54 protein-coding genes and 1 CRISPR repeat array (1 of these 55 running past the window's edge) are annotated in these 57,671 nt (G+C 62.7%); of the genes, 32 read left to right on the top strand and 22 right to left on the bottom strand.

The genetic code is table 11. The features are described 5' to 3' along the window. Nucleotides 1-1,655: direct repeats of the CRISPR family, unit length 36 nt; unit sequence ACCGCTGCTCTTTCGGGAGCGGCCTTTCATTGAGGG (it extends 134 nt beyond the left edge of the window). 101 nt (nt 1,656-1,756) lie between these two features. The 3 genes from KBX14_RS09030 to KBX14_RS09020 form a co-directional block, all read right to left on the bottom strand. After that, the gene (locus KBX14_RS09030) at nt 1,757-3,400 is read right to left on the bottom strand and encodes an MFS transporter (protein WP_256042372.1); all 1,644 of its coding nucleotides are present in this window, start codon (nt 3,398-3,400) and stop codon (nt 1,757-1,759) included. 2 nt (nt 3,401-3,402) lie between these two features. Continuing rightward, the gene (locus KBX14_RS09025; protein ID WP_256042371.1) at nt 3,403-3,837 is read right to left on the bottom strand and encodes a DUF2871 domain-containing protein; all 435 of its coding nucleotides are present in this window, start codon (nt 3,835-3,837) and stop codon (nt 3,403-3,405) included. A 130-nt stretch (nt 3,838-3,967) separates the two neighbouring features. Beyond that, complete coding sequence (locus tag KBX14_RS09020) at nt 3,968-4,951, bottom strand: hypothetical protein (RefSeq protein WP_256042370.1); 984 nt, start codon at nt 4,949-4,951, stop codon at nt 3,968-3,970. 165 nt (nt 4,952-5,116) lie between these two features. Between KBX14_RS09020 and KBX14_RS09015 the strand changes: the two genes are divergently transcribed. Both KBX14_RS09015 and KBX14_RS09010 read left to right on the top strand, forming a co-directional pair. Then, nucleotides 5,117-6,256 carry an NADP-dependent malic enzyme gene (locus tag KBX14_RS09015; RefSeq protein ID WP_256042369.1) on the top strand — a complete coding sequence of 380 codons (1,140 nt, stop codon included), beginning with the start codon at nt 5,117-5,119 and terminating at the stop codon, nt 6,254-6,256. Nucleotides 6,257-6,313: 57 nt separating this feature from the next. Beyond that, complete coding sequence (locus KBX14_RS09010) at nt 6,314-6,907, top strand: HtaA domain-containing protein (RefSeq protein WP_256042368.1); 594 nt, start codon at nt 6,314-6,316, stop codon at nt 6,905-6,907. Here KBX14_RS09010 and KBX14_RS09005 read toward each other — a convergent pair. Further along, on the bottom strand, nt 6,904-7,623 hold the full coding sequence (locus KBX14_RS09005; protein ID WP_256042367.1) for a DUF981 family protein: 720 nt from the start codon (nt 7,621-7,623) through the stop codon (nt 6,904-6,906). The two genes, KBX14_RS09010 and KBX14_RS09005, sit on opposite strands and share 4 nt — an antisense overlap. 4 nt (nt 7,624-7,627) lie before the next feature. Continuing rightward, entirely contained in the window at nt 7,628-7,864 is a 237-nt protein-coding gene (locus tag KBX14_RS09000; protein WP_071573698.1) for a hypothetical protein, read from the bottom strand. 806 nt (nt 7,865-8,670) lie between these two features. On the opposite strand from KBX14_RS09000, the gene KBX14_RS08995 reads away from it, so the two are divergent. The 7 genes from KBX14_RS08995 (at nt 8,671) to KBX14_RS08965 (ending at nt 16,467) form a co-directional block, all read left to right on the top strand. After that, a complete protein-coding gene (locus tag KBX14_RS08995) occupies nt 8,671-9,765 on the top strand; it encodes an ABC transporter substrate-binding protein (RefSeq protein WP_256042366.1) in 1,095 nt (364 codons plus the stop codon). A gap of 397 nt (nt 9,766-10,162) precedes the next feature. Continuing rightward, entirely contained in the window at nt 10,163-11,287 is a 1,125-nt protein-coding gene (locus tag KBX14_RS08990) for an ABC transporter ATP-binding protein (RefSeq protein WP_256008433.1), read from the top strand. Between the two features lie 9 nt (nt 11,288-11,296). Then, on the top strand, nt 11,297-12,526 hold the full coding sequence (locus tag KBX14_RS08985) for a DUF4032 domain-containing protein (RefSeq protein WP_070478637.1): 1,230 nt from the start codon (nt 11,297-11,299) through the stop codon (nt 12,524-12,526). A 124-nt stretch (nt 12,527-12,650) separates the two neighbouring features. After that, on the top strand, nt 12,651-13,979 hold the full coding sequence (locus tag KBX14_RS08980) for an ABC transporter substrate-binding protein (RefSeq protein ID WP_256042365.1): 1,329 nt from the start codon (nt 12,651-12,653) through the stop codon (nt 13,977-13,979). Between the two features lie 82 nt (nt 13,980-14,061). Further along, on the top strand, nt 14,062-14,907 hold the full coding sequence (locus KBX14_RS08975) for a carbohydrate ABC transporter permease (protein ID WP_070361626.1): 846 nt from the start codon (nt 14,062-14,064) through the stop codon (nt 14,905-14,907). Between the two features lie 3 nt (nt 14,908-14,910). Further along, complete coding sequence (locus KBX14_RS08970; RefSeq protein ID WP_252931888.1) at nt 14,911-15,789, top strand: carbohydrate ABC transporter permease; 879 nt, start codon at nt 14,911-14,913, stop codon at nt 15,787-15,789. 9 nt (nt 15,790-15,798) lie between these two features. After that, entirely contained in the window at nt 15,799-16,467 is a 669-nt protein-coding gene (locus KBX14_RS08965) for a hypothetical protein (RefSeq protein ID WP_256021820.1), read from the top strand. Here KBX14_RS08965 and KBX14_RS08960 read toward each other — a convergent pair. Continuing rightward, nucleotides 16,464-17,684, bottom strand: a complete 1,221-nt coding sequence (locus KBX14_RS08960; protein WP_070975436.1) for a dicarboxylate/amino acid:cation symporter — start codon at nt 17,682-17,684, stop codon at nt 16,464-16,466. The two genes, KBX14_RS08965 and KBX14_RS08960, sit on opposite strands and share 4 nt — an antisense overlap. A 158-nt stretch (nt 17,685-17,842) precedes the next feature. On the opposite strand from KBX14_RS08960, the gene KBX14_RS08955 reads away from it, so the two are divergent. From KBX14_RS08955 to KBX14_RS08910, 10 genes are all read left to right on the top strand, one after another. Then, entirely contained in the window at nt 17,843-18,232 is a 390-nt protein-coding gene (locus KBX14_RS08955) for an SdpI family protein (protein ID WP_256042364.1), read from the top strand. A gap of 249 nt (nt 18,233-18,481) precedes the next feature. Further along, complete coding sequence (locus tag KBX14_RS08950; RefSeq protein WP_256042362.1) at nt 18,482-19,981, top strand: anthranilate synthase component 1; 1,500 nt, start codon at nt 18,482-18,484, stop codon at nt 19,979-19,981. Further along, entirely contained in the window at nt 19,978-20,559 is a 582-nt protein-coding gene (locus tag KBX14_RS08945; protein WP_256042361.1) for a gamma-glutamyl-gamma-aminobutyrate hydrolase family protein, read from the top strand. The genes KBX14_RS08950 and KBX14_RS08945 overlap by 4 nt, the downstream gene beginning before the upstream one ends. A gap of 2 nt (nt 20,560-20,561) precedes the next feature. Next, complete coding sequence (trpD, locus tag KBX14_RS08940; RefSeq protein WP_256042360.1) at nt 20,562-21,590, top strand: anthranilate phosphoribosyltransferase; 1,029 nt, start codon at nt 20,562-20,564, stop codon at nt 21,588-21,590. Beyond that, nucleotides 21,583-23,004 (top strand): bifunctional indole-3-glycerol-phosphate synthase TrpC/phosphoribosylanthranilate isomerase TrpF, encoded by a 1,422-nt coding sequence (gene trpCF, locus KBX14_RS08935; protein WP_256042359.1) that lies wholly within the window; start codon nt 21,583-21,585, stop codon nt 23,002-23,004. The genes trpD and trpCF overlap by 8 nt, the downstream gene beginning before the upstream one ends. Continuing rightward, on the top strand, nt 22,997-24,247 hold the full coding sequence (trpB, locus tag KBX14_RS08930) for a tryptophan synthase subunit beta (protein ID WP_256042358.1): 1,251 nt from the start codon (nt 22,997-22,999) through the stop codon (nt 24,245-24,247). Before trpCF ends, trpB begins: the two co-directional genes overlap by 8 nt. Before the next feature lies 1 nt (nt 24,248). Further along, nucleotides 24,249-25,106 carry a tryptophan synthase subunit alpha gene (trpA, locus tag KBX14_RS08925; protein ID WP_256042357.1) on the top strand — a complete coding sequence of 286 codons (858 nt, stop codon included), beginning with the start codon at nt 24,249-24,251 and terminating at the stop codon, nt 25,104-25,106. 14 nt (nt 25,107-25,120) lie between these two features. Beyond that, the gene (locus tag KBX14_RS08920; RefSeq protein ID WP_070478614.1) at nt 25,121-25,468 is read left to right on the top strand and encodes a Rieske (2Fe-2S) protein; all 348 of its coding nucleotides are present in this window, start codon (nt 25,121-25,123) and stop codon (nt 25,466-25,468) included. A 53-nt stretch (nt 25,469-25,521) separates the two neighbouring features. After that, nucleotides 25,522-26,496, top strand: a complete 975-nt coding sequence (locus KBX14_RS08915) for a bile acid:sodium symporter family protein (RefSeq protein ID WP_256042356.1) — start codon at nt 25,522-25,524, stop codon at nt 26,494-26,496. 6 nt (nt 26,497-26,502) lie between these two features. Then, the gene (locus KBX14_RS08910; protein WP_070975444.1) at nt 26,503-26,811 is read left to right on the top strand and encodes a hypothetical protein; all 309 of its coding nucleotides are present in this window, start codon (nt 26,503-26,505) and stop codon (nt 26,809-26,811) included. Here the strand turns inward: KBX14_RS08910 and KBX14_RS08905 are convergent. Continuing rightward, nucleotides 26,808-28,028, bottom strand: coding sequence for an HNH endonuclease signature motif containing protein (locus tag KBX14_RS08905; protein ID WP_256042355.1), 1,221 nt, complete (start codon nt 28,026-28,028; stop codon nt 26,808-26,810). The two genes, KBX14_RS08910 and KBX14_RS08905, sit on opposite strands and share 4 nt — an antisense overlap. A gap of 679 nt (nt 28,029-28,707) precedes the next feature. On the opposite strand from KBX14_RS08905, the gene KBX14_RS08900 reads away from it, so the two are divergent. After that, on the top strand, nt 28,708-29,151 hold the full coding sequence (locus KBX14_RS08900) for a hypothetical protein (protein WP_256042354.1): 444 nt from the start codon (nt 28,708-28,710) through the stop codon (nt 29,149-29,151). Nucleotides 29,152-29,482: 331 nt separating this feature from the next. Here the strand turns inward: KBX14_RS08900 and KBX14_RS08895 are convergent, their stop codons facing one another. The 5 genes from KBX14_RS08895 to KBX14_RS08875 all read right to left on the bottom strand — a co-directional run bounded on the left by KBX14_RS08895 (nt 29,483) and on the right by KBX14_RS08875 (nt 32,991). Next, nucleotides 29,483-29,827, bottom strand: coding sequence for a hypothetical protein (locus KBX14_RS08895; RefSeq protein ID WP_071573854.1), 345 nt, complete (start codon nt 29,825-29,827; stop codon nt 29,483-29,485). Nucleotides 29,828-29,919: 92 nt separating this feature from the next. Continuing rightward, a complete protein-coding gene (locus tag KBX14_RS08890) occupies nt 29,920-30,252 on the bottom strand; it encodes a branched-chain amino acid transporter permease (RefSeq protein ID WP_256042353.1) in 333 nt (110 codons plus the stop codon). Beyond that, nucleotides 30,249-30,962, bottom strand: coding sequence for an AzlC family ABC transporter permease (locus KBX14_RS08885; RefSeq protein ID WP_252931846.1), 714 nt, complete (start codon nt 30,960-30,962; stop codon nt 30,249-30,251). The genes KBX14_RS08890 and KBX14_RS08885 overlap by 4 nt, the downstream gene beginning before the upstream one ends. Continuing rightward, the gene (locus KBX14_RS08880) at nt 30,963-31,571 is read right to left on the bottom strand and encodes a YqgE/AlgH family protein (RefSeq protein WP_256042352.1); all 609 of its coding nucleotides are present in this window, start codon (nt 31,569-31,571) and stop codon (nt 30,963-30,965) included. It abuts the gene before it with no gap. Continuing rightward, a complete protein-coding gene (locus KBX14_RS08875; RefSeq protein ID WP_256042378.1) occupies nt 31,564-32,991 on the bottom strand; it encodes a CCA tRNA nucleotidyltransferase in 1,428 nt (475 codons plus the stop codon). Before KBX14_RS08875 ends, KBX14_RS08880 begins: the two co-directional genes overlap by 8 nt. Nucleotides 32,992-33,134: 143 nt before the next feature. Here KBX14_RS08875 and KBX14_RS08870 point away from each other — a divergent pair, with 143 nt between their 5' ends. The 7 genes from KBX14_RS08870 (at nt 33,135) to KBX14_RS08840 (ending at nt 42,911) form a co-directional block, all read left to right on the top strand. Further along, nucleotides 33,135-33,887 carry an NUDIX hydrolase gene (locus KBX14_RS08870; protein ID WP_084028641.1) on the top strand — a complete coding sequence of 251 codons (753 nt, stop codon included), beginning with the start codon at nt 33,135-33,137 and terminating at the stop codon, nt 33,885-33,887. Next, the gene (locus tag KBX14_RS08865; protein WP_256042351.1) at nt 33,884-36,349 is read left to right on the top strand and encodes a DUF6049 family protein; all 2,466 of its coding nucleotides are present in this window, start codon (nt 33,884-33,886) and stop codon (nt 36,347-36,349) included. Before KBX14_RS08870 ends, KBX14_RS08865 begins: the two co-directional genes overlap by 4 nt. A gap of 208 nt (nt 36,350-36,557) precedes the next feature. Beyond that, a complete protein-coding gene (locus KBX14_RS08860; RefSeq protein ID WP_305083613.1) occupies nt 36,558-39,659 on the top strand; it encodes a murein biosynthesis integral membrane protein MurJ in 3,102 nt (1,033 codons plus the stop codon). Between the two features lie 83 nt (nt 39,660-39,742). Then, the gene (locus tag KBX14_RS08855) at nt 39,743-40,294 is read left to right on the top strand and encodes a sigma-70 family RNA polymerase sigma factor (protein ID WP_256042349.1); all 552 of its coding nucleotides are present in this window, start codon (nt 39,743-39,745) and stop codon (nt 40,292-40,294) included. Between the two features lie 79 nt (nt 40,295-40,373). Beyond that, a complete protein-coding gene (gene trxB / locus KBX14_RS08850; RefSeq protein WP_256042348.1) occupies nt 40,374-41,324 on the top strand; it encodes a thioredoxin-disulfide reductase in 951 nt (316 codons plus the stop codon). Nucleotides 41,325-41,354: 30 nt separating this feature from the next. Further along, nucleotides 41,355-41,678, top strand: coding sequence for a thioredoxin (gene trxA, locus KBX14_RS08845; RefSeq protein WP_070478319.1), 324 nt, complete (start codon nt 41,355-41,357; stop codon nt 41,676-41,678). A gap of 51 nt (nt 41,679-41,729) precedes the next feature. After that, on the top strand, nt 41,730-42,911 hold the full coding sequence (locus KBX14_RS08840; protein WP_284804844.1) for an N-acetylmuramoyl-L-alanine amidase: 1,182 nt from the start codon (nt 41,730-41,732) through the stop codon (nt 42,909-42,911). Here the strand turns inward: KBX14_RS08840 and KBX14_RS08835 are convergent, their stop codons facing one another. From KBX14_RS08835 to rpmH, 7 genes are all read right to left on the bottom strand, one after another. Further along, nucleotides 42,912-43,997 (bottom strand): ParB/RepB/Spo0J family partition protein, encoded by a 1,086-nt coding sequence (locus tag KBX14_RS08835; protein ID WP_071573180.1) that lies wholly within the window; start codon nt 43,995-43,997, stop codon nt 42,912-42,914. It lies immediately after the preceding gene. Between the two features lie 2 nt (nt 43,998-43,999). Then, the gene (locus KBX14_RS08830; RefSeq protein ID WP_070363382.1) at nt 44,000-44,881 is read right to left on the bottom strand and encodes a ParA family protein; all 882 of its coding nucleotides are present in this window, start codon (nt 44,879-44,881) and stop codon (nt 44,000-44,002) included. A 20-nt stretch (nt 44,882-44,901) separates the two neighbouring features. Beyond that, a complete protein-coding gene (rsmG, locus tag KBX14_RS08825; RefSeq protein ID WP_256042347.1) occupies nt 44,902-45,519 on the bottom strand; it encodes a 16S rRNA (guanine(527)-N(7))-methyltransferase RsmG in 618 nt (205 codons plus the stop codon). Between the two features lie 92 nt (nt 45,520-45,611). Further along, nucleotides 45,612-46,592, bottom strand: a complete 981-nt coding sequence (yidC, locus tag KBX14_RS08820) for a membrane protein insertase YidC (RefSeq protein ID WP_071568056.1) — start codon at nt 46,590-46,592, stop codon at nt 45,612-45,614. Between the two features lie 23 nt (nt 46,593-46,615). Then, nucleotides 46,616-46,918: a membrane protein insertion efficiency factor YidD gene (gene yidD / locus KBX14_RS08815; RefSeq protein WP_071573183.1), complete on the bottom strand. Its 303-nt coding sequence runs from the start codon at nt 46,916-46,918 to the stop codon at nt 46,616-46,618. Beyond that, nucleotides 46,897-47,268 carry a ribonuclease P protein component gene (gene rnpA / locus KBX14_RS08810; RefSeq protein ID WP_256005830.1) on the bottom strand — a complete coding sequence of 124 codons (372 nt, stop codon included), beginning with the start codon at nt 47,266-47,268 and terminating at the stop codon, nt 46,897-46,899. Before rnpA ends, yidD begins: the two co-directional genes overlap by 22 nt. A 22-nt stretch (nt 47,269-47,290) precedes the next feature. Next, a complete protein-coding gene (rpmH, locus tag KBX14_RS08805; RefSeq protein WP_070478313.1) occupies nt 47,291-47,428 on the bottom strand; it encodes a 50S ribosomal protein L34 in 138 nt (45 codons plus the stop codon). Nucleotides 47,429-48,309: 881 nt separating this feature from the next. On the opposite strand from rpmH, the gene dnaA reads away from it, so the two are divergent. From dnaA to gyrB, 5 genes are all read left to right on the top strand, one after another. Beyond that, nucleotides 48,310-49,833: a chromosomal replication initiator protein DnaA gene (gene dnaA, locus KBX14_RS08800; protein ID WP_256042346.1), complete on the top strand. Its 1,524-nt coding sequence runs from the start codon at nt 48,310-48,312 to the stop codon at nt 49,831-49,833. 721 nt (nt 49,834-50,554) lie between these two features. Then, the gene (gene dnaN / locus KBX14_RS08795) at nt 50,555-51,760 is read left to right on the top strand and encodes a DNA polymerase III subunit beta (RefSeq protein WP_177224269.1); all 1,206 of its coding nucleotides are present in this window, start codon (nt 50,555-50,557) and stop codon (nt 51,758-51,760) included. A gap of 9 nt (nt 51,761-51,769) precedes the next feature. Next, on the top strand, nt 51,770-52,948 hold the full coding sequence (gene recF, locus KBX14_RS08790) for a DNA replication/repair protein RecF (RefSeq protein WP_256042345.1): 1,179 nt from the start codon (nt 51,770-51,772) through the stop codon (nt 52,946-52,948). Beyond that, nucleotides 52,935-53,534 (top strand): DciA family protein, encoded by a 600-nt coding sequence (locus KBX14_RS08785; protein WP_256042344.1) that lies wholly within the window; start codon nt 52,935-52,937, stop codon nt 53,532-53,534. Before recF ends, KBX14_RS08785 begins: the two co-directional genes overlap by 14 nt. 77 nt (nt 53,535-53,611) lie before the next feature. Further along, a complete protein-coding gene (gyrB, locus tag KBX14_RS08780) occupies nt 53,612-55,651 on the top strand; it encodes a DNA topoisomerase (ATP-hydrolyzing) subunit B (protein WP_256042343.1) in 2,040 nt (679 codons plus the stop codon). On the opposite strand, the gene KBX14_RS08775 is transcribed toward gyrB, so the two are convergent. The 3 genes from KBX14_RS08775 to KBX14_RS08765 all read right to left on the bottom strand — a co-directional run. Further along, on the bottom strand, nt 55,648-56,097 hold the full coding sequence (locus KBX14_RS08775) for a hypothetical protein (RefSeq protein WP_070363374.1): 450 nt from the start codon (nt 56,095-56,097) through the stop codon (nt 55,648-55,650). The genes gyrB and KBX14_RS08775 overlap by 4 nt on opposite strands. Before the next feature lie 158 nt (nt 56,098-56,255). Continuing rightward, nucleotides 56,256-56,642 carry a hypothetical protein gene (locus KBX14_RS08770; RefSeq protein WP_070975459.1) on the bottom strand — a complete coding sequence of 129 codons (387 nt, stop codon included), beginning with the start codon at nt 56,640-56,642 and terminating at the stop codon, nt 56,256-56,258. A gap of 33 nt (nt 56,643-56,675) precedes the next feature. Continuing rightward, nucleotides 56,676-57,671: Rib/alpha-like domain-containing protein (locus tag KBX14_RS08765; protein WP_256042342.1), on the bottom strand; the 996-nt coding region annotated here is incomplete at its 5' end.

The following is a 57,671-nucleotide window of genomic DNA, read 5'->3' as shown; positions in this document are numbered from 1 at the left end:
GCGTTTGGGCGAACACCGCTGCTCTTTCGGGAGCGGCCTTTCATTGAGGGTTCGAAGCGTCGCCACGTGTGAACGGATCTGAGACACCGCTGCTCTTTCGGGAGCGGCCTTTCATTGAGGGGAGTACGACATCAACCCACGCATCCAGGAAATCCTGTACCGCTGCTCTTTCGGGAGCGGCCTTTCATTGAGGGGAGGGACCGTTTCCACGTGTCAGCTTTGATGCGATTGGACCGCTGCTCTTTCGGGAGCGGCCTTTCATTGAGGGGACGAGCACAAGCCCAGGACCAAAAAGAACTTCCGTGAACCGCTGCTCTTTCGGGAGCGGCCTTTCATTGAGGGATTGCCGAGGGCAACCTGGTGGCGTATCGCGCCCGACCGCTGCTCTTTCGGGAGCGGCCTTTCATTGCGGGGAGCCGAATGCAGGTACTCGCCGCGGATCTCCTCGACCGCTGCTCTTTCGGGAGCGGCCTTTCATTGAGGGTCGAGGATACGACTACAAGTCTCACCTCGACAAGATCCGAGAACCGCTGCTCTTTCGGGAGCAGCCTTTCATTGAGGGGCGGATTCAATCGCGTTGACCATCGCCTCCTGTGTGGTACCGCTGCTCTTTCGGGAGCGGCCTTTCATTGCGGGGCCCGGTCGTATCGTTCATCCATGACAGGGGTTTTCACCGCTGCTCTTTCGGGAGCGGCCTTTCATTGAGGGGCTGGGAAAACATGATGTCGTTTCGGGCCGTTCACGCGGACCGCTGCTCTTTCGGGAGCGGCCTTTCATTGAGGGTCAGGAAGCACCGTGACGGTAGTCCGTGTAGCCACTACCGCTGCTCTTTCGGGAGCGGCCTTTCATTGAGGGTCCGTGCGGCTTGAAACCCACGATGGGGACACCTGGGACCGCTGCTCTTTCGGGAGCGGCCTTTCATTGAGGGCACGGGTCGCGAATCCTGTTCGGGATGCGAGGACCAAGACCGCCGTTCTTTCGGGAGCGGCCTTTCATTGAGGGTCGGCAATGTCTTTGAGCCTGTCCAGGGGTATGCAGCCGGACCGCCGTTCTTTCGGGAACGGCCTTTCATTGAGGGATTGATGAGTTGCGCACGCAGAAAACGGAGGTGGGACCGCCGTTCTTTCGGGAGCGGCCTTTCATTGAGGGAAGCAGTTTCCTGATTCGCCGGACAAGATTGATGCGGACCGCCGCTCTTCCGAGAGCGGCCTTTCATTGAGGGCGCTCGTGGGTGACTGACCCCGATGACCCGGAAACCGCCGCTCTTTCGGGAGCAGCCTTTCATTGAGGGGACGGTGCAGCACTCCTCAACACGGAATCGATGGAACCACCGCCGCTCTTTCGAGAGCGGCCTTTCATTGAGGGCAGAGGACGAACCGGGCTTGCTCGCGTGCGAACTCCCACCGCTGCTCTTTCGAGAGTGGCCTTTCATCGAGGGCTCGTCCGCGCCGACGAGAAGCGCGCTCGGGTCCGGGATCGCCGCTCTTTCGGGAGCAGCCTTTCATTGAGGGGACGCAAACGACTTTGACTCCGGCGCACCCATCAACGTCGCCGCTCTTCCGAGGGCAGCCTTTCATTGAGGGGACGCAAACGACTTTGACTCCGGCGCACCCATCAACGTCGCCGCTCTTCCGAGGGCGGCCTTTCATTGAGGACAGGGAGGTTGCGAACTTCACCCAAGCCTAGGTCGGTAGGGTCGGCACTCGGTTTCACGGGTGCCGACCCCTTTTTATTAGTAATCCCGGGCTACCTGAACCTAAGCCCCTGCCCCAACCTTCCCGGAGGCAACCCCAGCCGCCCTCCGCACCTGCAGCGCGCCGACGAACCCGAGGGCCAGGAAGGCGGTGGCGGCGAGGAGGGACCAGCGGGCGGCGTCGGCCATGCCCTCGCTGAGGGCCTGCACGACGACGGCGGTTTGGTCGCCGAATGCGCTGGTTGCGCCCTCCATGCGGAGTTGGGTGATGGCGGAGCCGGCGGATTGGCGGGTGGTGGTGGAGGTGGCGTCGGCAAGGGGGCCGGTGATGCCGGCGGCCGTCAGTGTTTTGGGGAGGGTGATGGCGAGGGCCATCGAGAAGACGGAGCCGGAGACCGCGGTGCCGAGGGCGGAGCCGATCTGGCGGACGGTGCTTTGGGTGGCGGAGCCTTGGCCGGAGCGCTGTACCGGAATATCCCGGAGCACGGTGCCGGTGAGCTGCGCCGATGCAAGGCCCAGACCCAGGCCGTAGAGGGTGAGTGGTGCGGCGATGAGCCAGCCGCTCGTGTTCGCGCCCATGACAAGGGCGAGGATGACGACGCCCACAACCTCGAGGGCGAGCCCGATCAGGACGGTGCCCGGCGCGCCGAAGCGGGCGGCGACGTGGCGGGCAGCCGCGCCGGAGAGGAACGCGCCGACGGCCATCGCGGCCAGGACCAGGCCGGCGGACATGACGGACAGGCCCAGCGCATTAATAAGGTAGAGCGGCAAGATGAAGATGATGGCGAACTCGCCGATGGCGACGGCTCCGGCGGTGATGTTGCCCCAGGAGAAGGTGGAGTAGGAGAACAGGCCCAAGTCCAGGAGCGCGGAGCGTTCCACGCGCTTGCGGTGCTGCTCCCAGCGGATGAAGAGGGCGAAGGCCACGGCGGAGATCGCAAGTGCCACGGGGACGGGGGAGACCGGGGCCGTGGTGGGCCAGGTCCAGCCGAAGACGGTCAGGGGTTCCTTGGGGGTCCACCAGCCGAGGTCGGGTGCCTCGATGATGGCGAAGACGAGGGTGCCGAAGGCGATGGCGCTGAGCTGGGCGCCGTCGACGTCGATGCCGGGCAGCTTGTCGGGGCTGCGGGTCTCGCGGACGGTGAGCACCGCGCCGATGGCGACGATCACGCCGATTGGCACGTTCACCAGGAAGATCCAGTGCCAGGACACCCACTGCGTCAGTGCGCCACCGGCCAGGGGGCCGACCGCGGCGGCGCCCGAGATCACGGCGCCCCACACGCCGAAGGCGGCCGCGCGGTACTTCCCGCGGAAGACCGCGTTTACCGTCGAAAGGGTTGACGGCATGATGAGGGCAGCACCGACGGCTTGCACTGCACGGGCGGAAATGAGGGTCGAGGCGGACGTCGAAAAGCCGGCGAGGACGCTGCCCGCGACGAACACCCCGAGGCCCGCGAGGAAGGCGCGCTTGCGGCCCCACGAGTCCGCAATCTTGCCCGTGGACAGCAACAACGCGGCGAGCAGCACCGCGTACAGGCTGTTCACCCACTGTGCCTGAGTGAGGTCCAGGCCGAGGTCAGTAATTATCGACGGCAACGCCACGCCAACGATCGTGCCGTCGAGAACGATGACTCCGAGCCCCACCGAGAGGACGGCGAGGCTGATCCAGTCGCGACGCGTTGGCGTGGTGACCTCTACTTCGCTCATCACTAACGCCTTACTGATTCTTGCTCAACAGGCTTGAGCGCGCGACCGAGCGCCGTCATGAACAGGCCCAACGCAATCGTGATCGCAATGTGGCCCAAGCCCGCGATTCCCGCGATCATCGCCGTGGACTCCTTGCCCTGCACAGTGAGGATGCCGTGCCAGACCATCATGCCCGAGGTCATGAGCACGCCGACGTTGTACACCCAGAAGAACCACGTGAACAGCTTGCCTGACCGCGAAACCTGGAACAGCTTCTCCAGCGCCAAGAAGACCAACGACATGATGAACCCGAGCACCAGCAAGTGCGTGTGCGTCACCCCAAGCTGCGTGAACTGGCCTTCCGGGAAATCATTCGCGCGGGTGAACTCGCGGTAGAACAACCCCGAACCCAAACCGAGGACCAAGTACAACACTGCTGCTCTGTACAACTTCTGCACGGTACACACTCCTTTTACAACCGCCAACACCGGCGGGAAATCCATTGACACCATCAATGGTGCTGGAGCGGCCGCAGAAAGTAATCGCGCAGCAGGTTGAATGTTGCGTCAACCGAACGGTTGAGTGGGGTTAGCGCTTGAGCCCATCCACGAACCGCGCGATCATGGGCTCGCCCAGCAGGTACGCGGCGTAGAGGCCCAGCCCTGCGATGCCGATCACGATGGACAGCGTGAGCCCAAGGACCATGTCCTCCTGCTGACGGCTCAGGGGTTCCCCGGCCTTGATCTTCGAGGACAACACCTCGAACTCGGTGGCTACTCGCTTCATCCAGGGCTGGCCGGGTGGGCGCATTATGGTGACGGGTGCGAGGAGACCGGGGGCGTCGTCGTGAATCCCGCACGACTCGGGCTGCGTGCGCGTGTAGGAGGGAACTTCCGTGCTGGCACGGCAGGACTTCGCGGTTACGGAGGTGAGTTTCCACTCGTACCAGGGCTTACCCTGCGGAGTTTCGGTAGTGCTGGTCTGCGAGATCACGCCAACGAATGAGAGGGGGTTGCCGGAGTCATCGACGAGCCAGGCGGGCCCGCCCGAGTCGCCCTGGATGAAGGTCTCGTCGGCCTCGACTTTGATCACGCCGTCGCCCGCGCCCTGGATATGCCCGCACACAACCTTGCGTTGCTTCACTGAGTTCGCGCACACTTCCATGTCGGCTTCGAGGGAGTCGTAATCGGCAATTGCATCGCCCGAAAACAGGTTCTGGCCTGCGATGATATCCTCGTACAGTCGCACGGCCATGACGTCGTCGTTTTTGAAGCGGGCGTCGATAAGCCCGGCGCGAGTGCTGTAGCCCACCGCTTGACTCTTCTTGTACAGGATCTCTCCCGCGTCCTGTGAGAAGCAGTGGCGCGCGACGTACGCAGTTTTCGACGCCGCGTCGACATAGCCGACCTGGCACTTCGTGATGCCCACCTCAACAACATCACCCTGGTTCACCACGACGCCGGCGGTGTAGCGCACGGAACTGAGGTCCGCAGCAGCGTTGGGAGCGGCGGCGCCCGCTAGCGCCAGCGTTGCGGCTAGCGCTACAGCTCCGAGTTTAGTTGCGCGTTGCACCTGCGCTCCTTTTGGGTGAAAAGCAACATAGTTAAAGACATCTTAGTCTAGTCCACCGCTACGTTTCTCATGTTTCACGTGAAACACACCGGGGTTAACCCATAGACCCGGGCACACCACCGCTGTACTATGGGGTCCAACTTTTGATTGATGAGAGGACGACCTATGCAGGAACAACCGACCACCGAGGAAATATTCACAGCTCACGAGGGTGGAAAGCTCTCCATCCAATCACGGATGGAGGTGAACACCATGCGGGACCTCGCCATCTGCTACACGCCGGGGGTAGCGGAAGTGTGTGAGGCGATCGCACAAGAGCCCGCCAAGGCACGCCACTACACGGGGGCAGGGAACACCGTCGCCGTCGTCACCGACGGCACCGCGGTCCTCGGGCTCGGCGACATCGGACCGCTGGCATCACTGCCCGTCATGGAAGGCAAAGCCCAACTCTTCCAGCAGTTCGCCGGGCTGAACTCCTTCCCGATCGTCCTCGACACCCAGGACGTCGACGAAATCGTCGACACCGTCGTACGCACCGCGCCCTCCTTCGCGGCCATCAACCTCGAAGACATCGCCGCGCCACGCTGCTTCGAAATCGAACGCCGCCTCGACGAACGCCTCACCATCCCCGTCATGCACGACGACCAGCACGGCACCGCCGTCGTCATCTATGCGGCACTGCGCAACGCCGCGCGCGTCCTCAACCGCACCCTCGCCGACCTGCGCGTTGTCATCTCCGGCGCCGGAGCCGCGGGCATCGCATGCGTCGACATGCTTCTCGACGCCGGCATCCGCGACATCATCGTCCTCGACTCCCAAGGCCCCATCCACGCCGAGCGCGCCGGCCTCACCCCCATCAAACAGTCCCTCGCCGCGCGCACCAACCCCCGCAACATCCACACCACCGTCGACGACGCCCTCCGCGACGCCGACACCTTCATCGGCCTCTCGCGCGGCCACATCACCGAAGAGCAAGTCCTCCTCATGTCTGAGGCACCGATCCTGTTCTCGCTGGCCAACCCCACTCCGGAAATCGATCCGGAAGTCGCGCGGCGGCACGGAGGGGTCGTCGCAACGGGGCGCTCGGACATGCCCAACCAGATCAACAACGTCCTCGCGTTCCCCGGCATCTTCCGCGGCGCCATCGACGCCGGCGCCACCCGCATCACCCGCCCCATGCTGCTCGCCGCCTCCGAAGCCATCGCCTCACTTATCGACGCCCCCACCGCCCACAACATCGTCCCCCAAGCACTCGACCCCCGCGTGGCACCGGCCGTCGCCAAGGCGGTAGCGGACGCCGTGTAACAGAACAGGCCAATCAAGCAGTCCCTCCTGCAGGAACTGAACAAGAACGCCAACCTGGTGACCGGTGCCGGCGTCTACGCCAAGGACCAAGCCGTCTTCGATCCGAACGCCAACCTGGTGACCTTCCCCCTCGACGTCGCTGACACCCGCCTCGACGCCAACGGCAACGGCGTCCTCCACTTCGACGGCGAACTGAAACTGCACGGCACCGTCGCCCCCAAGGTCGACATCGACGACATCAAAATCACCATCACCGGCACCAACGCCACCATCACCGGCGACATCGAATCCGGAACGGTCATCGAACGCGAACACAACGACGTGGTCCTGGGCACCTTCCAGCTCGACAACGCCATCGACCCATCGCAGCCCAACTTTGCCGCCAAGGCCCGCCCTGTCACCTACGGCGTCGGCATCACGCCACTCGGCCTCAAAGCCGGCGAGACTCCATCCGACGCCAAGGCTGACCTCAACCTGACCTTCGGCAAGGCCGACCTGAGCTCCCGCCTCGACATCGACACCGAGGACAAGCTCAAAGCCGCAGGCATCGCCCTCGGCGTCCTGGCGGCTCTCGGTGCCATCGTGGCCGTCGTAGCAGGGCCACTCAAGGACCTACTGCCGTTCGACCTGCCTGTGAAGCTGCCGTTCTAAAACAGCGGTTCACCCACCGGGTGCATCTCACCGCCACCCTGCAACGGCCACGGGAAGAACCCAACGTGGCCGTAAAACAGGGTCAGGCCGAGGAACACCCACATCATGCCGATGATGAACGTCACCGGCACAAACACCTTCCGGGCAACCGGGCTGGTCAGCACGAACGGGGAAAGCAACGCCGAAAGCCCCGTACCCACGTACAAGGTAAACACCATAAACGGTTCAAGCATCGAGCCCGACAACAAACGCGCAATCGGCTCAACCTCTGGTGGACGCCACTGACCAAAATGCATCCCGGCGATACCAAACATGATCAGGCCAAACCCACCGACCGCAGCCACATACAGAATCGGGCGGAGCGTAGCCACCCAGTCCAAATCGCGGATACCACGGTCAGCGCGATCCTCTGCGCGAAGCACGGCAACACCAACGATGAGTGTCATCACACCGTAAAATGCGGCCGGTTCACCAAACGTCACATTATCGACCGCACAACAGAACACACCCTCGATCTGTTCCAGCGGCCACGTGAGCATCATATGCACACCCGTCATCCCGAGAAACGCACCGAGGAACACGAACGCCCAGCCAAACCCAGACACTGAGCGGTCTCCGGCTTTCTGCAACGCACGCATGAACAGCGGCACCATCAGCATAATTACACCGACGACCAGCCCCATCGTCGTGTTGTACGTAATACCTTGCATCAACATGGCCCTAGCTCCTCTCCGCCAACAAGTACTGACGAATCGTCATCAACGCAATCATCGAGCAAAAGGCAATCGTCCACGTCAGCGCGCCAAGGTCCTCACCCTTCACGCCGCCCATGACCCAGAAAAACAGCCCACCGACGACCACAAAGATCGTCAATAGCACCCAACTCGCCGTGAGAAGTTTCGACGCCCACCCCTGCGTCTGATCATCAACCGGCACCAGCTCTTTGCCTACATGCATAGTTGTCCTACTTTCACTCAAGAACTGCAGTACGCACGTACTGCTAAAAAATGAGGATATCCTAATTATGGCGTTTACCTTGGAATATTTGCTTCTTTTCCCGCGGGCTTTACAAGGGAGAAAATTTGGCTATAATAAATGTCGAGCCTCCTGCCCACGGATTCCCCCCGAGTCCGGTTGAGCACTCAACACCCCCCCATTTTCGAGTGCGAGAGCGCAGGGGGTTCACTCTTTTTCTTTTCGTGGTTCCCGCACCAAATTCCTGGATTTTGGGAAGCGCCGTTGGCAAAAGCCCAGGTCGGGGGTCGGCCAGGTGGGAATGTGGTGCGTACACAGAGGCCCCAGTGCCAAGAGGCGCATGTTTGAATTCCGGCCTCCGCATTTCCGCAGGTCATAAATGTGCTAGATGTTATCGGTTGCGTCTTTTGGCACTGGCACGCCGAGATACGACACCAAATTCCCTGTTTTGGGAAGCGGCGTTGGCAAAAGCCCAGGTCGGGGGTCGGACAGGTGGGAATGTGGTGCGTACGCAGAGGCCTCAGTGCCAAGAGACGCATGTTTGAATTCCGGCCTCCGCATTTCCGCAGGTCATAAATGTGCTAGAGGTTATCGGTTGCGTCCTTTGGCACTGGCACGCCGAGATACGACACCAAATCCCGGAATTTTGGAAGCGGCGTCGGCAAAAGACCAGGTCGTTGAGACTGCGTGAGGGAATTTGGTGCGCGGGGAGGGGCGGGTTCGGGCATGGGGGTGTCGGTGGGTACACTGCTGGCGTAATCACAACCCCTAAGAAGGAGCCCTTTCCTATGCGTCACCACGCCGTAGCCGCAACGTTGTTGACCGCAACACTGCTGGTCACCGGGTGTACCGCCGAAAACTCAGCAGAAAACTCAGCAGAAAACACAGCCGAGCAGACGACCCAAACAACGCAGGAGGACACGACCCGCCTGCTCACGGACATCGACGGCACAGACGTGCGGGTGCCGAAGCAGGTGACGCGGTTGGCGGACACGTGGGACGTGAATAACCAGTTCGTGCTGATGCTTGGTGGCGGGGACACCCTGGTGGCCACCACTGAGGAAGCGAAGCGGCTGCCGTGGCTGACGAAGATCTACCCGCACGTGACTGAGCTGCCGACGCCGGCGTCGGGAACTCGGCTCAACGTGGAAGAGCTGAAAGAGATCAACCCCGAAATGCTCCTAACCTCCTCGAAGGAACAGGTCGAGGCGGCACGTGCGCAGGGGATCCCGGCGGCGAGGGTCGACTTTGATGACTTTGAGCAGCTGATGAAGTCCGTGCGCATTACGGCGAACGCGCTGGGCACCGAGGAGGCCGACCAGAAGGCGACCGAGTACGTGACCTACATGGAGCGCAACCTGAAGATGGTCGCGGACCGCCTGGGCGGCATGCCGGGGGAGAAGAAGCCGAAGGTGCTGCACATCGTTGGCGGGGAGGACGTCACGCAGGCGGACGGGCCGGACTCCCTGGTGGGGGAGTGGATTGCAGCGACGGGGGCTCGCAATGTGATCGAGGAGGTTGTGGACGTCACGACCGTCACCCCGCAAGACATTGTCGACGCCGCTCCGGACTTCATCATCGTGGGCGGTACTGAGGCGCAGCAGGGCGTCGACAAGCTGGTGCAGGACCCTGCGCTGGCGAACGTGCCTGCGGTGAAGCAGAGCAACGTGGTGAAGAACCCGGTGGGGACGTCGAACTGGGGCCGCTACTCGGCGGAGGAAGCGCTGCAGCTGCTGTGGGCAGCGAAGCTGTTCCACCCGGAGAAGTTTGAGGACGTCGACCTGGTTGCTGAGACGCAACAATTCTACTCAACGTTCTACGGATACGAGCTGAGCACCGAGGACGCGCAGCGGATCCTGGACGGCGAGGGCCCGGCGGCTTAAAAAAATTCTAAGAAGGCAAAGAAAAACCCGGCACCTCGTGTTCTAGGTGCCGGGTCTCTGCTTCGAATTTCTCTACTTGGGACTATACGGAACCAGCTGCGAAAAGGGGAATACCCGTGAGAAAATCGGCCTAAACTTTAAAGACAGGGGACAACGAAGGTTTCTTAACTTTCTCTTAATTTCGCGCTGACCTTGGGGTATTCCAAATAGAAAAAAGTTTGAAAAACGGGGACACGTCACGCAGTTCAGCCCCGTACGGGGGGAGGATGTAACGGGGGTAGCGGGAGTGTGACTCGCGACATAGCGAGTATGGGCTTGTGATTCCAGATGGTAGGTTAAGGGAGTACCTTATCCCCACTACGGAACGTTCGGCACGTACCTGCCGATGGAGGACCACATGGCATCAGTAACTTACGACAACGCAACGCGCATCTACCCGGGTGCGACCACACCGAGTGTCGACAAACTCAACCTTGAAATCGCGGACGGGGAGTTCCTCGTCCTCGTCGGCCCGTCCGGCTCCGGTAAGTCGACCGCGCTGCGCATGCTCGCCGGTCTCGAGGACACCAATGAAGGCCACATCCGCATCGGCGACCGCGACGTCACCCACGTCAGCCCGAAGGACCGCGACATCGCGATGGTCTTCCAGAACTACGCCCTGTACCCGCACATGACCGTGCGCGAGAACATGGGCTTCGCGCTGAAGATCGCCGGCATGGACAAGGCCGAGATCGACAAGCGAGTGGAAGAGGCTGCAAAGACCCTCGACCTGACCCAGTACCTCGACCGCAAGCCGAAGGCACTGTCCGGTGGTCAGCGCCAGCGCGTGGCTATGGGCCGCGCCATCGTGCGCAAGCCACAGGTCTTCCTTATGGACGAGCCACTGTCCAACCTGGACGCGAAGCTGCGTGTGCAGACCCGTACCCAGATCGCGAACCTGCAGCGCCGCATGGGCGTAACCACGCTGTACGTCACCCACGACCAGACGGAAGCCCTCACCATGGGCGACCGCATCGCCGTCCTGAACTTCGGCGTCCTGCAGCAGGTCGGCACCCCGCGTGAGCTCTACGATCACCCGAACAACGTCTTCGTCGCAGGCTTCATCGGCTCCCCGGCCATGAACCTGTCCACCTTCGACGTTGACCTGAACGAAAAGGTGGCCAAGCTCGGCCGCGCCTCCATCCCACTTTCCGACGAGCACATCTCCCACCTCACCGTGGAAGACGACGGCCAGGTCATCCTCGGCTTCCGCCCAGAGTCCCTGCAGGTCGTCGACGAGACCGCGAAGCACTCCATCCCGGTCGAGATCGACTTCGTGGAAGAGCTCGGCTCCGACTCCTACCTGTACGGCCACCTCGCAGGCGGCGGCTGGAAGGAAGAGGGCCTCGAGGAGGAGACCTCCGGCCAGATCGTGGTGCGCACCGCGCCGCTGTCCGGCATCATGAAGGGCGACGTCGTCCACGTCCAGATCGTTGACGGTGGGCTCCACGTATTTAGCAAGGCAACCGGCCAGCGGATCTAAGGACACACATTGCGCGAGAAACTCAGCGTTGTCTCGCCCGTCTACGCACCGACGTTGCTGAAAATGCCGTGGGCGCAGCCACTCGAGGACTGGTCCTCCGACCTCCTCGCGGCGCTGCCCCGCGGCATTTCGCGACACACGGTGCGCCTCATCGAAGCCGACGGGCTAGTTTTCGCAGTCAAGGAAATCGGCGGGGAAGTCGCCTACCACGAGTACAACATGCTCCGGAGGCTCCAAGAGCTCGACGCCCCCTGCGTCGTCCCCGTGGCCGTCATCACGCACCGCGTCGACGAAAACGGAGAGGAACTCACCCCCTGCCTGGTCACAGAGCACCTGCGGTTCTCACTCCCGTACCGCGACGTGTTCTCCCGCGACATCACCGTCGACACCATCAACAAGCTGGTGCGCGCCCTCGCGGTGTTGCTGGTGCGCCTGCACCTGCTCCACTTCTACTGGGGCGACGTCTCACTGTCCAACACCCTGTTCCGCCGCGACGCCGACCAGTTCTCCGCCTACCTCGTCGACGCCGAAACCGGCGAATTCCACGACCCCATCTCCGACGGACGACGCCTCTACGACGTCGACGTCGCCCGTGTCAACATCATCGGCGAGATGATGGACCTGCAGGCAGGCGGCTACCTCAGCGAGGACGTCGACGTGATCACCCTTGGCAACGATATCGCCTCCACCTACAACGAACTGTGGGACCTGATGACAGGGGAGCTCATCGTCGAAGGTGATGCGTTCGGGGCGATCGCTGGGCGCGTCGCAAAGATTAATGAGCTGGGCTTCGACGTCGGCGAAGTCGAGATCGAACACGACGGGGAAGACACCTACCGGGTGATCATCGAGCCCGCCGTGTTCTCCACAGGCTTCTACCAGAAAAAGCTGCTGCGACTCACCGGGCTGGAGGTGCAGGACCGGCAGGCACAGCGCCTCCTCGGCGAGATGGAGGTCTACCGCGCCGTGCGCTACGGCGGCAAGCTCCCCCTCGAAGCCGTCGCGCACCGCTGGATGGTGAAGAACTACGAACCCATCGTGGAACTCATCCCGCCGCAGCTGCGCGAGAAGCTCGAACCCGCGCAGATTTTCCACGAAATCCTGGATCACCGCTGGTTCATGAGCCAAAACGACCAACGCTACGTCACCTTGGCCGAGGCGGCGCAGTCCTATTTCGATCATGTGCTGCCGGGGCATCCGGACGAAGCAATCGTCTATAAATTACCCCCGGAGATGTGACGCGGGCCATAATGTTTGCCGTGCTCCATAAATGGTCACTATGCTGAGGTAGTACCTTATAACGCGCCGTGAACCGCATCGGGTAACGCTGGCAAGGAGCACGGCTACACATGAAGGATGGCCCATGAAGAAATTCACGCGAGCTTTTGCCTCAACCGCTGTCGCAGCACTGGCAGCATCCGCCCTCGTCGCCTGTGGCGGCGGTGGCGACACCGAAGGTCCGAACGTCTACTTCCTCAACTTCAAGCCTGAGCAGGACGCGACCTACCAAGCAATCGCCGAAGAGTACACCGCAGAAACTGGCGTCCCAGTCAAGGTCGTCACCGCGGCATCCGGCAACTACGAGCAGACCCTGCGCACCGAGGTCGGCAAGTCCGACGCTCCGACGCTCTTCCAGATGAACGGCCCAACCGGCTTCAAGACCTGGAAGGACTACACCGCAGACCTGTCCGACTTCTCCCTCGCGCAGGACCTCAACGAGGACGTCACCCCGCTCACCGCGGAAGACGGCACCGTGCGCGGCATCCCGTTCGCAGTTGAAGGCTTCGGCATCATCTACAACGAGGACATCACCGATAAGTACTTCGCACTGCCAAACCCGGCAGTCGCCTCCATGGACGAAGTCAAGAACTTCGAATCCCTGAAGAAGCTCGCCGAAGACATGCAGTCGAAGAAGGACGAGCTTGGCATCGACGGCACCTTCGCCTCCACCTCCCTCACCAGCGGTGAGGACTGGCGCTGGCAGACCCACCTGGCCAACGGCCCAATGCACTACGAGTTCGAGGACCTCGGCACCACCGACGCAGAGGACGTCACCTTCAAGTACAACAAGGAGTTCAAGAACCTCTTTGACCTGTACCTGAACAACTCCACCGTCGCGCCGACCCTGGCACCGTCCAAGGCAGTCTCCGACTCCATGGCAGAGTTCGCACTCGGCCAGGCAGCCTTCGTCCAGAACGGTAACTGGGCATGGTCGCAGATCGCCGACGTGAACGGCAACGTCGTGAAGGAAGACAAGATCAAGTTCCTCCCGATGTACATGGGCCTCCCAGATGAGGAGAAGACCGGCATCAACGTCGGCACCGAGAACTACCTCGCCATCAACGCCAAGGCCCCAGAAGAGGACCAGCAGGCCACCAAGGACTTCCTGAACTGGCTGTTCACCTCCGAGGCAGGCAAGAAGCACGTCATCGAGGACCTCGGCTTCATCGCGCCGTTCAAGAACTACACGGAGACCGACGTCCCGGCAGACCCACTGGCACGCCAGGTGCAGGAGGCAATCTCCAACACCGAGCTGACCACCCTGCCATGGGACTTCCAGTTCTTCCCATCCCAGCAATTCAAGGATGACTTCGGCGGCAACCTCGCCCAGTACGCATCCGGCAACATGGAGTGGGCAGACGTCGTCGCTAAGTTCAGCGAGGACTGGAAGGCCGAAAAGGGCTCCAACTAAGCACTGAACATGTTGTAAACCAGAGCGCGGGGTGTGCGAACAGCGCACTCCGCGCTTTTTATTCCCCAGATAGGCACCACAAATGCAGCAATCACTGAAGAAATATTTCCCAATCTTCGTACTGCCGACGCTGCTTGCGTTCTTGATCGCCTTCCTTGCCCCATTCGTCATTGGTTTCCTGCTGTCATTCACCAGCTTCCACACCATCACCGACGCAACCTGGGTAGGAGTCGACAACTACGTCCAAGCGTTCCAAGCACGAGAAGGCTTCGTCCGAGCGTTCGGATTCACCGCCCTCGTTTCCATCGTTTCCATCATCACCGTCAACGTCTTCGCGTTTGCAATCGCTTGGACACTGACACGGAAACTCAAAGGCACCAACTTCTTCCGTACCGTATTCTTCATGCCGAACCTCATCGGCGGCATCGTCCTCGGCTACACATGGCAGTCCATGATCAACGCCGTGCTCGCCCAATACGGCACCACGATCGTCTCCGACTGGAAGTACGGCTACCTCGGCCTGGTCATCCTCATTAACTGGCAGCTCGTCGGCTACATGATGATCATCTACATCGCCGGCTTGCAGAACGTGCCACCAGAGCTCATCGAAGCAGCAGAACTCGACGGCGTCTCCAAGTGGGAAATGCTCCGCCACGTGACCATCCCAATGATCATGCCGTCCATCACCATCTGCCTCTTCCTGACCCTGTCCAACACCTTCAAACTCTTCGACCAGAACCTCGCGCTCACCAACGGTGCACCAGGCGGCGCAACCGAAATGGTCGCCCTGAACATTGTCAACACGATGTTCCTGCGCAACAACGTCGAGGGCGTCGGCCAAGCAAAGGCCGTCATCTTCGTCGTAGTGGTCGTCGTCATCGCAATGTTCCAGCTGCGCGCAACACGCAGCAAGGAAGTGGAGGCATAACCCATGGCAACCAAAACAAAGGCACCCGTCACCGCCTCCGAGGCGAGCGTCAGCGGCCCAGCCAAAGTACTCATCTACGCGGTGCTGGTGTTCCTCACCGTGGTCTTCCTCGGACCAATCGTGTTCATCTTTCTGAACTCCTTCAAACAGAAGTTCGCAATCTCCAACAACCCATTCGCCCTCCCGCTCGGCGACATGTGGGCCGGACTCGAAAACTACATCACCGGCGTCCAAGGCGAAGGCTTCGCGTGGGCCATCGTGTGGTCATTTACCATCACGATCCTCTCCGTCGCCTCCATCGTCTTCTTCTCCTCGATGACGGCCTACTACATCACCCGCGTGAAAACGTGGTGGACGTCCACGCTGTACTACCTGTTCGTGTTCTCCATGGTCATCCCGTTCCAGATGGTGATGTTCCCAACCGTCACCATCGCCGACCGCCTCGGCCTGGCCAACCCGCTCGGCATGGTGGTGCTCTACACCGGCTTCGGTGCAGGCCTATCCGTCTTCATGTTCGCCGGCTTCGTCAAGTCAATCCCACTCGAGATTGAAGAAGCAGCAACCATCGACGGCTGCAGCCCACTGCAAACGTTCTTCCGCGTCGTCCTCCCGATGCTCAAGCCAACCGCAGTGACCGTCGCCATCCTCAACGCAATGTGGGTCTGGAACGACTACCTGCTGCCATACCTCGTCATCGGCCTATCCACCCCATACCGCACCATCCCAGTGGTCATCCAGCAGTTCGTTGGATCCCAGGGCAACCGCGACATGGGCGCAATGATGGCAATGCTCGTGCTCGCCATCGTCCCGATCATCATCTTCTACATGTCTTCCCAGAAGCACATCGTAGAAGGTGTCGCAGCTGGCGCCGTGAAGGGATAACATTCTGGCGTGAGCCTTTTCAATCCCGATTCCCGATTTATGTCCGCCTTCACCTTGATGGCGGACATTGTCATTGTCAACATGCTTTTCGTCCTGTCCAGCCTGCCCATCGTGACGGGCGGCATGGCGATCCGCGCCGCGAACGTCGTCACCGGATACATGGTCGAAGGCCGCGGCTCCCGCTACGGGCTGCACTACCTCCGCGAGTTCCGCTACGGCGGCGGCAAATTCGGCGGCGCCTCCACGCAGTGGTGGGGGATCCTCGTCGCCATCGCCCTCGGCGTCATCTACCAACAGTGGGTCATCTTCCAAGCAAGTATCGACGGCCACCTCCTCAACCTCACGCAAGGACTCACCCTGTCCGGCATCCTCATCATCGCCGGCATCAGCGTGTGGTTCTTCGCCCTCCAGGCGCAGCTGGACCTCCAGACAACCCCAGAAGGGCAGCAAAAAGCGCCCCTGGGCGAAACCCTGGGGCGCTCCGTGATCCTCACGTTCCAGCAACTGCCACGCACCCTCGGCGCACTCCTGTGCATCGGGGCGGCGGCATCCCTGCCGCTGTGGACCTCAGTTGCCGTGTGGATCCCCGCCTACTTCTTTTTGGTGCCGGCGCTCACGCTGTTTCTTGTGCAGCTGCTCGTCGCGGCACCGCTCGGGCGGGGGCTCGCTAACGACTAGGCGTCCTGCGCCTGAATCTCCTTAGCGCGTTCCATATCCTGCGTGACGATCTTGCCCTTCGCGAAACGGTTCACAATCATCGCGATCGCGCCGTCACCGGTCACGTTCGCCGCGGTACCGAAGGAGTCAACCACAATGTAAGCGGCGATCATCAGGGAGATCATCGACTCGTCGAAGCCCAGGTTCGCCTGCAGCAGGCCAACCGCGGCCATGATCGCGCCACCAGGCACGCCCGGCGCAGCAATCATCATGATGCCGAGCAGCAGCACGAAGCCGACGACCGCGCCACCGGTGATCGGCAGCTGCGCCATGAACACAATCGCCAGGGCGTAGAGCGTAATCTTCATCATCGAACCAGACAGGTGAATCGTCGCGCACAGCGGCACGATGAAGCCCGCCACGTTCTCGTCCACCTTGTTCTTCAGGGTGGACTGGTAGGTGACCGGAATCGTCGCCGCGGAGGACGACGTACCCAGCGCCGTGAAGTACGCCGGCAGCATGTTCTTCAGCGCCGTGAACGGGTTCTGACCCGCCACAGCACCAGCGATCAGGTACTGGCCCAGCACGATCACGATCGTCATGCCGACCGAGAGCAGCAGCACCACGCCGAACGCGGCCATCGTCGAACCGAAGTTCTCGTTCATAGCCAGGTTCAGGAACGTACCGAAAATGAACAGCGGCAGCAGCGGAATGACGAAGCTCTGGACCACCTTCATAATCACGTCACGCAGCTCGTTGAGCACCTCGTGCATCGTGCGGGACTTCACCGTGGTCATCGCGATACCAATCACGAACGCGAGCAGCAACGCCGACATCACCTCAAACGGTGCAGGCATTTCCACCTCGAAGAACGGCGACAGGCCGCCCTCGGAGGGGTCGTCGATATCTGTACGCAGCTGCGTACCAGCCAGCAAGGTTGGGTAGAGTGCTGAAGCCACACCCCAGGCAATCAGGCCGGAAATGATCGTGGATCCGTAGGCGACCCCGGCCGTGATACCCAACCACTTACCCGCGCCCTTGCCCAGGCCCGCAATCGCGGGGGCGATCAGGGAGAAGATGAGGATTGGGACGAAGAATCCCAGGAAGTTCGAGAACAGGCCGTTGAACGTCACGAAGACGCGCGCGAGCCAGTCAGGAAAGAAAAAACTGCACAGAAAGCCGGCGACGATCGCCACGACAATCCAGAAGAGCAGCGAGCTCAACACTTTCGATTTCATTGTTGCACCTTTAATACGAGGCGATGGACAGATCCACAGGCGAAAAACCTGTGATGGTTATGCTATACGGTATGTTGCTTGCACAGAGCCCTAATGGGCCATTTTCTGACACAAGTTCCATAAATACTATCATTGGGATACTCCTTATAGTATTCACTGTGGCACTTCTCATACCAGGCGTCCTCGCGACCGCCGGGAAGCTGCCCGGCAACGGTGTGATCGGGCTGCGTGTCCCGGAAGTTCGCAAGCACGAGTCCACTTGGCGCCAAGCACACCGCGTCACCGGCCCCTTCTGGGTGCTCGCCGCAGTCGCCTTCGCCATCGGCGCCGCCTTTGCATTTATTGCATACGGCTGGATGTGGATTCTCGTCGCCGTGGCGGTCATCGCCGGGTTCGTGAGCATCTCCGTCGGCGGCAACTTCGGGGCCCGCGCCGCCGCGCTTGTCGACGCCGCCCTGGACGCCTCAGACTCAGACTCCTCAGACGAGCCCGCCGTGGACCTCGGCGCACTGCGTAAGGCCGCCGGGAAGGCGGACGAACAGCAGTAGGCGCTTTATATTCACGCTTTGCGCTGGGTGTTTGACGGTTTTGCTCCCCGCGCCCGATCTTTCCGCTAGCTTTGCAGCTATGACTTTCACGACTCAGAAGAACTGGTGGTGGCTCCCCAACACGGCGAGCCGCCTTCTCTAGCAACTTCTCGAGTCCCAGCAACGGCCCGCCGGCTTGTAACCACAAGCACCGCGGGCCGTTTGCTTTGGCTCACACGCCCTCGGTGTACCAACACACGAAGGACGACCATGAGCACACACACCACCCGCCGCGTGAAGTACCACGCGGACGCCGCCAGCCTCTTCGCGCACCTCGGCGGCACCACGAATCAGGACACCGTCCTGCTTGAATCCGCCGACATCACCACCCGCTCCGGTATCCAATCGGTCGCGGTGCTGCGGGCCGCGGTGCGCGTCACCTGCTCGGGCAGCCATGTACACGTCGAGCCGCTGACCGCCTTCGGGCGCACGGTGGCTGCTCAACTGCGGGAGCAGCTGGGGGAGTACCACGTCGGCGAGAACGTCTACGCGTTTCCGCCTGTTGCCGCTGCTGTTGTTGCGGACGAGCGCGCTCGCCTCACCGCCACCTCCACCGTCGAAGTGTTGCGTGCGCTCCGCCGCTTCGGGTTCCTCGCAGGCGGCTTCGCCTACGACTACCTCGAAACCTTCGAGGCGCTTCCCGACGTCGCCGACGGCGCCAACACCTACCCCGACTACCAGTTCGTCCTCGCCGAAGTGCTGCTGCGCATCGACCACCAATCACAGACCGCAACGCTCAGCGGTATTGGGATTGACGCGCTCGCCGAGCGTATCGACGCCGCTTCGCCCACACCATTACGTTCCTCGGAGGAGGCCGGCGGCACCCTGGTTGCTCGCGCCGACATCCCCGACGCCACGTTCTGCGCCGACGTCGAACGCCTCAAGGAGCACATCTACAACGGGGACATCTACCAAGTCGTGCCCGCCCGCAGCTTCGTCACCGACTGCCCGGATGCGTTCGCCGCTTACCTCCAACTGCGCGCAACTAATCCTTCGCCGTACATGTTTTACCAAAGGGGCGTCGATAAGCATGGTGAGTCTTTCGAGCTGTTCGGCGCCTCGCCTGAGTCCAACCTGAAGTACAGCAACGCCGACCGCGAAGTGCAGCTGTACCCGATCGCGGGGACGCGGCCGCGCGGGCTCGCCGAGGACGGGACGGTCGACCACGAGCTGGACAAGCGGATGGAGCTGCAGCTGCGCACCGACGCCAAAGAAGTCGCCGAGCACACCATGCTCGTGGACCTCGCGCGCAACGACGTCGCCCGCGTTGCGGAGCCCGGCACACGGAGGGTCGCGGAGTTGCTGCAGGTAGACCGGTATTCGCGCGTCATGCACCTCGTGTCCCGGGTCACCGCGCGGCTGGCAGGGGACCTCGACGCGCTCGACGCGTACCGGGCGTGCATGAACATGGGCACGCTCACCGGAGCGCCGAAGCTGCGCGCCACCTCGCTGATCCGCTCGCTCGAGGGTGCGCGTCGCGGGTCCTACGGAGGAGCAGTCGGCTACCTGGACAGCAACGGCGACTTTGACACCTGCATCGTGATCCGTTCCGCGTACGTGACGGGCGGTCGAGCCACTGTGCAGGCCGGCGCCGGGGTGGTGCGCGACTCCAACCCGCAATCCGAGGCCGACGAGACGCTACACAAGGCGTACGCGGTACTCAACGCCATCGCGCTGGCCGCCGGCGCAGAACTGGAGGTAATCAAATGATCGTGCTGCTGGATAACCAGGACTCGTTCGTTTACAACTTGGTGGACGCGCTTGCTGAGTATGAATCAGTAGTGTTCCGCAACACTGTTGATGCGGACTCAATACTGGCGCTAGATCCTTCTCTGATCGTGCTCTCACCCGGCCCCGGATACCCGGCCGACGCCGGCTGCATGCCCGAGCTGATCCGCCGGGCGCAGGGCAGCGTGCCAATGCTCGGCATCTGCCTCGGGTACCAGGCCCTCGTGGAACACTTCGGCGGCACCGTCCAGCCCTGCGGTCCCGTACATGGGGTCTCGGACACCATGAGACTAACCTCGGAGGGCCTTGCGTCCGGACTATTCGACGGCATGACCGGCCAGCTCAGGCGCGACGTGCCGGTCGCGCGCTACCACTCGCTCGGGGCAGTGTCGCTGCCTGCAGAGATGCACGCGCTGGCCCGGACCGGGGACATCGTCATGGCCGCCGCAACCGACGACGGCATGTCCATCGGACTGCAATTCCACCCCGAATCGATCCTCACACCCGCAGGCCCGACGATGCTGCGCCGGTGCGTCAATAAGCTGAAGAAAGGAAACTAACCATGGCAACCGAACGATCCCTCACCATCCTCAAGCGATTCCTGGACAACCGGGAGCCGACCCTCGAGGAAGCCATCGAGGCATTCACCCCGCTCACCGTCGGCGACTACGACGACGTCCACATCGCAGCACTCCTGGCCACGATCCGCACCCGCGGCGAAACCTTCGCCGACATCGCCGGCGCGGCACGCGCGTTCCTCGCCGCAGGCCGACCGTTCCCGGTGACGGGGGAGGGGCTGATGGACACCGCCGGCACTGGCGGCGACGGCGCCAACACCATCAACATCACCACCGCGGCATCGTTGGTGGCTGCCGCAGGCGGGGTGCCGATGGTCAAATGCGGCAACCGCTCGGTGTCCTCGAAGTCCGGCTCCGCCGACGTCCTCGAGGCCCTGAACATCCCACTCGACCTCGACCCCTCGCGCGCGGTGCGACAGTTCGAATCCTCCAACTTCACGTTCCTCTTCGCGCCGGCGTACAACCCGGCCATCGCGCACGTGCAGCCGGTGCGCAAGGCGCTCGGCGTGTCCACGCTGTTTAACACGATGGGACCGCTGCTCTCGCCGGCGCGGCCGGAATACCAGATCATGGGCATCGCCAACCCGGCGCAGGGACGCGTCATCGCTGAGACGATGCGCGAGCTCGGGCGCGGGCGCGCGCTCGTCGTCCACGGCGCGGGCACCGACGAGCTGGCGGTGCACGGCGAGTCGCAGGTCTGGGAGCTGGGCCGCGACGGTTCCATCACTGAGTACGTGCTTACGCCGGAGGAGCTCGGCCTTCAGCGCTGCTCACTCGAGGACCTGCGCGGCGGCGACGGCGTGGAGAATGCCGCCGCCATCCGCGCAACCTTCGCAGGGGAGGGCCCGGAGGCGCACCGCTCGGCCGTCGCCGCCGGTGCGGGTGCCATGTTCTACCTCAACGGCACAGCGCCAACCATCGCCGACGGCGTCACCCACGCCCTCAACCTGCTTGCCGACGGCACCGTGCAAGCATGGTTGCAGCAACACGAAGAGGCTGATTACAGTGCCTAAACAACTACCCACCGTGCTCGAGGGGATCGTGGCAAGCCGACGCGGCGATCTGGCAGCGATCCGCGAGCGTCTTGCCCACGTGAATGTCGCTGCACTCCCACGCTCGGAGCGTTCACTCTACAACAACCTGAAGCGCGAGGGCACCAGCTTCATCATGGAATGCAAGTCCTCCTCGCCGTCCCTCGGCCTGATCCGCGCCGACTACAAGCCAGGGGAAATCGCCTCGGTGTACTCGCGCTACGCCGCCGGCATCTCCGTGCTGTGCGAGCCCTCCCGCTTCGGCGGCGACTACGACCACCTGGCCACGGTCGCCTCAAGCACGCACCTGCCCGTGCTCTGCAAGGACTTCATCATCGACGAAGTCCAGGTCTACGCCGCGCGCTACTTCGGCGCCGACGCCATTCTGCTCATGCTCTCCATTCTTGACGACGCCAGCTACGCCCACCTCTCCGGCCTCGCCGAGTCCCTCGGGATGGACGTGCTCACCGAAGTGATTAGCGAGGAGGAGGCCGTGCGGGCTAGTCGACTCGGCGCGCGGATCTTCGGCGTGAACCACCGGAACCTCCACGACCTGTCGATTGACCTAACGCGCTCCGCCCGGTTGGCGCGACTCGCTCCTGCCGAAGCGGCGGTGGTGTCGGAGTCCGGCATCCGGTCCGTGGAGACTGTGCGTCAGCTCGGCGGGCACTCGGACGGGTTCCTGGTCGGGTCGCAGCTGACCGGTCAGCCGGACATCGACCTGGCCGCCCGGAAACTGGTGTACGGGCCAAACAAGGTGTGCGGGCTGACGTCGTGGAGCGCCGCGCAGGCCGCCAAGGCGGCGGGCGCCGTGTACGGCGGGCTCATCTTCGAGGAGTCGAGTCCGCGCAATGTTTCACGTGAAACATCGGCGGACATCATCGCACGCGAGCCGGGGCTGCGGTACGTTGCCGTGTCGCGTCGCACGTCCGGGTACGGCGAACTGATCCAGCCGGGCATCCACGCGGTGCAGGTGCACGCTCCGTACCAGGGATCGCTCGAGGCAGAACGCTCCCTGGTCGAGGGGGTGCGCACGGAGATAGGGGAGGGCGTTGAGCTCTGGAGGGCGGTCTCCATGACTTCAGGGGCTGGCGTGGAGGTTGCGCTGGGGATCCGAGGGGGCGTCGACAAGCTGGTGCTCGACGCGCGCGACGGCGGCTCCGGCGAGACCTTCCGCTGGGCCGACATCCCGGACGAGGTGCGCGGCGACTCGCTCCTCGCCGGCGGGCTGCACCCCGACAACCTTGCGGACGCGCTCGCCGTCGGCTGCTCCGGCGTAGACCTCAACTCGGGCATCGAATACCCTGCTCAGGCCGGGCGTAAGGACGCGGGCGCGTTGCGGCGGGCCTTCGAGATCATCGGCAACTACCACTACCCAAGGACAGAAAATGACTGATTACACCCACGGCGGCAGCACCATCCTGCCCGCATACTACGGCGAATTCGGCGGGCAATTCGTCCCCGAATCGCTCCTGCCGGCGCTTGACCAGCTCGAGCGAGCGTTTGTCGACGCCCTCGCCGACGAGAGCTTCATGGCCGAATACCGCGCGCTGCTGCGCGACTACCTCGGCCGACCGACCCCGCTTACCGAATGCCGCAACCTGCTCCTCAACGGCGCGAACGCCCGCATCTTCCTCAAGCGGGAAGACCTCGTGCACGGCGGCGCACACAAGACGAACCAGGTCATCGGCCAAGCACTACTGGCGAAGAAGATGGGGAAGACGCGCATCATTGCCGAGACCGGCGCCGGCCAGCACGGCACCGCGACCGCGCTCGCCTGCGCTTTGCTGGGTTTGGACTGCGTCATTTACATGGGCAAGACCGACATGGCGCGGCAGGAGCCAAACGTTTACCGCATGCGGCTGATGGGTGCTGAGGTAGTGGGCGTCGACTCCGGCGCCGGCACCCTGAAAGACGCCGTCAACGAGGCACTACGCGACTGGACCGCCACCTTCCACGAGTCACACTACCTGCTCGGCACCGCTGCCGGACCGCACCCGTTCCCCAAGATCGTCAAAGAGTTCCACCGCGTGATCTCCGCCGAGGCGAAAGCCCAGATGCTTGAGCACACCGGCGGACTGCCGGACGTCGTCTGCGCCTGCGTCGGTGGCGGCTCCAACGCCATCGGGATGTTCGCCGAGTTTATCGACGAGGAGGGCGTCGAACTCGTCGGCGTCGAACCCGGAGGAGAGGGCGTGGGCGTCGGCAAGCATGGCGCCGCGATTGCCGCCGGAACCGTCGGCATTCTGCACGGCACGCGCTCCTACCTGATGCGTGACACCGACGGCCAAGTTGCTGAGTCTTACTCAATATCCGCCGGCCTGGACTACCCTGCGGTCGGACCCGAGCACGCACACCTTGCCAAGACGGGACGCGCGCAGTACGTTCCCGTCACCGACGAATCCGCCCTGCGTGCGTTCCAGTTGCTGTCACGGCACGAGGGCATCATCCCGGCGCTCGAGTCCTCGCATGCGTTGGCGTACGCGCTGCAACGCGCGGCGTCCCACCCAGCTGACGCGGAACCGCTCACAATCCTCGTTTCCCTTTCCGGCCGCGGCGACAAAGATGTCGCTCACGTCCGTAGAACACTCGCCGAACACCCGGAATGGGTTGAAAATGTACGAAAGGAGACCAACTAACATGTCCGCCCCTACAACGTCACGTTACGAAAGACTGTTCGCCTCCCTACAGGAAAAGGGAGAGGGAGCATTCGTCCCATTCATCATGCTTTCCGACCCAACCCCCGACGACGCCCTCCAAATCATCGACGCCGCCGTCACCGCCGGAGCCGACGCCCTCGAACTCGGCGTCCCGTTCTCCGACCCCGTCGCCGACGGCCCCGCCATCCAGGCGGCACACGTGCGGGCACTCGATGGCGGAGCGACCGTCGATAAGGCACTGGCACAAGTTCGGACGATCCGCGAGCGATACCCCGACCTGCCGATCGGCATGCTGATCTACGCCAACGTCGCCTACGTGCGTGGTCTTTCCTCGTTCTACGAGGCGTTCCGAGAGGCCGGCGCGGACAGCGTGCTACTCCCGGACGTCCCTGTGCGCGAATCGGTGCCGTTCAGCGAAGCTGCTCTTGCCGCGGGTGTCGACCCGATCTACATCGCCCCTGCCAAAGCCAGCCCGCAGACTTTGGAGGGCGTCGCCGCCCAGTCCCGCGGGTACATCTACGCCATCTCCCGCGACGGCGTGACCGGCGCCGACAAGGAAGCCTCCGTCGACGGACTTCGCGAGGTAGTGGACAACGTGCAAGCCTACGGCGGCGCACCGGTGCTGCTCGGGTTCGGGATCTCCACACCGCAGCACGTCGCGGACGCAATCGCAGCCGGGGCAGCAGGCGCCATCACCGGCTCCGCGATCGCGAACATCGTGGCCAGATACACCGAACACACGCACCCGAACCCCGCGCACATCACGGACATCGACGCGCTGACCGCCGAGCTGTCCTCCTACGTCACGGCAATGAAACAGGCTACTATCAGGGCATGACTTGTTCACGACGCATGTTCCTCCTCGGCACCGCCACCACCTTCGCCGGCGCGTTCCTCGCCGCCTGCGGATCTGAACCAACCGCCGAGGTAGCCAAAACCCAAGTACCGGTCGGCAGCGCCGTCATCCTCGACGGCTTCATTATCGCCCAACCGACCGCCGGCGAGTACGTCGCATACTCCCAAACCTGCCCCCACCAGGGCCAGAAGATCACCAAGGTCGATGGGGACACTGTTCGCTGCACCGGCCACGGCTCCGTCTTCAGCATTATCGACGGCTCCGCAGTCTCCGGCCCAACGCAGAATCCACTGACCCCAGCGCAGCTGACAGAAGAAGGCGAGACGCTGAACGCGTCGATGTAAAACTGCTGATTTCTCGGCCTGCCTGGCGTGGCCTGCGTGGCTATCATGTGTGCATGCCAGGTTTTCTTCGCCGTATTGACCCCTTGCTCCTCGGCATCATCCTCGCCGCGGTGCTCGCGTTCATCGCGCCCGCCCGAGGCTCGTTTGCCGAGGGCTTTTCCATTGCTGTCAAACTTGCAATCGGTTTGCTGTTTTTCCTCTATGGTGCACGTCTTTCCACCCGCGAGGCGCTGCAAGGTTTGACGAACTGGCGCCTGCATTCAATCATCCTTGCCTTCACGTTCATCGCATATCCTTTGATCGGCCTGGCCATGCGCCCCACAACCGCTTTCATTTCCGACCCGGTGTACCAGGGGATCCTCTACCTTTGCCTGGTGCCGTCGACCGTCCAGTCCTCAGTTGCACTGACGGGCATCGCGCGCGGCAATGTGCCGGGGGCGGTGGTGGCGGCGAGCCTGTCGTCGATAGTTGGTGTCGTAGCGACGCCCGCCCTCGTTATGGTCCTGATGGGTGCCGACAGTGGCATTCATATCGATGCATCCGTGTTCCGGAATGTTGCATTACAGTTGCTCCTTCCTTTCGTGCTGGGTCAGGTCGCTCGGGCAGTGGTGCCTGGTGTTGCTGGCTTCGCTGCGCGGAAAGCTACCAAGCTTGTTGACCGCGGGTCCATTTGGATGGTCGTGTACTCGGCGTTCTCAGCCGGTGTTGTTTCTGGCGTGTGGTCAAATGTTTCTGCGCTCGAGTTGGTCTTCCTCTCTGCGGTCGCTCTGGTTCTGGTTTGCGTCATGCTGTGGGTGACACGGGTTGTCCCGGAGGCCTTGAGGTTCTCGAGGGCGGACACGGTAGCCATCCAGATGTGCGGGACGCAGAAGTCTTTGGCGGCGGGGCTGCCGATGGCGTCGGTTATCTTTGGCGGCGGTCAACTCGGTGTGCTGATTGTGCCGTTGATGGTCTACCATCTGATTCAGTTGATGACGTGCTCCGCGTACGTCTCGCGCCTTGCCCAAACCACAGCTTCGAAGGAATAGTTTCACGTGAAACATTACGTCCGGATTCATTACAGCGCTCCAGATCTTGGGGGAGAGCTTCTCAATATTGCCGAACTTGAGGAGCTGAACCCTCGCGAATGTACGATGGTTCGGATGATCGAGCTGGACCCGAGCGAGACCATTACTGGCATTTATACCGACGGCAAAGTGATTGGTCAGGCGAATGAGCCGATGTCTATCGTTCCGCACCCAGACCTGTACGCACAGTTCGAGGGCATTTCTGCGACAGCCATTGCGGTAGAGGAGTTCGAGGCGCTGTGGGCTGAGGCTTGTAGTCTGCTGGGGCATGCTTAAACCTTGGGTGTGTCCCAATCCCACGTCGGTGCGGCTTCATCCGCAAACGAATCCACACCCCACCCATCCAACTCAATCTCGGCAGCATCATCGCGATACCCCACCCGACCAGGCTCACACACCCACTGCTCACCACTTACAAACCGGAAATACAACGTCGGACCAGGCTTAACCACCCGAATAAACCCATCCGTGACCAACGAATGACACCTCGAGCACAACGGCACCAAATTCTCTACATCCGTTGCACCTCCTTCGGCCCAATCCCGAATATGATGCATCTGCAAAAACCTGGTATGCCCACAGCCTGGCACCGCGCACTTATGCCCCCACATCCCTAACAACACCTGCACCTGCTTGCTACTTGCCAAACGGCGTTTGCGCCCAAACTTGATCACCTGCCCCTGGGCGTCATAGAGCACACCCATCAAATCTGCATGATCTACCAGGTTGGCAAGCCGTGCGGCAGGCGCGGCCATATGATTCGGTAAAAACGCTCGCCCATCTGATGTCATATGCACCATCACCTGTGCCGCCGGCGCCATCGTTGCGTGTGTGGCGGCCCCGGTGCGCACCATGTGCACCATCCCCATGAGTGATTGCAGCATTAATCGTGCCGGTGGCAGCCCGAAGGTCGAGCGCATCATCTGCGCATCCGCCTCATCCATCGCGTTGTCATCCGCATAGGCGTGTGCGCCTGCGCGCAGGGCTGCTTGAAAGGCCACACCGTCGGTAGCGTTCATGCAAAACCAGCCACGTAGGTATTGGCCGTCTTCACGGATGGTCAGCCCGCAGTGTTCACCAGCATCCTGAGGTTGCCTATTGGTGGGGGTTGCGCCTGCAAGGGCGTGTACGAGGCCTTGGTAGCCAGATTCGGCGGCTATCTCTACGAGTTCGTGTTGGTTTGTGTCGGTGGCGTAGTCGAGCATGTATCGCACACTGGTGTAGTCGATGCTTCCTTGTCGTAGCGCGTCGAGGATGGTGGGAAAGGCGGTGAGTTTGCGTGCGACGGCAGCGTATTCGTAGGCGCGGGTGCGTTTCATTTTTAACACTCTGGCAAGCCATGCCCCGGTAGAAGCGCAGCCGTAGTGCTCGGCGAGGTTGTGGGTGTCGAATTCGGCGATCGCGGTCAGTATTTCCGCGTGCGAGTATGCGAACAGGCGTGCGCTTTCTACGATGGTGTTGATGATGGTGTCGGCGTCGATGGTGGTGTGCATGGTTCCCCCTGGTGTTTTGGTTGTTTTGTTTAGTATACGTGTTCGAATGGTGGTGTCAAGAGGTTTATTCAAATATTTGTTGGTGGGTGTCCGCGCGGCGGACAGTGCGCGGGGTGCTTTGCGACGCCACTTTCGAGCACGGGTGTGTGGGTGGGTGTCCGCGCGGCGGACACCTTGATGCAATCGTTAGGGTATTGAGCTGAACTCGCTCTGTCCGCGCCGCGGAATGCTACTGGAGTCGACTAAAGCTTCGTTGGAGTCCGCGCGGCGGACTGTGCGGGAGGTTGGGTTGCAACAACGGGTAGATTGTCCGCCCCGCGGAATGCGTGCTTCGCCGATGCAATTCGCGAAGTGGTGTCCGCCCCGCGGAAAGTGAACAATACTGGGTTGCAACAACGGCGAGTTGTCCGCCCCGCGGAATATCGAAACACGCAATCACCTGTCCGCCCCGCGGACAATCGGAGCCGTTCGACGGCCCCATGGGAGTAGCAAGTTCTCAACCCACTCTGACCTATTGGTCCGAGCCCGCGCAGGGCAGGGGAGCGCTGTTCCCAAATCACTTCTCGGAATCAATTGATCTCCGAAGTAACGCACAGGACGCTCCGATCGATGTTAGATGCAGACATGCCAAAACTTTGGCGAGTCCCTAACTTTAACCGATCCCACAAAGGAGCTACCCATGAAGCGTTTTACCTCCGTAGCAGCTGCTGCAACTCTGTCCCTGTCCCTGGTCGCTGGCCCTGCGTTCGCAGCGGAGGCTCAGCCTTCCGACAAGGATGCCAAGGTTGGCTCCTCGGTTGCCTACGCGCAGTGCAAGGCGAAGGCTGAGGTCGCAGAGAAGGAAAAGAAGGCTGAGGCGAAGAAGAAGGCAGCTGATGCACAGACTGCTGGTGACATCGCTAAGAACAAGGCTGATCAGACTCGTCAGGAGATCCGCGAGGAGCTGACCTCTTCTTCTGACGAGCTGGATTGTGTCAAGGAGCTGATCAACGACAAGGATTACAAGGCAGGCATTCTCGGTCTCCTGATCGGCGTTCCGGCTGCGCTCGTTGCACTTCTTGGTGTCGTTGCTGCAGTCTCCGGCGTCATTCCGGGCATTCAGCTTCCAGCGCTGCCGTTCTAATTCACTTATCGACGCCACATTCTGACCCAGCCTCTCGTATAAGGCTGGGTTTTTCAATTTGATTGGCGCCTATTAATTCCCAGTCAATAGCTCGGCCCCATCAACCCGCTCGTGGATCATCTCAGCCCCACACCACACTGTTGAGTGACAATAAATATAGGCACAACATCCCCTGGGAACGCTTCGGACGAGGCAAGTAAGTGGCAGAAATTGAAGCTTCGCCCCTACCAAGACTATGGACCAGTCTAACGTATGTGACGTTATTAAACCCTGTGGCATATACGCGAAAGCGCCCGGCCCGAAACCCGAGCCGAGCGCTAAATCTTGAAATCTACTTTGCGTTTAGTGCCAGGAACGCAAGACCACCAAGAGCCGCAACACCGAGCAAGGAACCCCAGATGATGTCGAAGGTGCGACCCATGGGCCAGCCCTTCTTCTCGTCGTTTTCAAAGGAACTTTGCAATGCGGCGGCGCCGAACAGCGTCTCTACAGCTGCTTGATCGTAATCCGCCTGGTTTTCGGCACCGGCCAGCTTGCCTGCTTGCAACAGAGCCAAAAGACCAACCGACGAGGTGACTTCGTCATCGTTGCTTGACGTGTCTGCAGCCTGCGCCGGTACAACGGCGAGCGAAAGGGCAGTGGTGGCTGCGATGGCAGCGGTAGCGAAACGCTTCATGGAAATCTCCTGAATACAGAGGGCGATATTGCCAGGGATTTGACAACAACCGCCAATGTATCAGGCAGATTTATATTCAGCAATTTCGTGACTTACAACACTAAGTTAACCAGCCCCACGTACAACCCCGTGCCGACCAGGATTGAAAGGGCGGGGGAGCGTCGCCAGGCGTGGAGGGCGAGCGTCACGAAGCCGACGAGCACCCCGGCCCACACTGGCTGATCGGAGCTGGTGAAGGTGTACAGCACGAGGACGACCATGACGCCGACGGGCATGTAGAAGCGGAGGAAGTCGAGAAGTGGGCTGCCGTCTAGCCACCCACGAAAGGCGAATGGCAGCGCCCGGAGCAGCACGGTGACCACGGCGATCGGCAGGATGACGGCCCACACCATGGGCAGGTCAACGCCGGCGGGAAGTCCGTTCATCGCTTCCACTCCAATCGCTTATCGACGCCAGGTACCCAAAAACGAACCAGCAGGACCAGGAAGTACGCGATGAGCGCCACCATCAGCATCTGCCCGGGGACGACGAAGGCTGCAACGAGCGCGATCCCAGCGGCGATGAGCACGGCGCTCATGTCTCGCGAAGCCTGGAACGCTTCGTAGGCGAGGACGATGAACAGTGCGGTGAGGGCGAAGTCCATGCCCTCGATTGTGCCGGGAAGGCGTTCGCCGGCGAGCGCGCCGACGAGGCCAGACACAACCCAGAGCGCCTGGCACATCACGTGGATGGCGATGAGGCGCGGGCCGGTGTGGCGCGTGGTCTGCTGTCGGGCGCTGATGACGGCGTAGACTTCGTCGGTCAGTGAATACATCGAATAGAGGCGACCAAACGTCGAGCGGATCGCGTCCCGCGGGTAGGTGAGGCCGTAAAAGAGGTGTCGGAAGTTCACCATGAAACCGGTCATCGCGGCGGACGCGGGACCGACACCACCGAGCACCATCGGGATTGCGAGGAACTCGGTGGAGCCGGCGTAGATAAGCATCGAGAAGACCGGCGTCCACCACCAAGCGAAACCGGATTGCACCATGAGCAGGCCGAACGCCAGCCCGAGTGGCACGACGCCGAGGCCGACGAGCCACATGTCGCGCACTCCGAGACCGAGTTCTCGCAATGTTTCACGTGAAACATTCATCTAGTTGTCCTCGATGTCGGATGGGAAGGTGGCGAAAAGGGGTAGAGGCATGGGCTGGCGGCGTAGGACGTCGGCCCACAAATCGACACTCGCGGGTGTGATGACGTCGGAGGGGAGGGCCGGGGCGACGTACCAGTCGCCGCGTTCGATCTCCTCGTCGAGCTGCCCGGCGTCCCACGAAGAGAACCCGGCGAAGAGGCGGAAGCCCTCCAGCAACTCAGAGAAGGAATCAGCCGGCTCATGCATGTTGACGTGCACCAGCTTGTTCGCAAGGCGCGTCAGGGTCGGGTGCTCGGCGATGTCGACGTCGTTGCGCGTGACGCCCAGGCCAACGGCAGCGTTCGGGCTGACGGGTCCGCCGTAATACATCACCGCCGGCTCGCTGGCGAGCGACTCCCACTCTGGCAGCACGTTCGCCACGGCGGCGTCGGAACGACGATTCAAGATGACGCCAAGCGTGCCCTGCTCGCCGTGCTCGATCACCAACACGACCGTGCGGGCGAACTCCGGCGAATACATCCCCGGGGCGGCGACGAGCAACATGCCACTGTCCGGCTCGGTGCGTTCGAGTGACGTAAACAGGCGGTCACCGAAGAAATACTCAGGCATTACGTTCCTCCCACCAAGACTTCAGCGCAGCGACGGCCTCGTCGTGCTCGAGTTCGCCGCGCTCCAGACGTAGTTCCTTCATATACTTCCAGGCCTCGCCGACCTCCGGGCCGGGCTTAAGATCCAGGATGCGCATGATTTCGTTGCCGTCAAGGTCAGGGCGGATGCGCGCGAGGTCCTCCTGCTCGGCGAGCGTCGCGATTCGCTCCTCGAGGTTCTGGTACGCACGCTGCAGGCGGCGCGCCTTGCGTGGGTTTCGCGTGGTGCAATCGGCGCGGACGAGTTTGTTCAAGCGGCCGAGGAGGTCGCCGGCGTCGGTGACATAGCGACGCACCGCCGAATCGGTCCACTTGCCTTCGCCGAAACCGTAGAAGCGCATGTGCAGGAAGACCAGCTGGCCGACATCACTAATGACGTGCTTCGGGTACTTCAGCGCACGGAGGCGCTTGCGCACCAGCTTCGCACCCACAACTTCGTGGTGGTGGAAGCTCACGCCACCGCCTTCCTTGAGGGCGCGGGTGGCGGGCTTGCCGACGTCGTGAAGCAGCGCAGCGAGCCGCAACTTGAGGTCAGGGCCGTCGTCCTCGAGCTCGGTTGCCTGGCGCAGCACCGTCAGTGAGTGCGCGTAGACGTCCTTGTGCTGCATGTGTTCGTCCTGCTCGAGCTGCAGCGCCGGCACCTCAGGCAGCACGAACTCGGCGATGCCGGTGCGAACCAGCAGGTCAATGCCCTCCCAGGGGGCGATGCCACACATGAGCTTATCCAGCTCGGCTTGGATCCGCTCGACGGTGATGCGCTGAATCTCACCTGCCATGTCGCGCATCGCGTCGAAGACGCGCGGGGCAACCTCGAAGCCGAGTTGGGAGGTGAAGCGGGCGGCGCGGAGCATGCGAAGCGGGTCGTCGCGGAAGGAAATCTCGGGGGCCTGCGGGGTGTCAAGGCGGCGTTGCAGCAGGTCACTGATACCGTCCACCGGGTCGTGGAAGATTGGGCGGAGTGCGCCGTCGACCACGTCGAGCTCGATGGCCATCGCGTTGCAAGCAAAGTCGCGCCGAATGAGGTCGCCGTCGAGGGTATCGCCGAACGTCACCTCGGGGTTGCGCGTCACGCCGTCGTAGAGGTCGGAGCGGAACGTCGTGATCTCCACTTGCTGGCCCTCGCGCACAGCGGCCACAGTGCCGAACTCGATGCCAGTGTCCCAGGTCGTCTCGCCCCACTCGTCGAGAATTTCCTGCACGGTGGGGGGCAGGGCGGACGTCGTGAAGTCGAGGTCGTGCCCGAGCTTGCCAAGCATCGCGTCGCGCACGGGCCCGCCAACAAGGTAGAGGTGCTCGCCGCGCTCCACGAAGCGCTGGGCGAGCGGCGTCAGCAAACCACTCAGCTTCTCGACGCCCTCTTCGGCCCGAACCTGCAACGCCACGACGGCGTTCGGGTCGGAGGGGTCGGGGAGATCGAACGGGCACCGGTGTGTTTCTTGAGTCTTTGTCACCTCTCACACGATACTTTGCTTCCCTGGTGCTGTTAAGTACCACAAAGGTGGCCAGTACGGATACCATGAATTGAATGACTGAGAACACTCGGCCGAAGCCGGTTCCTCCGTCGGAGCGGAAGTCTTCGAACTCTGGCGGGAAGGGGCGCGGGGACGGCGCTAACTCGAAGGCGGGGGGTGACTCCCCGAAGCGGCGGCGTGGCCGTCGGCGTGGTTCGCACGCCAAAAAGCGGGGGTCGCAGCAGCAGCGTCGCCGCGGGTCGAACCGGCGGGGGCGGGGCGCGTCGGCGCGGAAGAGGCAGCAGCGGCCGGTGGATTCGTCGCTGGAGACCCGGAACGAGACGAGCGCGGGCGGCCTGGTGGTGTCGGGTATGGCGGAGGCTGTGGACCGACACGACAAGGTGGACCTGTCGAAGATTTACGTCGCGCTGATTGGGCGGCTGGACCGTCGGGGGCGTCTGTTGTGGTCGATGCCGAAAGGCCACGTGGAGGAAGGCGAGGAGCAGTGGCGCACTGCGGAGCGTGAGGTGTGGGAGGAAACCGGGATTACCGGCGAGGCCTTCAACACGCTCGGTGTGATTGATTATTGGTTCATTTCTGAGGGCGTCCGTATTCATAAGACAGTGCACCACAACTTGTTGCGCTACGTCGACGGGGTGTTTAACGACGAAGACCCGGAAGTCACGGAAGTCGCGTGGGTGCCGATGAACCAGCTGATTGAGCGCCTGGCGTACGCGGACGAGCGCAAGCTCGCGCGGATCGCGGTGAACAGGATGCCGGACTTGGCGCGCAAGGAGGCCGCGGCCGGAAGGTTGACGCCGCGATGAGCAGCGTGCGTAGCGGAGCCGCGGCGATTGCAGTGGCGGCGCTGGGTCTGCTCCCGATGACGGCGGGCGCCCTACCAGCGCCAACGTCGCCCGAGGACCCGGCGGTGGCGTCGCAGTGGGTGAACCCGGCAGTGCGTCCGGGGGAGGGCACCCGCGCGTCCATCACGCTTGTCGACGCCCCCTCGGCCCTCAACGCCGGCGAAATGTTTCACGTGAAACTTCGCATCCACAACGAAACGGACGCGCCACTGGCGAACCTGCGCGTGGTTCCACGGCGTGGCCCGGCCACGGGTTCCGTGCTGGACCAGCGCGCGGCGACGGTCGCCTCGGTGAGCGAGTACGGCCCGGTGGGGCGCGGAGTGGACGTCGATAAGGAGTTGGGCGCGGGGGAGTCAGCAGAGGTCGAGCTGGATGTTGAGCTGCCGGGCGCGGGGACGTACCCGCTGCTGTTCGAACTCAAACAGAACCTGACCTCGCTGGACACTGAGCGCTTCCACATCTCGGTGCGCGGCGAGCCGTCGGAGGACCCGGCGCCGGCTATGACCGCGCTGTACCCGATCACCGCGCCGATTGACATCGTGCCTGGCGAGACTGGGGAAGCCCCGGAGCGCTCCCCGCTGCTGCTGAAGTCAGAGACACTGGCGAGCCAGCTCGCGCCCGGCGGGCGCCTTGAGCGGCTGCTCAGCCAGTACGAGGACGCGGTGGAGGAGCCTGGCGTCGGCTTCGCCACGTGCGTGGGGCTGGACCCGGCGCTCGTGGACACGGTGGCGCGGATGGCGGAGGGCTACCGCGTCACCACTACGCGCCCGCCGGTCGCTGAGGAGCCGAAACGGCTCCGCGACAGCTGGACCACCGACGACACCACCGCCCAAGGAGAGGTAGGCAAGGGACAAGCGGACGCGCAGGCGTGGCTGGAGCAGCTGCGCAGCGTCGCCGCGAAGGGGTGCACGGTGGCGCTGCCGTGGCAGAACGTGGACGTCAACACCCTGGCCCGCACCGGGGACGAGTGGCTGATGCGTGAGGCGTTGGAGCGCGGCCCGTTCGTGCTCGAGCGGGAGCTCGGCACGCCGGGCACGCTCAACGCCGTCATCCCGGGCGCCGGCTACATCACGCCGGACGCGGCCCCCGCCTTCGGCTGGGCCAACCACATCGATTCCGCTATCCCGGAGCACGGGCTGCAGGGGGAGTGGGAGGCTGCTCAGGCGGAGGAGGCGCAGACAAGCGAGGACGGGCAGGCGGCGCTCGACCGCAACGAGCTGCCGGACCCCGCGGACGTGTTCCCGGCGGCGCCCGCGCACCCGGTGCACGTGCTGGCGGCGCGAAGCAGCGTCGACCACCCGGGCCCCGGCAACGCCGCGTGGGTGGCGCCGGGGGTGATGGCGGTACAGTTCCAGGACTCGCTGGCCTCGGTCTTAGCGACGGTCGGCTCCGCCCCCGCCACCGTCGGCTACTCGAATGACGCGCTGCGGTACCGCTACGAGATGGACTCCCAACGGGCGCGCGCGATCAACGCGGCGTCCGCGCTGCGGCTGGCGGTGCAGGAGGCGACGCCGGAGGAGCCGGTGTTCGTGAACCCTCCGGCGAGCTGGGACGCGGACTCGGCGGCGATGCTGCTGGGGACGGTCGCCGAGCTGGTCCGGGAAGGTAAGGCGGCGCCGATGAGCTTCGGCGACTTCCTGAATGCGCCCGACCCGGCGGAGGTGCCGGCGGCGACGCGCGTGGGCACGCTGTTTCCGGATCCGACGGTGGTCTCGGACGCGGAGGTGCTGACGGCCTCCCAGCAGGCTGAGTTCACAGATGACTTAACACAGCTGCTCGCGAACGACCCGCAGGTGGCGCTGACGCGTTACGGGTTCACGCTGCCGCTGCGCCGCGATGTGCTGGCGGCCCTGAGTATGCAGGAGCGCCAGTCGCTGTCGCGGTACGACGCCGCCGTGCGCACCACGGCCGAGCGGTTGCGGGGCAGCCGCGACGTACTGCAGGCGCTGCGGGCGTCGGTGACGCTGATCCCGCCGGGCAACGTGTACACGCGGACCTCCCCGTCGAGCCCACTGCTGATCGTGGCGCAGAACGGGATGCCGCTACCGGTACAAACAACCATCCGGTTCCAGGCAGCGAGCGGCCCGATCACGCTGCACGTGCCAACCACGATGCGGATCCCGGCCCGCGGCTCGCAGACGGTACAGATGACGGCGGACTACCCGGAGGACCAGCGCAGTATTGACCTGCAGCTGTACCTGGCGGGTACCGACGGCAGTCCGATCTCGCAGCCGGTGAACATTTCTGTGCGCACGGCGGGCGCCGCCGTGGAGGGCTGGGCGCTGGTCACCGGGCTTGGCGTGCTGGTGGTGCTGATGCTGATGTATTCGGTGGGCCGTCGGCGCCGGGCGCGGGCTGCGCCACGCAGCCCAACAACACAGCAACGTTTGGACAATGAACACCCACCTTTGATTGGAGACTGACGTGGTTGAGCAACCTCGGGCTGGTACGCGTGGCCGAATCGTGCCCCCTGCGCCGCCGGCGCCGGTGCCCACCCCGCGAGAGAACCCAGAGCTTATCGACGCCACCGAGGCCGAGGCCCCGGACCGTTCGACGCTGATCGCGGACCCTTCGGCGGCGGTGCCGGATCCCGCCCCGGAGAGTAATTCCGTGGTGCGGGCGACGGGGTCGATGGCGATCGCGACGCTGATTTCGCGCATCACGGGGTTCATCCGCACGGTGCTGATTGGCGCCGCGTTGGGCCCGGCGGTGGCGTCGGCATTTAATACGGCGAATACGCTGCCGAACATTATTACGGAGATCGTGCTGGGGTCCGTGTTGACGGCGCTGGTGGTGCCGGTGTTGGTGCGCGCGGAGAAGGAGGACCCGGACCACGGGGAGCGCTTTATCCGCCAGCTGTTCACGCTGACGCTGACGCTCCTGACGGTGGTGACCATCATCGCAGTGGCCGCCGCGCCGCTGCTGACTCGCGTCTTCCTCGACGATGAGGGCCAGGTGAACGTCGCGCAGTCGACGTCGTTTGCGTATTTGGTGTTGCCACAGATTTTCTTCTACGGCATGTTCTCGCTGTTTATGGCCGTGCTGAATACGAAGGAGCATTTCCGGCCGGGTGCGTGGGCGCCGGTGGCGAACAACGTGGTGTCGATTGCGGTGCTGCTGGGGTACATGATGTTGCCGGGCAGTTTGAATCCCGCGGCGCCGGCGTCGATAGCGAATCCGCATGTGCTGCTGCTGGGCGTCGGCACGACGTTGGGTGTGGCGGTGCAGTGCCTGATTATGCTGCCGGCGCTGCGCAAGCTCGGCATTAACCTGCGGCCGCTGTGGGGTATCGACGACCGCCTCAAGGTGTTCGGCGGGATGGCCCTGGCGATCGTGACCTATGTGGGTATTAGCCAGGTCGGCTACATCGTGACCACGCGTATCGCGTCGATGGCGAGCGACGCCGCCCCGATTATTTACCAGCAGCACTGGATGCTGCTGCAGGTGCCCTACGGCATCATTGGCGTCACCTTGCTGACGGCGATCATGCCGCGCCTGTCCCGCAACGCCGCCGACGGTGATGACGCCGCCGTCGTCCGGGACTTGACGCTGGGCACGAAGCTGACGTTCATCGCCCTGATCCCGATCATTGTCTTTATGACGGCGCTCGGCCCGGACATCGGGCACGCGCTGTTCGCCTACGGCAACTTCGACGGCGGCACGGCCCGCACGCTGGGCCTGACGGTGAGCTTCTCCGCGTTTACGCTGATCCCGTACGCCCTGGTGATGTTGCACCTGCGCGTGTTTTACGCGCGGGAGGAGGCGTGGACGCCGACGTTCATCATCGCCGGCATCACGATTACGAAGGTGGTGCTGTCGTACCTTGCGCCGCTGGTTGCGGATTCGACGCAGTCCGTCGTGGTGCTGTTGGGCGCTGCGAACGGCTTCGGTTTCGTCGCCGGCGCGGTGATCGGCGCGCTGCTGTTGCGTCGGAAATTGGGCACGCTGGAGGCGCGTTCGGTGCTGCACACGTCGCTGTGGGCGGCGGCTTCGGCGCTGGTCGGTATCGCGGTGATGTTCCTGGTGCGCTGGCTCGTGCGTGATGTCGCGGGTATCGACGCCCCGTCCTTCCTCGGCGGCCTGATCGGGCTGCCGTCGCTGGGCTTCCTGCTTGAGGTGATGGTCCTCGGCGTGCTGTTCGTGGTGGCGACGGGCCTGGTGCTGTCGCGCTCTGGCCTGCCGGAGGTGCAGAACTTGGGCCGCGCGCTGGCCCGCATCCCGGGCATGGGCCGCTTTATCCGCCCGAACGAGGACGCCGCGATCGAGGTCGGCGAGGTGGATCTGCGGGATGTGTCGCAGCAGTTCCTGGCCGCCGATACGTTCAATGCGTCGCCGGTGCCACCGCCGATGTCGGCTGGTGTCGTGCGTGGTCCGCGTTTGGTACCGGGGGCGTCGGTGTCGGATGGCCGCTTCCGCCTCATCCGCGATCACGGCTCCACCACGGGCGCGCAGTTCTGGCAGGCCCGCGAGGTGTCGACGGGCCGCTCCGTGGCGCTGACGTTCGTCGATACGACGGGCATGGCCCCGATGGCTCCGGCGACGCCGCGCCAGGCCGCTATCGATGCCGCGGGTGTGTCGCGCCGCACGCGCAAGCTCGCGATGTTGCGCCACCCGGCGCTGCCGGAGAACATCGAGATCGTGTCGTATCGCACGGGCGCCCTCGTGGTCGCTGACTGGGTGGAGGGCTCCTCGGTCCGCGCCGTCGCCGAGTCAGGCCAGACGCTGCACACGGACGCGGTGGCGAACGCGCTTGCCCCGTTGGCGGGCGCGATCGCCGCAGCCCACGAGGCTGGGGTGCCGCTCGGGTTGGATAACCGCCAGCGCCTCCGTATCGACCGCGAGGGCCACGTGCGCCTCGCGTTCCCGGCAGTCCTGCCGGACGCTTCCGCAGCCGACGACGCCGACGCCTTCGCCTCCGCGCTGCAGCTGCTGACCACCAACGTGGACTCCGATGACCTCGCCGACGTCGCCAGCACCACCCGCGCCCTCGTCGACGCCGACGCCATCGAGTCCCACGACTTCCGCGAACTCGAGCGCCAACTCACCCGCGACGAAGCCGAGGACGCCCCCGCCGAAGCAATCGACCCCGTCGAGCCGGTCGAGGAGGAGCCGGAGGAGCCGAAGGACCTGCGCGGCGGTTTCGGATCTCGCCGTTACGGCCCAGTCACACTCGCGGTGTTGCTGTCGCTCGCGGTTGGCGCGGTGATCATCATCGCGGCGCTCACCGCGTACCTGGTCGGCTTCCTCTCCGGCGACGACACGAACGCGCCCGTCACGGTGGACTCGGTCCAGACCGGGGTAGAGGAGGTCGAGGAGGAGGTCACGGGCCTGCCCGTGTTGCTCACCCCGATGCGCGCGACCATCGAAGGTGCTTCCGCGCCCGAGCTTGTCGACGCCGACCGCTCCACCACCTGGACCGGCTCAGACAACGTGAGCGTCGAGCTCCGACCCGCCAAGGGCGCGACCGCCCGCAAAGGGTTCACCCTGGAGCACGTGATCGTCGATACCCCATCCAACGGCGACACCTTCCGGATCTACGGCCTGCCCGCCGGCGCCTCGTGGAACGGCGACGTCGCAGACCTGCCGCTGCTTAAGGAGGGCACGTTCCTCAACGGCGAAAACGGCATCGACGTGGAGGACTCACCGGAACTCACCGGCTTGGTCCTCAACGTTTCCGGCCAGGACATCATCCTCCGGGACGTCACCCTCATCGGGCGCACTAGCCTCCGATGATGTCCACCATGGTGGACAAGAAACGCTTCCTCTTCCGGCGCTGATGCATCACACTGGATGCATCAGCAATGGGAGGGTGCATCATGCGCAGAAAAACGGACCACCAACTCGTCCACGAATACATCGCAGGCGACATCCACGCCTTCAACCTCATCGTCCGGCGCCACGAACGCAACATGCTCGGCGTCGCCCTTCGCTACTCACGCAATGAGTGCGACGCCGAAGACATCGTCCAGGACGCCCTGCTCAAGGCGTCCCGCCACCTTTATGGCTTCCGCTTCGAGTCGAAGGTGTCTACCTGGCTGTACCGGCTGGTCGCCAACGCAAGCTTGGACCACCAGCGCCGCCGCAAGTCCGAGTACACCGTGTCCCTCGACGACCACGATGAGCTCTCCCAGGACAAGGATCCCCGCCTGGCCCACGACCCGACCGCTCACCTCGACCGCCTCATCGCCGTCAAGGACGCGCTGCGCGTCGTACCGGAGGCGCACCGGGAGGCTGTCTTCCTCATCGACATCATGGGCATGTCCCTCCAGTCCGCCGCAGACACCTGCGGCGTCCAGCCCGGCACCATGAAGTCCCGCCGGGCCCGCGCTCGCGCCATGATGCTCGAGCACATGGAAGGTGCCTGCTAGGCCAAAAGCACACGTCTGGAACAAACAGTAGACTGGCTACGTTTACACCCCTGACAGAGCAAATCTACGAGGAGTTTCCATGACCAACGAGGCCAGCGAACAAACAGAACAAATCCATGACGTTATTATTGTCGGCTCGGGCCCGGCGGGGTACACGGCAGCGCTGTACGCGGCGCGTGCGGAGCTGAACCCGCTGGTGTTTGAGGGTTACGAGTACGGCGGCGAGCTGATGAACACCACTGAGGTGGAGAATTTCCCGGGCTTCAAGGATGGGGTGATGGGCCCGGATCTGATGATGCAGATGCGCGAGCAGGCGGAGAAGTTCGGCGCGCGCCTGGAGTCGGAGCTGGTGGACAAGGTTGATCTCAGCGGTGACGTGAAGAAGGTGTTCGTGGGGGATGACGTCTACCAGGCCCGCGCGGTCATTCTCGCTACTGGTGCGGCGCCGCGTCACCTGGGCATTCCGGGTGAGGCTGAGCTGACGGGTCGCGGTGTGTCCACGTGCGCGACCTGTGACGGCTTCTTCTTTAAGGATCAGCACATTGCCGTTGTCGGTGGTGGGGATTCGGCGATGGAGGAAGCGACGTTTTTGACCAAGTTTGGGTCGAAGGTTTCCATCATTCACCGTTCGGAGAACTTCCGCGCGTCGCAGATTATGTTGGAGCGCGCCCGGGCGAATGAGAAGATTGAGTTTATTACGCATTCGGTGGTCGAAGAGGTCGTCGAAAAGGATGGCAAGGTTGGCGGCCTGAAGGTGCGTAACGTGCAGTCGGGCGAGGAGTCGGTGCTGGACGCGACGGCGTTGTTCGTGGCGATCGGGCACGATCCGCGTTCGGCATTCCTGGAGGGCCAGGTGGCCACGGACGAGGGCGGGTACGTCCTTGTCGACGCCCCTTCGACCCGCACGAACGTGCCGGGCGTGTTTGCGTGTGGCGATTTGGTTGATAACCACTATCGTCAGGCGATTACGGCAGCTGGTTCGGGGTGCCGGGCGGCGTTGGATGCGCAGCATTTCCTTGCGGCGCTTTAGAATAGAAAGAACTGTGTTCAAGGAGGAACGATGAGTGCACCTGTTGATGTGACGAAGAATACGTTTAAGGCTGAGGTCGTTGAGGCTTCGACGCCGGTGTTGGTGGATTTTTGGGCTGAGTGGTGCGCTCCGTGCCGGAAGTTGTCGCCGACGTTGGATGAGATTGCGTCTGAGCTGGATGGCAAGGTGAAGGTCGCGAAGGTGAATGTGGATGAGGAGCGTGAGCTGGGGATGATGTTCCAGGTCATGTCGATTCCGACTGTGTTGATCTTCAAGGATGGCCAGAAGGTGGATGAGTTTGTGGGGGCGCTCCCGAAGGCGCAGATCGTCCAGAAGGTTGAGTCGTATCTGTAGGCTGTCCGTCGTAGGATGGACTGCATTGTTGGTTTTGTAGAAAGGTGCCCAGTGGGTGACATTCTCCGCGTAGGTGATTCGAGTGCTCGCGTGGCCGAGGCGCGTGCGACGCTTGCGCGTTTGGGCATGTTGGAGGACTTCGATGGGGATATCGAGGACTTCAACTCGCGGCAGTTCACTCCCGACGAGATGCTTTTCGACGCCCCTTTGGCGGAGTCCGTGAAAGCATTTCAGCAGTCGCGGGGGATTATGCCGACTGGCGCTATCGATGACTTGACGTTGCGTGAGCTGCGTGAGGCGTCGTATACGTTGGGGGCGCGTGTGTTGCAGTACCAGCCGAATCAGGAGCTGGTGGGCGACGACGTGGGGCAGTTGCAGACGCAGCTGCATGAGCTGGGGTTTTATTCGGATCGTGTGGATGGGCGGTTCGGTCCGCGCACGCACGAGGCTGTGATGAACTACCAGCTGAATTCGGGCTTGGAAGACGATGGGGTGTGTGGCCCGGATACGTTGCACGCGTTGAGTCTGTTGGGCCGCAGGATTACGGGCGGTTCGGCGCACGCGATTCGTGAGCGTGAGCATGTGCGTGCGGCTGGCCCGCAGTTGGCGGGCAAGCGCGTGGTGATTGATCCGCATCTTGGTGGTGCGGATAAGGGCGCGCTTGTCGACGGCCCCTTTGGCCAGATCACGGAGGAGGAGATCCTGTGGGATTTGGCGCAGCGCGTGGAGGGCCGCATGATTGCGGCTGGTGTGGAGACGATCATCTCGCGCCCGCGTGGTGATAATCCGTCGTGTAAGGAGCGCGCTGATCTGGCGAACGGCTTCGACGCAGACTTGGTGATTTCCCTGCAGTTAGACCGTTATGCCAATGAGAAGGCGAATGGTGTGGCGACGTTCTACTTCGGTTCGGAGAACGGGACGTCGTCGATGACGGGGGAGACGCTGTCGGGCTATATTCAGCGGGAGATTGCGGCGAGGACGTCGCTACGTAATTGCTGGAATCATGCCCGGACGTGGGAGATGCTGCGGATGACGCGGATGCCGTCGGTGGAGATCGTGGCTGGCTATGTCACGAATCCGCACGATGTTGAGGTGGTGACGGATCCGCAGCAGCGTGACGCGATCGCGGAGGCGATTGTGGTGGCGGTGAAGCGCCTGTACTTGCTGGATTCTGATGACCAGCCGACAGGCACCTACTCTTTCCAGGATTTGCTCCGCCAGGAGCACCTGTAGTTAATCGGTGCCCTGGATGAGGCCCATGATGCGTTCGAAGTCCTGACGGTCGCCGAATTCGACGACGATTTTGCCTTTCCGTTTGCCCATGGTGACGGAGACTTTGGTGTCCCATTCGTCGGCGAGTTGGTCGGCGGCCCGGGTGAGGTATTCGGGCTGGGGGACGGGTTCGCGGCGTTTCTTTTGTGGGACGCCGCCTTCGTTATTCATGAGCGTGACGGCTTCTTCGGTGGCGCGGACGCTTAAGCCCTCGGAGACGATGCGTTCGGCGAGCAGGGTCTGGCCGTTGGAGGTCAGGGCGTCGCTGCCGAGCTTGAGGCCGAGCAGCGCACGGGCGTGGCCCGCGGAGAGCACGCCGGCGGCGACGCGGCGCTGCACCGGCACCGGGAGGCGCAGGAGGCGGATCGCGTTGGTGATCACTGGGCGGGAGCGGCCGAGTTTGTCGGCGAGTTGCTCCTGGGTGACGCCGAACTCTTCGAGGAGCTGCTGGTAGGCGGCGGCTTCTTCGAGTGGGTTGAGTTGGACGCGGTGGATGTTTTCCAGGAGGGCGTCGCGAAGCATGTCCTGGTCGGAGGTTTCGCGGACGATGGCCGGGATGTGCTTCAGGCCGGCTTTGGAGGCGGCGCGCCAGCGGCGCTCGCCCATGATGAGCTCGAAGCCCTCTGGCGTGTCGCGGACGACGATGGGCTGCAGCAGTCCGAACTCGCGGATGGAGTGGACCAGCTCGTTGAGGTCGTCTTCGTCGAAGACCTGGCGGGGCTGCTTCGGGTTCGGGATGATCTGCCCGACCGCGATTTCCTGGTAGCGTGCGCCGACGGGCACGGGCTGCATAACGTTCTCTGGCGTGGCGCCGACGGTGGGCGCGCCCGCGACCTTGGGCCGCTTTCCGCGCGGCGGAAGCTTGTCGCCGCCACCGGAAGCCCCGGAAGCCCCCGAAGCCCCGGCTGCCCCCGCGGCGCCGAAGATCACGTCGGAGGCCTTGCCGCCGATGCCGCCGGTCTTGCCGGTTTTGTCGGTCGCAGCGGGTGCCTGCGGGATGAGTGCTGCTAGTCCGCGGCCGAGGCCGCCTTTACGCTCTTGTGCCATGGTTATTCCTCGCCCTCGTCAAGTTGTTGGGCCACCTGGGGGCTGACGCCAATGGGCCCCGTGGTGGCGTGTGGTTGGTAGTCGCCGCGTGTTGCCAGTTCGCGGGCGGCGTCGTAGTAGGCCAGCGCTCCGCTGGAGAGTGGGTCGTAGTCGATGACGGTTTGGCCGTAGCCGGGCGCCTCGGAGACTTTCACGGAGCGCGGGATGACGTTGCGCAGCACCACTTCGCCGAATTGGTTGCGCACCTCGCCGGCGACGTCGGCCGCGAGGCGCGTGCGGGCGTCGTACATGGTGAGCACGATCGCGGAGATGTGCAGGTTGTGGTTGAGGTGCTCGCGGATCATGCCGATGTTGCCGAGCAGCTGGCCGACGCCCTCAAGCGCGTAGTACTCGCACTGGATGGGGATCATGACTTCGTCGACGGCGGTCATGGCGTTGATGGTGAGTAGCCCGAGTGATGGTGGGCAGTCGATGAAGACGTAGTCGAAGTTGTGTTCTTCGAGGAAGCCGCGTCGGATGGCGTCGTGCAGCCGGTATTCGCGGCGCACCATGGACACCAGCTCGATTTCGGCACCGGCGAGGTCGATGGTGGCAGGGATGCAGTAGAGGTTCTCGTTGTTGGCGTGCGCCTGCAGTGCTTCCTCGGGCGTTGCTTCGCCGATGAGGACTTCGTAGCTGGAGGTGGTGCCGGAGGTGTGCTCAGCGCCGAGCGCGGTGGAGGCGTTGCCCTGCGGGTCCAGGTCGATGACGAGGACGCGCATGCCTTGGCGGCTCAGTGCCGACGCCATATTCACCGATGTCGTCGTCTTGCCGACGCCGCCCTTCTGGTTCGCAACGGTGAACACGCGGGTGTGCGCGGGGCGTTGCAGCGTGGCGTTGTCCATGCTGGTGGTGTTCCTTTCCGCTATTTCCGCACGATTCGGATGAGGGTGGTCGGCTGGTCGAGGACGTCGGCGCCAACCTGGAAAATGTTCGGACTGATCCCCCCGGCTTTCTTAATCGCCCGCGCGTCGCGTTCTAGTTCTTCTGCAACACTAGCGCCTTTCAGCGCCAACATCGAGCCCCCGCGGCGCACCAGTGGAAGGCTCCAGCCGGCGAGCTTGCCCAGGGGCGCGACCGCGCGAGAGGTGACCACGTCGAACTGCTCGCCGGGCTGTTCCTCGGCGCGGCCGCGGACGACGGTGACGTTGTCCAGTCCCAACTCGTCTTTGACCTCGGCGAGGTACGTGGAGCGCTTCAGCAGCGGCTCGATGAGGGTGAACGAGACGTCGGGGCGGGCGATGGCCAGTGGGATGCCGGGCAGCCCAGCACCAGAGCCGATGTCGGCGACGGTGGTGGCGTCGTCAAGTGCTTCGGAGACCACCGCACAGTTGAGGATGTGCCGTTCCCACAGGCGGCTGACTTCTTTGGGGCCGATGAAGCCGCGCTCGGCGGCGGTGGTGGCGAGCGATTCGTGGTAGGCCTCGGCGAGCGGCAGGCGATCGCCAAAGATGGTGGCGGCTGCTGTGGGCTGTTCTGACACGGCTGTGTACTCCTTTGAATTTTTAGTCTGGCATCGACTCTAGTAAAAGTAACGCCCCCAGCAAACACTTGCTGGGGGCTGGGGGCTACCGGTTACTTGCCTTGCTGCTTGCGCTGCTTCTTGCTGCGCTTGTCCACCTTGCGTGCACCGACAACGGGAGCGGAGGCGCGCTTGGCTTCCGCCTTGGCGCGCTCCTCGGCCTCTTCCTCGGCGTCCATCTTGGCGAAGACGATACGGGTCTGGAAGAAGGTCCACACGTTGTTGGCCAGCATGTAGAACAGCAGGCCGATGTGCCACAGGAAGCCGGACGCGATGATCATGACCGGGAAGACCCAGAGCATCATCTTGTTCATCATCTGCATCTGCTGTTGCATCATGGCGGCGTTGTCACCGGATGGGGTGTTGACCTTGCCGGCAGCGCGGCGTGCGGCCTGACGGTTCATGGACATCCGGGCGTTGAGGTGGGTAAACGTCGCGGAGATGAGCACGAGCGGCAGGCACACCATGATGATGTTGGCGCGGGTGAAGTCCAGGCCGGTGAACGCCGCGAAGGCGTCTTCTGGCATGGACATGTACGCGGAGAGTGGCACACCGAAGAAGTCGGCGTCCAGGAAGGAGCGGACGTCTTCTGGGGAGAACGCGTAGTTGGCCAGGTTGCGGTTCTCTTCAACGCTGAGGCCCAGCTGGTTGGGGCCGGTGCCGGTGCGGTTGAAGGAGCGCAGCACGTGGAACAGGCCGATGAACACGGGCATCTGCGCCAGCGGGACGATGCACGAGGCGAGCGGGTTGGTACCCATCTCCTTGTACAGCTTCTGCGTCTCTTCCGCCATTTTCTGCTGGTCGTTCTTGTATTTTTGGCGGATTTCCTGCATCTTCGGCTGCATTTCCTGCATCTTGCGCATGGACCGCATTTGGTTGACCATGGGCTTGACCAGCAGGGTTCGCAGGGTGAAGGTGAGGAAGACGATGGACAGGATCCATGACAACGCCGAGTCTGGCGAGAGGATGAAGCCGAATACTTTGTGCCAGAACCACAGCACCCAAGAAATCGGCCAGTAGATGAAATTCAGCACTTTGGGGTGTTTCTCCTCGTTGGTTACTTGGTGGTCGTTCCTGTGGACGCGTCCGTACCGCTACCGGGTACTGGGTCGAACCCGCCGGGGTGCCAGGGCCCACATTTGCAGACGCGGGCCACGCTGAGCAGGGTGCCTTTGATGGCACCGTGTCGCGCGACCGCTTCGAGTGCGTAGGCGCTGCACACTGGCATGAAACGACACGTCGCACCCATCTTAAGGGGTGAGAGGTACTTTTGGTAGCAGCGTACGGCCTTCACGAGTGCCCGCGCGGCCGCGGTTGGTGGTGCGGGGATGCGTTGGCCTAGGAAGTTGTAGTACGCCATTTGTCCAGGGCTTTGCGCAGCGCGGCGTCGTAGTCGTGTGCGAGTTGCGCGCTCGTGGCGGTGGCTGAGGCGGGCAGGGCCCTCACCACGACGTCGTGGTGTAGCTCCAGCTTATCGACGCCCCCTCGCAGCACATGCCGCAGTTTCCGAGACACCGCGTGCCTGGTCACCGCGTTACCGACCTGCTTGGACACGATCAGTCCGAAACGCGGCCCGCCGTGCAGCGCAACGGCGTCGTCGGCCCGGGAGCGGACGTGGACGATTAAAGTGCGAGACCCCGCGCGCACTCCTTTCCTCATGGTCTGCCGGAAGTCGGCAGAGGAGGAGAGTTTGTGCGGGCGGGGTAACACGATGTCGCTGCGCTTCGGGCGTTTATGCCGTCAGGCTTGCGCGGCCCTTCTTGCGGCGCGCGGAAACGATTGCGCGGCCGGCGCGGGTGCGCATGCGGGCACGGAAGCCGTGCTTGCGTGAACGACGGCGGTTGTTTGGCTGGAAAGTCCGCTTAGACACGGTGGACTCCTTATAAGAGGTCACGACGGCCAGCGGGAACCCGCCGCGGTGTGCGACGCATTCCCTCCCGGGGTAGTAGCCGTCCCGGAATTGCAATGTTCAGGTTGAGATTGCCCGGCCGCGGCGCGTTGTGCGCGTTGACCTGCATGCATCACCTTCGCTGACTCGCCCTGGGTGGGCGGCCCGGTGCACTGCGTAGATGGTGCTCTCAAGCACACCGTGGGCATGTTGCTTCGCGCCCGTGGTGTGACAGACTACGCCAGACTACGCGAAAAACCGCTGGTTGTTCAAATCGACACACTGTCTTTTGCGCCGGGTGGGGCGCAGGTCCATTCGTTTACCCCCGTAATTACAAAGGTGTACTTTCGCGCAGGTGGTTGCATATTTTCGAACACCGGGGGCCGCGCTATCACCGGCCTGACGCGCGATTACTTCCCAACACGCGTACGCAATGCTCGAGATTTCCTGTGAATCACATCCGTGAAACGAGTTATCCACAGGGTTGTGGCGTGCGGGCTGTTAGACATTACAAGCTCACACCGGGTAACAATGATAAAGCACCACAATTACACACGTTCTTTCTCCACATCGCTGTGGATAACTGTGAACAACAGGTTGAGACTTTGCGGCGTAATTTGTAATTACAGCAGGTCACAGCCGGTAAAAGTTCCGTGAAAAGTTATCCACAGGGGAGGGGGAAGGCTGTGGACAACTTGCTCACCGAAGTTATCCACAGGTGTGGACAAGTCTGTGGAAGATACTGGTGAGACGCAGGTTTTGGAATTACAAAATCTGTGAAACAGCGGTGGAATGTACGTGAAATTCCACAGTTGTGACGAACGTCACTAAATGACATGTCGGATTAGGAGGAAAGCGGGACGTTGGCAGAGCAAGACATCGAAACGCTATGGCGCACCATCGTCGCTGACCTGCTGGCGCTGTCCGCGCAGCCCAGCTCACAGGTCCCGACGCTCACCCCACAAGAGCGCGCCTACCTCCAGCTCGTCCGCCCAGTCATGCTTGTCGACGGCTACGCCATCCTCTCCGCCCCCCACGCCGCCGCAAAAACGGTCGTGGAGCAGTCCCTCGCGCCGCACATCACTGCGCTGCTGGCGTCCCACCTGGGCAAACACTGCACGCTCGCCGTCTCGATCCAGGCGCCAGAAGCCCCGGCAGCACCTTCAGCTCCGCCTGCCCCCGAGGCTGTCGACCCGGCCCACATGACCCCCGGCGAGCAAATCCCAATGGGCCTCGATGAACTCGCCGAGATGCACGCCCGCCAACAGCAACAGCACCAGGCGCCGACGCACCCGACCGTCCCTAAGCGAATCCCCCGCGAAAAGCCTGCTCACGACCCCGAGCGCGAGACCAGCCTCAACCCGAAGTACACCTTTGAGAACTTCGTCATCGGCTCCTCGAACCGCTTCGCCAACGGCGCCGCCGTCGCCGTCGCCGAGAACCCGGCCCGCGCCTACAACCCCCTGTTCATCTGGGGTGGCTCCGGCCTCGGCAAGACGCACTTGCTGCACGCCGCCGGCAACTACGCGCAAGTCCTGCAGCCGAACCTTCGCATCAAGTACGTCTCCTCCGAGGAGTTCACGAACGACTACATCAACTCCGTACGCGACGACCGCCAGGAAAGCTTCAAGCGCCGCTACCGCAACCTCGACATCCTGATGGTCGACGACATCCAGTTCCTCGAGGGCAAAGAAGGCACCCAGGAGGAGTTCTTCCACACCTTCAACGCGCTGCACCAGGCAAATAAGCAGATCATCCTGTCGTCTGACCGCCCGCCGAAGCAGCTCACCACCCTCGAAGACCGCCTCCGCACCCGCTTCGAAGGCGGCCTGATCACCGACGTCCAGCCACCAGACCTGGAGACCCGCATCGCCATCCTTATGAAGAAGGCGGCCGCCGACGGCACGCAGGTCGACCACCAGGTGCTCGAGCTCATCGCCTCGCAATTCGAGTCGTCGATCCGCGAGCTCGAAGGCGCCCTCATCAGGGTCTCGGCCTACTCTTCCCTTATCGACGAGCCCATCACCCTCGACGTCGCCCAAGTCGCACTTCGCGACATCCTCCCCGACGAAGGCGACATCAACATCAACGCCTCCACCATCAAGGAGTACGCCGCCGAGTACTTCAACGTCACGATGGACCAGCTCATCGGCGCAGGTAAAACCCGTCAGGTGGCGCACGCCCGCCAGATCGCGATGTACCTGTGCCGCGAACTGACCGAACTCTCCCTTCCCAAGATCGGCGACGAGTTCGGCGGCAAGGACCACACCACCGTGATGTACGCGGACCGCAAGATCCGCAAGGAGATGACGGAGAACCGCGGCACCTACGACGAAATCCAGGAGCTCACCCAGATTATTAAGGCCCGCGCCCGCACCCTGCGTTAACTTTCGTCGCTCTCGGCGTCGCCCGCACCAAATTCCCTCACGCACCCCCAGCGACCTGGGGAAACACAAGCCCGACTCCCCAAATCCCGGAATTTGGTGCCCCTACCTGGTCTCTCAGTGCCAAAAGACGCACCCACTTTTGCCTAGCCCTTTTTCTGCCAGGCACTTTGAACACCTAGTCCATATCAGATTGCGACATTTGGCACTCCTTCCTCCCGCACCCTAAAAATCCATCCACAGACTTATCCACATCTGTGTAATTACACCGCTGTAATTCACATTCAGGGGCAAAACACCTAAGTGACTCCCACCACAAAGAGACCTACATCACACACCACAGCCCTTGTGGATAACGTGTGAATCCCCAGTGGACAACCCTTCCCGAGTTGTGCACAGATCAAATGACAGAAAATCTATCCACAACCGCCCAGAGTTATCCACATTTCTTCCACAGGCAATTGCACACCCTGTTTTCGCGTTCCGACCACGGCGAATTCGTGTAATTCCACAGATTGCACAGGACTTATTGTTGTTCCCAAGGTTTTTACTTGTAATTCCTAGAGTAGAAAGGGGACCTGTGCAGAACGGCGCACAAACGACCAACGCCCCGAAAAGCCATGAGCCAGGCGTGTGAAAACTCGAATGACAAAAAGCGCGTCCCCGCCTAGAGTGAGTACGTAATTACAAGAATCTCTACGTACTGCAAGGAGCCCGTGTCACTATGGCGGACATCCAAGACAACTTGAATTCCAACGTTTCCTTCCGCGTGCACAAGGAGGACCTGTCGGACGCGGTGGCGTGGGTTGCTCGGATGTTGCCTACGAAGAACACGCAGCCGATTCTTCGCGCGGTGTTGATTACGGCGTCGGATGAGGGTTTGGAGTTCGCGGGCTTCGATTATGAGGTGTCGTCGCGGGTGCGGATTGCGGCTGAGGTGGATACGCCTGGTCGCGTGGCGGTGGCGGGCAAGTTGTTGTCTGACATTGTTGCGAATATGCCGAATCAGCCGGTTGAGGTTTCTACGAGTGACACAAAGTTGCTTCTCGACGGCGGCTCCGCCCACTTCGAGCTGCCTTTGATGCCGTTGGACGATTATCCGCAGTTGCCGCAGTTGCCTGAGGTGACTGGCACGATCGGTTCGGAGGACCTGAGTGGCGCGGTGATGCAGGTGGCTGCCGCGGCGGGTAAGGATGACACGTTGCCGATGCTGACCGGTATCCACATTGAGGTGGAGGGTTCGACGTTGCACTTGACGGCGACGGACCGTTTCCGGTTGGCGTTGCGTTCGTTGGAGTGGTCGCCTGCTGGTGAGGGGGTGCAGGCGAAGCTGTTGGTGCCGGCGAAGACGTTGTTGGATAACGCTCGGACGTTGGATACACAGTTGGAGGAGCCGGTGCAGATTGCCGTTGGTGGCGTCGATAATGTGGGCGCGGACGGCTTGTTTGGTTTGCATGCGGGCAATCGTGAGACGACGACGCGCATGTTGGATGCGGATTTCCCGAATGTGCAGCCGTTGTTGCCGAAGGCGCATACGTCGATGGCGTCGGTGGAGGTGGCTCCGTTGCTGGAGGCGATTCGCCGTGTGTCGTTGGTGGCGGATCGGAATGCGCAGTTGAGGTTGCATTTTTCGGAGGGTCAGGTGACGTTGTTTGCGTCGGGGGCTGATTCTGGTGAGGCGTCGGAGTCGATTCCTGCGCAGTTTGTGGGGGAGGATGAGCTGCTGATTGCGTTTAACGCTGGTTATTTGCGTGATGGTTTGTCGGTGATTGGGACGGATCGTGCGGTGTTTGGGTTTACGGAGTCGTCGCGTCCGGCGATTATGATTCCGGAGCCGGAGTCGTTGCCGGAGAAGGGCGATGATGGGTTGTTCCCGACGCCGGAGACGAATTTCACGTATTTGTTGATGCCGGTTCGCCTGCCGGGCTAGTTTGCCGCGATGTACGTTTCGGAGCTTGACCTGCGTGATTTCCGTTCGTGGCGGGAGTTGCATGTGGATTTGGAGCCGGGCGTCACGGTGTTTTCTGGCCGTAATGGGCATGGGAAGACGAACATTGTGGAGGCGGTGCGCTATACGTCGATGCTCGGGAGTCACCGGGTGGCCACGGACGCTCCGCTGATCCATTCGGGGGCGAAGGATGCGCGCGTGTCGGCCACGACGGTGAATGAGGGGCGCGCGCTGACTACTCATGTGTTGATTAAGGCGAGTGGGGCGAATCAGGCGCAGATTAATAGGACGCGGTTGAAGTCGGCGCGTGAGTTGCTGGGTGTGTTGCGGACGGTGATGTTTTCGCCGGAGGATTTGCGTTTGGTGAATGGGGAGCCGGGGGATCGTCGCCGGTTTTTGGATGCGTTGGCGGCGGTGCGTACGCCACGTCATGGTGGGGTGAAGGCGGATTATGACAAGGTGTTGCGCCAGCGTAATGCGTTGTTGCGTTCGCAGAATATGGCGCTGCGCCGCGGTTATGGGGATGCGGCGGGCGCGGGTGCGTTGAGTACGTTGGATGCGTGGGATGCGCAGTTGGCGCGCTATGGGGCGCAGGTCCTGGCGGGCAGGCTTTTGCTTGTCGACGCCCTCTCCGATCACATCACGGAGTCCTATGCGTCGGTGGCGCCGGAGTCGCGTGCGGCGTCGGTGGAGTACACGTCGACGTTGGATCGGGCGGTGTTGGAGTTGACGGGGGAGGCGTCGCGGGATCCGCAGGTGTTGGAGGCGGCGATGTTGTCGGAGTTGGGGAGGCGTCGAAAAGAGGAGATTGAGCGCGGCTCAACGCTGGTTGGTCCGCATAGGGATGACCTGGTGTTGATGCTGGGTCAGCAGCCGGCGAAGGGGTACGCGTCGCATGGGGAGACGTGGTCCTTTGCGCTGAGTATGCACTTGGCGGAGTATCGCCTGTTGGCTGGTGAGGGCACGGATCCGGTGCTGATTCTGGATGATGTGTTTGCGGAGTTGGACGCGAAGCGCCGTGAGCGGTTGGTGCATGTGGCGGAGTCGGCGGAGCAGGTGTTGATTACGGCGGCGGTCGGGGATGACTTGCCGGGCAACCTTGATGGGGCGGTGACGGCGCGCTACCACGTGCGGATGGAGGAGGGGGTGTCCCACATTGAGCGAGCGTGACTTGGTGGGCACCACCTTTGATCAGTTGCGGCGCACGGCGAAGCAGCGTGGCGGGAAGTTGCCGGATTTGTCGAAGCAGGGAACGAGCGTGGTGCCGCGCCGCAGTCAGGGCAAGGGCCGTCCGGTGAAGGATATTACGGTGCCGGGGCTGCACTTTGAGCAGGAGGAACGCAGGCCGTGGCTGGAGCGGGGCCGTCCGACGGGCAAGGATGGCCGGGCGTTGCCGCGGAGTTACAAGGTGAAGTCGTTTTCGTCGCTGTTGGGCAAGGAGATCCGGAAGCGCGATTGGACGGAGAACATGGCGTATGGCTGGGTGATGGGCAACTGGGAGGGCCTGGTTGGCGCCACGATCGCGGAGCATACGAAGGTGGAGATGATTAAGGATGGCGAGGTCTTCATCACGTGTACGACGACGGCGTGGGCGACGCAGCTGAAGTACATGCAGTCGACGGTGCTGCGCGCGATCGCGGAGAAGGTGGGCCCGGATGTGATCCGGAAGCTGCATATTTATGGGCCGCGGGTGAAGAGTTGGCGCTATGGTCCGCTGCACGTGAAGGGGCGGGGTCCGAGGGACACGTACGGGTAGTCGTGGGGTTTGGTGTCCTGTTTTACGTGTAAGATGGGACGGGTTAATGACATTTTTCAGGAGGAGCGTCTTTTCCAGTGGCTGATCAACAACCTCATTATGACGCGTCGTCGATTACTATCCTCGAGGGCCTTGAGGCCGTCCGGAAGCGCCCAGGTATGTACATTGGGTCGACCGGTGAGCGTGGCCTGCACCACTTGGTGTGGGAGGTCGTGGATAACTCGGTCGATGAGGCGATGGCGGGCTATGCCGATCGCGTCGATGTGACTCTGCTCGCGGATGGCGGCGTAGAGGTCGTCGATAATGGTCGTGGTATTCCGGTGGAGATGCACCCGTCTGGTGCGCCGACGGTGCAGGTCGTGATGACGCAGCTGCACGCGGGCGGTAAGTTCGACTCGGAGTCGTACGCGGTGTCGGGTGGCTTGCACGGTGTGGGTATTTCCGTGGTGAACGCGCTGTCCACGCGTGTTGAGGCGGACATTAAGCGCGATGGCAAGCACTGGTATCAGCGGTTTGTGAACGCGCAGCCGGAGCCTCTGGAGGAGGGCGGCAATGCCCGCGGCACGGGTACGGCGATTCGTTTTTGGCCGGACCCGGAGATTTTTGAGACCACGGAGTTTAAGTGGGACACGATCGCGCGTCGTTTGCAGGAGATGGCGTTCCTGAACAAGGGCCTGACCATCACGCTGAAGGATGAGCGCGTCTCTGATGAGGAGCTTGAGCTCGAGGCGATCGCGGAGGAGGGTGAGACGGCCGCTGCGGTTGGCTCGGACTCGTTTGACGACGCCACCGAGGGTGACACATCTGCTGCCCCGAAGAAGCGCGAGAAGAAGGTCACGTACCACTACCCGGACGGCTTGATTGATTACGTCAACTACCTGAATAAGTCGAAGACGGCGATCCACCCGACGATCGTGGGCTTTGACCAGAAGGGTGACGGCCTTGAGGCTGAGGTGGCGATGCAGTGGAACAGCTCGTTTAAGGAGTCTGTGCACACGTTCGCGAACACCATTAATACGCATGAGGGCGGTACGCACGAGGAGGGTTTCCGTGCGGCGTTGACCACGCTGATGAACCGTTACGCGCGTGACCATAAGCTGCTGAAGGACAAGGAGCCGAACCTCACTGGTGATGACTGCCGTGAGGGCCTCGCGGCCGTGGTGTCTGTCCGCGTGGCGGACCCGCAGTTTGAGGGCCAGACGAAGACGAAGCTCGGCAATACCGAGGTGAAGGGCTTCGTGCAGCGCGCCGTGAACGAGAATCTGTCGGATTGGTTTGATGCCAACCCGGCGGAGGCGAAGGCCATCATTTCGAAGGCTGTGTCGTCGTCGCAGGCGCGTCAGGCGGCGCGCAAGGCGCGTGACTTGGTGCGTCGTAAGTCGGCGACGGATTTGGGTGGTCTGCCGGGTAAGTTGGCGGACTGCCGTTCGAAGGACCCGAAGCTGTCCGAGCTGTTCATTGTTGAGGGTGACTCAGCAGGTGGTTCGGCGAAGCAGGGCCGCGACTCGATGTACCAGGCGATTCTCCCGCTGCGCGGCAAGATCTTGAACGTGGAGAAGGCCCGCATGGACCGCGTGTTGAAGAACGCGGAGGTCCAGGCGATCATTACCGCGCTGGGTACTGGTATTCATGAAGAGTTCGATATTTCGAAGCTGCGCTACCACAAGATTGTGCTGATGGCGGATGCTGACGTCGACGGCCAGCACATCGCGACGCTGCTGCTTACCCTGCTGTTCCGCTTCATGCCGGAGCTCATCGAGGAGGGCCACGTCTACTTGGCGAACCCGCCGCTGTACAAGCTGAAGTGGGCGAAGGGCGAGCCTGGCTACGCCTTCTCCGACGCGGAGCGTGACCAGTTGCTCGCGGAGGGCCTGGAGGCCGGCCGTAAGATCAACACGGATGACGGCATCCAGCGTTACAAGGGTCTGGGTGAGATGAACCCGAGCGAGCTGTGGGAGACCACGCTTGACCGGGATCACCGTATTCTGCGTCGCGTTGATGTGGAGGATGCCCAGCGCGCTGATGAGCTGTTTAGCATCCTGATGGGTGATGATGTCGCGGCTCGCCGTTCCTTCATCACCCGCAAGGCGAAGGACGTCCGCTTCCTGGACGTCTAGCTTTCCATCTGCTTTTCGACGACCTCTCCGATCCGCGGCAGCGCAGGCCCCACAATTTTGGCGGCCTTGCTGCGGAAGGTGGCGTAGATCTTCTGTACGCCGGCTGGCATGGAGTCGCGGAGGTTGTCGCCGAGTGAGACGAGTTCTGTGACCACGTCGTCTTCGTGTTGTGCGAGGTATTCGCCAAAGGCGGCGTGGTCGCTGTTTTTGTAGTCTTCCCAGCGGGGGTTGAGCTGCTCGAGCAGCTGGGGGAGTACGGTGTTGATGCCTTTGTGCAGGATCCGGGCGTCGACTTTCTTTACGCCCGCGATTGCGGAGCGCAGCGCCATGCCGGTGAGTCCGCTTTGGTCTGCGACGGTCTGGTCGACCACTCCGGCGAGCGCGTCGACGATTCCTGGGCGGCGCCCATTGTGCAGCAGTGCGTTGAGTCCTTGTGGTGTTTCCATGCCGTTGATTGTATGACAAATGCGACCTGCCCCCCGGCAGGTCGCATTGTTACGTTGAGCGTTGCGGCTCTTCCGCCACAGCAGTCACACAGGACACTGTAACCACAACAGGAACAAACTTATCATGAGTCACAGCGGTTACATATTTGGGGTGGGGTTTAGACCTTGGGCAGCATCTTCTGCAGCTCGTTGAGGTCGATCTTGGAGAAATCGAAAATGCGGTTACCCTGCGAGGATCCCATCACGCCCGAGAGTCCTGCCTGGCGCGCGAGGTCGTCGACGGCTGCGCGCAGTGGGGGGACGGCGTCGACAATGACTTGGCCAACCAGCAGCGTGAGCAGCGCAGCGATGGTCAGCGAGACCGGCGCCGAGCCCGTGTATGCGCTGCCGAGCGGTGGCTGCTTCGGTGGGGTGACGGTCGGCGTGATCACCGGCGTCGGTTTGGAGGATCCGGAGGACCCCGATGGAGCGGTGGTGGCTTGCGGCGCGACGATCAGCGACGCCGCAAGCCCGCCAGCGAGGACGAGAGCACTCATTTTCTTCATAGTGCTTAGAATATCGTCCCCGCGCGAACGGTGTTAGCGAAGCAGCGCGTTGATGTCGACGTACTGCAGCACATAGTTCGCCGCGCCGGCCAGCAGACCGAGCAGCGCGAGCACGCCAATCACGATGCCGATGGTCGCACCCGTGCTCGAGCCCTCCTCGTTCGAGGAGGAGCTGCTGGAGCCTGAGCTCGAGCCCGTGTCACCACCCTTATCGTCGTCCACTCCGCCCGCAACCGTGGCCTTCAGTTTGTAGTCCTTCGTCGACCAGTCGGGGAACGTCGCGGTGACGGTGTAGTCGATGGAGGCGCCAGGCTTCGCGTCCGCCGGAGGCGTAATCGTGACCTCACCTGTGTTCGGGTCGGTGGCGAACTTCCAACCGTCGTACGTACCGTTCGGGCCCGTGAACTTGGTGCCTGCGGGAACGTCGCCGCTCGGGCGCTGCACGATCGTGCCGCCAGCGTTCACCTTCTGGTTTTCAAAGTCGACGTCGGTCTTGTCCGCCTGGGACTCCTTCGGCTTTGCTGGCGTCGTAGTGTTCGTTGGCGCGGTGCCGGTCGGTGCGGCGCTCGTTGGCTGCTCGCTGGTGGACGGCGCCGTGGTGGTGCGCTCTACGTAGACGGTGACTTCGTGAATCTGCCTTGACTTGTCTGGGAAGACCACGGTGACAGGGAAGCTCACAGTGGTACCAACCGTCGCGTCCGCTGGTGCAGTAATTCGAATCTCACCAGTCTGACTGTTCGTGGTGGCGGACCATCCTTGCTGCGACCCGCTCGGCCCGTTGAACTTCGTGCCCGCCGGGAATTCGCCCTTCGGCTTCAGCGTCACCGAGTCACCCGCGTGCACCGGCGTGCGCGCGTACTCAATCTTGGTCGTCTCATTCTGCGGCCTCGAAGGCTTCGTCGAGGTCGTTGGAGTCGTCTCACTTGTCGACGCCTCTTCGCTTGTCCGCGGGGCGGAAGTCGTTGGCTCCTCGCTTGTCGGTTCGCTTGTCCGCGGGGCGGACGGTTCCGCTGCGGAAGTCGTCGCCTT

The sequence above is a fragment of the Corynebacterium sp. CCUG 61414 genome (assembly GCF_024453945.1).
GTDB lineage: Bacteria > Actinomycetota > Actinomycetes > Mycobacteriales > Mycobacteriaceae > Corynebacterium > Corynebacterium pseudogenitalium.
Note: the sequence above shows the minus strand (reverse complement) of the source record. Positions and strands in the feature narration are given on the sequence as shown.

Bases quoted from the DNA above. Each gene is read 5' to 3' on its own strand.
- KBX14_RS08995 (WP_256042366.1), top strand. From the start codon at position 8,671: ATGCGTCACCACGCCGTAGCCGCAACGTTGTTGACCGCAACACTGCTG.
- KBX14_RS08770 (WP_070975459.1), bottom strand. From the start codon at position 56,642: ATGAAGAAAATGAGTGCTCTCGTCCTCGCTGGCGGGCTTGCGGCGTCG.
- KBX14_RS08905 (WP_256042355.1), bottom strand. From the start codon at position 28,028: ATGCACACCACCATCGACGCCGACACCATCATCAACACCATCGTAGAA.
- KBX14_RS09030 (WP_256042372.1), bottom strand. From the start codon at position 3,400: ATGAGCGAAGTAGAGGTCACCACGCCAACGCGTCGCGACTGGATCAGC.
- KBX14_RS08775 (WP_070363374.1), bottom strand. From the start codon at position 56,097: ATGGAAACACCACAAGGACTCAACGCACTGCTGCACAATGGGCGCCGC.
- KBX14_RS08860 (WP_305083613.1), top strand. From the start codon at position 36,558: ATGGCGATCGCGACGCTGATTTCGCGCATCACGGGGTTCATCCGCACG.
- KBX14_RS08895 (WP_071573854.1), bottom strand. From the start codon at position 29,827: ATGAAGCGTTTCGCTACCGCTGCCATCGCAGCCACCACTGCCCTTTCG.
- trxB (WP_256042348.1), top strand. From the start codon at position 40,374: ATGACCAACGAGGCCAGCGAACAAACAGAACAAATCCATGACGTTATT.
- trpD (WP_256042360.1), top strand. From the start codon at position 20,562: ATGGCAACCGAACGATCCCTCACCATCCTCAAGCGATTCCTGGACAAC.
- dnaN (WP_177224269.1), top strand. From the start codon at position 50,555: ATGGCGGACATCCAAGACAACTTGAATTCCAACGTTTCCTTCCGCGTG.
- KBX14_RS09000 (WP_071573698.1), bottom strand. From the start codon at position 7,864: ATGCATGTAGGCAAAGAGCTGGTGCCGGTTGATGATCAGACGCAGGGG.
- KBX14_RS08920 (WP_070478614.1), top strand. From the start codon at position 25,121: ATGTTCCTCCTCGGCACCGCCACCACCTTCGCCGGCGCGTTCCTCGCC.
- KBX14_RS08885 (WP_252931846.1), bottom strand. From the start codon at position 30,962: ATGAATGTTTCACGTGAAACATTGCGAGAACTCGGTCTCGGAGTGCGC.
- KBX14_RS08970 (WP_252931888.1), top strand. From the start codon at position 14,911: ATGGCAACCAAAACAAAGGCACCCGTCACCGCCTCCGAGGCGAGCGTC.
- KBX14_RS08835 (WP_071573180.1), bottom strand. From the start codon at position 43,997: ATGGCACAAGAGCGTAAAGGCGGCCTCGGCCGCGGACTAGCAGCACTC.
- KBX14_RS09005 (WP_256042367.1), bottom strand. From the start codon at position 7,623: ATGTTGATGCAAGGTATTACGTACAACACGACGATGGGGCTGGTCGTC.
- KBX14_RS08945 (WP_256042361.1), top strand. From the start codon at position 19,978: ATGATCGTGCTGCTGGATAACCAGGACTCGTTCGTTTACAACTTGGTG.
- KBX14_RS08980 (WP_256042365.1), top strand. From the start codon at position 12,651: ATGAAGAAATTCACGCGAGCTTTTGCCTCAACCGCTGTCGCAGCACTG.
- trpA (WP_256042357.1), top strand. From the start codon at position 24,249: ATGTCCGCCCCTACAACGTCACGTTACGAAAGACTGTTCGCCTCCCTA.
- KBX14_RS08950 (WP_256042362.1), top strand. From the start codon at position 18,482: ATGAGCACACACACCACCCGCCGCGTGAAGTACCACGCGGACGCCGCC.
- KBX14_RS08855 (WP_256042349.1), top strand. From the start codon at position 39,743: ATGCGCAGAAAAACGGACCACCAACTCGTCCACGAATACATCGCAGGC.
- KBX14_RS08880 (WP_256042352.1), bottom strand. From the start codon at position 31,571: ATGCCTGAGTATTTCTTCGGTGACCGCCTGTTTACGTCACTCGAACGC.
- yidD (WP_071573183.1), bottom strand. From the start codon at position 46,918: ATGGCGTACTACAACTTCCTAGGCCAACGCATCCCCGCACCACCAACC.
- KBX14_RS08960 (WP_070975436.1), bottom strand. From the start codon at position 17,684: ATGAAATCGAAAGTGTTGAGCTCGCTGCTCTTCTGGATTGTCGTGGCG.
- KBX14_RS08975 (WP_070361626.1), top strand. From the start codon at position 14,062: ATGCAGCAATCACTGAAGAAATATTTCCCAATCTTCGTACTGCCGACG.
- trxA (WP_070478319.1), top strand. From the start codon at position 41,355: ATGAGTGCACCTGTTGATGTGACGAAGAATACGTTTAAGGCTGAGGTC.
- KBX14_RS08915 (WP_256042356.1), top strand. From the start codon at position 25,522: ATGCCAGGTTTTCTTCGCCGTATTGACCCCTTGCTCCTCGGCATCATC.
- KBX14_RS08870 (WP_084028641.1), top strand. From the start codon at position 33,135: ATGACTGAGAACACTCGGCCGAAGCCGGTTCCTCCGTCGGAGCGGAAG.
- KBX14_RS08990 (WP_256008433.1), top strand. From the start codon at position 10,163: ATGGCATCAGTAACTTACGACAACGCAACGCGCATCTACCCGGGTGCG.
- KBX14_RS08890 (WP_256042353.1), bottom strand. From the start codon at position 30,252: ATGAACGGACTTCCCGCCGGCGTTGACCTGCCCATGGTGTGGGCCGTC.
- trpB (WP_256042358.1), top strand. From the start codon at position 22,997: ATGACTGATTACACCCACGGCGGCAGCACCATCCTGCCCGCATACTAC.
- KBX14_RS08830 (WP_070363382.1), bottom strand. From the start codon at position 44,881: ATGGACAACGCCACGCTGCAACGCCCCGCGCACACCCGCGTGTTCACC.
- KBX14_RS09015 (WP_256042369.1), top strand. From the start codon at position 5,117: ATGCAGGAACAACCGACCACCGAGGAAATATTCACAGCTCACGAGGGT.
- KBX14_RS08865 (WP_256042351.1), top strand. From the start codon at position 33,884: ATGAGCAGCGTGCGTAGCGGAGCCGCGGCGATTGCAGTGGCGGCGCTG.
- recF (WP_256042345.1), top strand. From the start codon at position 51,770: ATGTACGTTTCGGAGCTTGACCTGCGTGATTTCCGTTCGTGGCGGGAG.
- KBX14_RS08900 (WP_256042354.1), top strand. From the start codon at position 28,708: ATGAAGCGTTTTACCTCCGTAGCAGCTGCTGCAACTCTGTCCCTGTCC.